This window comes from Aeromonas sp. 97A (assembly GCF_051919185.1).
Classification (GTDB): domain Bacteria; phylum Pseudomonadota; class Gammaproteobacteria; order Enterobacterales; family Aeromonadaceae; genus Aeromonas; species Aeromonas veronii.
The window spans coordinates 461374-519044 of record NZ_JBQBFF010000001.1 but is presented as its reverse complement, the minus strand read 5'-3'; the positions used below and the strand labels follow the sequence as shown (position 1 = coordinate 519044).

The window sequence follows — 57671 nt, the reverse complement described above, 5'->3', positions numbered from 1 at the left end:
CAGGGGCAGAACAGCAAACGACTCAGCAGAAAAACAAGGCATCCATGCCCGGTTGATTAACCACGCCAGAACGGCTTGGTGGTCTCTTGATAACGGTCAGCTTCGTTCAGGCCGATGTCTTTGAGCAGGTACTCGGGCAGCTCGGAGAGCTGGCGACGGCTGCGGCTGCGCTCCAGCCAGGTCAGAACGGTCATTTTAACGCGAGCAACCAGATTCAATTGGCTGGAATGCTGGTAACCGGTTTCGGTATAAGTCATGTTGGCCATGATGTGGCTCCTCTGAATATTTGTTTACGCACTGGGCTTTATTTGATGCGCAAAGCTTAGTCAGGGAGCAGGGCCGACTCAATTGACGAATTTTGATACGTTACATTAGGAAAACTAATAGTAAAAAGCTGACTGATATAATTTTAATTGTTTGATTTATAAAGAATAATTAAATCACAATTCGACCATCAACGGCCCGCAGCATATTGTGCTGCATGGCACCACCTTACATATGCAATTTACCGCATTGCCTATGCACTCACCAATGGACGTGCCATGGGTGGCAACCCCGTCATTACATTCGATTGTTAATTCCGTGATCTCTTGGTGATCTTAAATTAACACAATGAAACATATAACAAACTTACTTTTCCTCCCGCGCAGCTCCCTCGATGAAGACCCGAAAACGCCCCTCTTGGCGCGCAACCGGCATACTGGTATGGTTATTTATACAGTAGTTTATTCCCCTGCCCTGACGCCATCGTTTATGCCGTCAGAGGCGGATGAAACCACAGGATCATCGATGGATACCTTTACCCCGACCGCCGCCCTGCGTCAACAGATGGCCGCCATTGAAGCCGCTCTCAACCAGCTGGCCGATCTGCTTGGCCAGCTCGAGCTACAGGAGGCCCATGTCTATCCCCTCCCTCCGGTTGCGCAGGGGGAAGAGCACGACCCGATCGAGCAAATTGAGGTGGGCTATCTCAACGGTGAAGCCGCGCTGGCGGCCACCCTCGCAGCCTATCGGGATCACAGCGCCCGCCCCGGCTGCTCCACCAAGGCGACTCATCGGCTGCCCGGCTGGTTGCGCTTTCCTGCCGCCGCAGCCCCCTTGCTGCAACCGCTGATCGACCAAATAAACCAGCACAAGCTCGATTTCAAGGCGCTGGTGCAGCAGGCGGGGGGACGGGACGAAAAGTTCGAGCTGGTACATACCGCTCTACCCGGGGTGATCACCTTGCAGGTCTACCGCAAACTGACCCTGCTGGCGGGAGAGCTGCAATCCCTCGGCTTTACCTGGGCTGACAAGCAGACCATCAATCGCCTAAGTCGCGAGCAGGTGCTTGAGATGCTGGAGCGCAGCCGCCGCTACATACCGGCCCTCTCCAACAACGAGGAGTGGAGCAAGATGGTGGATCAGGAGGTGTATGACATTCGCCGTCTGCCCGCCGATGCCGAGCTGCGGATCCGCCGCCCGGTCAAGACTCACCCGATGATCAACCTGCTCTGGCTGGAGCGCACCCCGCGCAAGCAGCAGATCAAGGCGAGCCTGCCTCTGCTGCTCTGCTCGGATACCCCGCCCGCGGTCACCCATCTGGGCAACTATCCCCCCAAGAGCCGACAGGCTCGGCGAGATCGCAAGATTGGCGGCGAGCCCATCATAGAGCGGCTGCACCTCTATCTCTATCAGGGGTGACTGGATCAGGGATAGCTGGGCCGCCTTGCCGCGATAAACGAAGTATCCCGCATCAGCACCCCAAATAAGAAAGGGGAGAACATCCTGGATGTTCTCCCCTTGTCTGTATCGATAGGTACTGTGGAAGGCGGCGTCGCCAATCAGCCCATCAGCAGGGCCCGCAGGCTCTCCACATCCAGCCCGCGCACCTCGGACTGGCCGCTCAGCAACCCATCGGCCAGCGCCCGCTTCTCGTCGTGCAGAGCGACGATCTTCTCCTCCACCGTCTGCTCGCACACCAGCCGGTACACGGTCACCGGCTGGGTCTGGCCCATCCGGTGCGCCCGATCGCTCGCCTGATCTTCCACCGCCGGGTTCCACCAGGGATCGAGGTGCAGCACGGTATCGGCCTGGGTGAGGTTGAGGCCGGTTCCCCCCGCCTTGAGGCTGATGAGGAACAGCGGCACCTCCTCATGACGAAAACGCAGGATGGAGTCCTGACGGGACTTGGCGGAGCAGCCGCCATCCAGATAGCAGTAATCCCAGGACTTCTGCTCGATGCGGGCCCGCAACAGACTCAGCAGATCGACGAACTGGCTGAACACCAGCACCCGATGACCGCCGTCGATCGCCTCTTCCAGCAGGGCCATCGCCTCGTCCAGCTTGCTGCTGGTTTGCGACCACTCGGGCATCACCAGCTCCGGTGAGCAGCAGAGACGGCGCAGCCGGGTCAGGCCGCTCAGCACATGCATCAGGGCGCGGCCATCGGCGCTCTGCACCTGCTGCACCACTTCCCGCCGGGTCGCCTCGTAGAGCTGACGCTCCTCGGGGGAGAGGCTGATGTGGTGGATGATCTCGGTCTTGTCCGGCAGCTCGGTCAGCACCTGCTGCTTGAGACGACGCAGGATAAAGGGGCTGATCACCGCCCGCAGCAGCGCCATGTGCTGGGGATCCTTGACCGCCTTGCCAAAGCGACGCTTGAACTCGCCAAGGCTGCCGAGCAGCCCCGGGTTGATAAAGGTGAAGAGGCTCCACAGCTCCCCCAGATGGTTCTCGATGGGGGTGCCGGAGAGGGCGAGGCGAAAATCCCCTTCCAGCTGGAACAACAGCTTGGCGCGCTGGGTACCGGCGTTTTTGATCTGCTGCGCCTCATCGAGCACCATGGAAGACCATCGGCGGGACTTGAGCGCCTCCGCCAGGCTGCCGAGCATGCCGTAGTTGATGAGGATCACCTGACCAGCCTTGGCCTCGCGAATCATCCCCTCCCGCTCGGCCGGGTTCTCGAACACCACCACATCCAGCTCGGGGGCGAAACGGGCAACCTCCTCCTGCCAGTTGGTGACCACTGACTTGGGCACCACCACCAGCGCAGGGCCAAGGTGCTGGCGCATCCGCAACACAATCAGCGCCTGCAGCGTCTTGCCCAGACCCATGTCATCGGCCAGACAGGCACCAAAACCGTGATGGGCCAGGGTCGCCATCCAGCGCACCCCCTCTTTCTGATAGTCCCGCAGGGAGGTGAGCAGCTCGTCCGGGCACTCGACCTCCTGCTGCCACTCCTGCTGCAAGGATTGCCACGCCGCATCCCCTTCGGTGGTAATGACCGAGAGCAGGCGAGTGAGCGGATAGGCCAGCTTGTTGTTGATGCGCTGCTCTTCATCGAGCATGGCCCCCAGCATGGTGAGCCGCTCCACCAGCTTGTCGCTCAGCATCAGGCTGGTCTTCTCGTCGAGCTGAACGGTGCGCTGCCCCGGGGTCATCTGACGCAGAATAAGGCGCAGGTCGAGGATCTGGTGCTCATCGAGCGCCAGTGCCCCTTCGACCTGGAACCAGTCCTGCCGCCGCTCGATACGCAGGCTCAGAGCCGCTTCATCGAGGCTCTTGAGGCGAGCGCTGTCCTGATGCCAGTGAATGACCACGCCGGCATCCACCAGCTCGGGCAGGGCATTGACCAGCGCCAGCGCCTGTTCCCCCTGCAGCAGCCACTCGCTGCCGGGCAGGCCGATGGGCAATTGATTGCGCAGCAGCTGGGCCTGCAGCTTCTCGGCCGCGAGGTCGCGCTGCCAGTAGTGGTACGCCTTGATCCCCTGCCGCACGATCGCCTCCCCCTTGCCAAGGGGCTGGGGCGGTAGATCCTCAAAGCGGGTCACCAGCTTGACCGACAGCTGACCATCCTGCCAATCCAGTTGCACCGAAGGAATGCCCGGCCAGGGAGCCAGTTCGGCGTTGCCGCTAAGCCCCGCAACCTGACTGTGCCAGGGCAGCTCGGGAATAGCGTCCAGGGTGCGTTGCAGCTCGGCCAGCCCCTCGGCGGGCAGCAGCGGGATGGATTCGAGCGCTGGCAATCGGTCGAGCAGCGGCTGCGGGGTGAGGATCAGCTGCCACAGATCCTGCGCCAGCGGCATGATATGGGCCCCGCGGGCGGCCGCATCGGGGCAGAGCTGCGCGCTCATCCCCTGCTCGGTGGCCACCACCTGCAGCAGGGGGGCGCTGATGGCCAGTTGCAGCTTCTGCCCCTTGGCGTTGAACAAGCGGGGGTGATCGGCCAGCGGCGCCCAGACATCCCGCGGCAGCCGTCCCATCACCCGTGGCAGGGTGCGAACCAGTGCCCAGTCATGCTCATCGAGCATGGCGGCATACTGGGTAGAGAGCAGGGCCGGATCGACCCGGCGACCGGCGGTCCACTCCCCCTTGGTACTCAGCTTCTGGATCTTGCACTCCAGCTCGGGGCCGTCGGCATGGAGCAGCCACACCAACCGCTCTTGCGGCTTGCGTACGCCACTGGAGCGTCCCAGCCCCTGCAACCAGTTGAGCCAGCTGGCAGAGGCCGCGGTTTTGTCCTCGTCCCCGTCATCATCCTGCTCGTCACTGCCCTCTTGCGCGCACTCCTCACTGCCGCGCAGTTGGCACAGGGGCGCCCCTTTGGCCGCCTCGCCCAACAAGATGCGCAGCAGATCCTGACAAAAGGCCATCAGGCGATGATGGGGTTCGGCATCGAGCAGATGGGAGAGATCCCACTTGTGCAACATGGCCACCTGCGGGCTCTGGGCTCCGTGACGGGCCAGCGCACAGAGATCGAGCCAGAGATAGCCCCAGTGGAGCTCCTCCACCGGCAGTTGCAGGGTATCGAACAGGCCGACCGCCTGACCGTGGCGATCGCCCGCCCACTGGCTGAGCAAGTCGGCAAGCAGGGGGAACTGGCCAGTCAGGCTGCGCTGCCACTTCTTGCGCTGTTCGCTGGCGATGACGGGATCGGCCTGCTGCAACCAGCCAAGCCAGAGCAGGGCGCTGAATGAACGGGGCCACTGGCACGCTTCACCCTCATCGGTTGCCTGCCACTGGCCCAGTGCGGTGAGCAGTCGCTCGCCAAGCGGGCCGCTCTGGCTCTGTTGGGCCAGCGCCTGCAGGGCTGGCCAGCCGGGGGCGGCATCCTTGTCCTCGCCGGTTGGCGAGGTGCTCTCGCCATCCCCGCAGAGCCAACGCCACTCCGCCTCGAACGCTTTGGCCCGAGCCTGCACCTCGGGGGCACAGCGCACCAGCGCATTGGCCAGCGGCCAGCGCTCTTCATAGGGGGCATCGAGCAAGAGTTGCAGCGAGAAGTGCTCCAGCAGCAGTTGCTGCCAGGCGGGGCTGGAGCCCGCCAGCAACTGGTGAGCGTCCGGGGTATCTAGCAGGGTCAGCAGATCGCTGGCCGAGAAATAGGTGGGGATCTCCCCCGCCTTGCCGCGGCAGAGCTCGCGCACCACTGCATGGGTGAGATCCTGCCCGGTCAATGAGGGCACCCGGCTCCAGTCCGGCGCCGGGCAGAGACCGGCACGCACCCCCAGGATCAACGCCAGCGTTCCCTCGGCGGTCAGGCTCCACTGCTGCTCCCCGCGCAATCTGACCAGCCCCGCATCCTGCAATCGGGTCAGTTTATCGATCAGGGCATGGCCTATCGCCAGTTGTTCTTGCAGCAAACGGGTACTGGCAACGCGCTGCAATTGCAGGGTGGCGAGCAGGGCATAACTATCCGAAGAGAGGGTGGACGCAGACATCAAGACTCACGGGCAAGTGCAAAAGCGGAATTTTAACGGTAAAGCGCCAGCGGCTCGACCCTTTACCGTGAAATAACTCAAAAAAAAACGGCCATCCATGATGACCGTCGAAAGTAACGAAGGAAATAGCCGGATCATCCGGTTACCTCCCACAGCGGGAAAATCGGGAGCGCTAGCCCCTAATTCGTGGAGCCAATGCTAGAGGTTGGCGCCCGAAAAAGCTTTGAAGCGGATCACAGTTGAAAAGGATTTCTGAAAACGGTTTCAATTTTTAGCGGCAAAAAACCACGATTTCGCGCCAAATGAGCCATGTCCCCACTCCTCCTGCTCACCCGGTACAAGCGGTAGAAAACCCTATAACGGTCGCTTGTCGAACGCCCCTGTGCGGGCAGCTGTCAGCTGTATAGCTTCATCAGAACCTGCCGCCCGCAGGCTAGATTTCAGGGCCACCGGACATGGCCGAGATGGGCCAGGAGAGCACGAATCGGCTCCCTCCCTGCCCGGTAGCTTGGCAAACCGCGCTGCCGCCGTGCGCCTCGGCAATCGCCTTGACCACGGCGAGTCCGAGTCCGCTGCCGCCGCTCTTGCGCGAGCGTGATGGATCTCCCCGACGAAACGCATCGAAGATACAGACGGCCACCTCCTCGCTGATGCCTGGCCCCTCATCTTCCACACTCAGGACGCACACACTCTCCGAGCGATACAGCCGCACGGTCAGCAGGCCCGGCAGCGCGTGCTTCTGGGCATTTTCCAACAGCGCCATCAGAGCCTGACGGATACGAAACAGATCGCAGCAGACATGAAGTTCGCTATCGAGCTCCCGCTGCAGCACAAATCCGCTCGCCGCCAGAGGGCTGGCAAATGCCTCAAGCACCACGGCAAGCTCGTCGGCCAGCCTGACCTCGGTCCGCTGCAACTCCAGATGGCCGCTGTCGTTGAGGCTCAATACCCGCAAATCCTCGATCAGGTGAGTCAATCCCTCCACCTGACGCAACAACCCCTCGAAAAGCTCACGCTCTGGCGGAAATACCCCTTCGGCCAGCCCCTGCAAGCGGCCACGCAAAATGGTGACGGGAGTGCGCAACTCGTGGGCGATGGCGGCATTCCAGAACTCCCGCTCGCGGGTCATGCTCTGCAGCCGCTCGGCCATGGCGTTGAAGTCGCGCACCAGTTGCGCCGTCTCCCCGATCGCCTGCTCATCCTCCGGCACGCGGGCATCGAGTTTACCCTCGGCCACCTCGCGCAGGCTGGTTGCCACCGAGTTGAGGGGAGTCAGGATGCGGCGAGAGAGGCGCACCGCCACGTACAGCGCCATCCCCAATGCAATGAGAATGGTGGAGCCAATCCATAACATCTCGACTCTGGAGGGCACCCAGGTCTCGGAGATGCTGCCCGGCACAAACGCCACGGCGATGCCATAAAACACATAGGTGCCGATCACCGCGAGGGAGATGATACCAAGCGCCATCAGCCCCAGGGAGCGGATGATTTGCCTGCGAAGGCCGGGCGCCGATCTCATGCATCGCCCCCGAAGCGATAGCCAACGCCCCAGACACTGGCGGGGACTCCCTGAATGCCGTGTGTCTCCAGTTTTTTGCGCAACTTGCTGATGTGGCTATCCACCGTACGCTCCTGGGTATCCCCTTCGGGTAGGCAGTGAGTCAGCAGTTCGGCGCGACTGAACACCCGTTTCGGCGCCCGCATCAAAGAGGCGAGCAACTTGAACTCGGTCAGGGTCAGCTCCAGCACCTGCTGCTGGTCATCGCGGAAAATGCTGGCCTCGTGGCTCTCCAGATCGATCTGAAACTGGCCGACCCGCAGCACGTTCGCCGTGGCTGGCTTTACGGCCCGAGTGCGCCTGAGCACGGCCTGCACTCGCGCCACCACTTCGGCCGGATTGAAGGGTTTGACCACATAGTCATCCGCCCCCATGCGCAGCCCCATCAGCTTGTCGAGATCCTGATCGAGGGCGGTCAACATGATCACCGGCGTATCGCCGCGCGCCCGGATCTCGCTGAGCACCTGCCAGCCATCCAGTTGCGGCATCTGCACATCCAGCAGCAGGAGATCGGGTTTGAATGCCTGATGCATGGCCAGCGCTTCACGGCCATCGGCGGCGTGCAGGGAGCGCAAGCCATGACGTTGCAGGTAAGCGGCGAGGATGTCGGCGATCTCGGCTTCATCCTCTGCAATCAGTACCAGTGACTGGCCCGCCGGGCTGGCGGAAGCATTGAGATGGGACATAGTCGGACTCGAAAAAAGGTGGCGTTGAACTTTATCATCGCCTCCATGGATTCTCCACAAAGCCTCGAATCATTCGCAATAGCCCCTCGCCATAATGACCGCTCGATGCACTCTCCGGTCACATCACACCGGAGAGACGGTTCAACGAGGTGAGTGGATGATGTTTGTAAAACAGCGGTATGCGGGCGCCCTGCTCGCCGTCATTGCCGCATTCGGGTTGGCGGGTTGCGATGTCGCGCCGCAAGAGCAGGAGGCACCCGCCCTTCCTCAGGTATCGGTGCTGACTCTGACTGGTCGGGAGCTGGTCATCAGCGAGGATCTGCCCGCCCGGGTGGCGGCACTGCGCAGCGCCGACATTCGCGCCCAGATAAGCGGCATCGTGCAGCGCCGCCTGTTCGAGCAGGGCGCCGAGATCAGCGCAGGCACCGTACTGTTCCAGATAAACCCGGCCCCCTTCAAGGCCGATGTCGACAGCGCCGCCGCATTGCAACGGGCCGAGGCCGTGCTGGCCCGCGCCCGCATCCAGATTGACCGCCTGCGGCCGCTGCTGCGCACCGACGCCATCAGCCGCCAGACCTATGACGATGCGGTCTCCCAGCGGGATCAGGCGGCCGCCGATGTAGCTCAGGCCAGGGCAACTCTGGCCCGGCACCAACTGAACCTGCAATTTGCCAGCGTGGAGGCCCCCATCGCTGGACGTATCGATCAGGCGCTGGTGAGTGAAGGGGCACTGGTGTCCCCCACCGATACCACTCCCATGGCCCGGATCCAGCAGATTGATCAGGTCTACGTCGATGTGCGCCAACCTGCCTCGGTGCTGGAATCCCTGCGCCAGCAGGCTGGCTCAACGGCACCGGAACTGGCGGTGGAGATCCTCGGTAGCAATGGCACACCGCTGGGGATGCAGGGGCGCATCCTCTTCTCCGGCATCGAGGTCGATGCCGGAACCGGCGACGTGCTGCTGCGGGTGCTGGTGGATAACCCTGAGCGGCGCCTGTTGCCCGGCCTCTATGTGCAGGCGCGCATCCCCCGTGCCCGCTATGCCAACGCCCTGACCGTGCCCCAGCAGGCGGTAGTTCGCACATCGGGTCAGACCAGCGTGTGGGTGGTGGATGGCCAGGGGCAGGCACAGCTGGTTCCGGTCAACACCGCTGAACTGGTGAATAGCCAGTACCGCATCGCGTCCGGGCTCAGTGCCGGGCAACAGGTGGTGATCGAAGGGATCGACCGTCTGACCCCGGGGGTTCAGGTCATTGCCTACCCCTGGCAACCACCCGCCGTCAGCCAACCGGCTGACGGTGGCATTCGCTGAATCGGAGAGTTATCCATGCCGCAGTTTTTTATCCATCGCCCGGTGTTTGCCTGGGTGATCGCCCTGTTCATCGTGCTGGCAGGGGTCATCGCCATCCCCAAGCTCCCCATCTCACGCTATCCCTCGGTGGCGCCGGTATCGGTGACCCTCTATGCCACCTATCCGGGCGCCACTCCACAGACCCTGAACGATGCGGTGGTGAGCCTTATCGAGCGCGAGCTGTCGGGAGTGAAGAACCTGCTCTACTTCGAGTCCTCTGTGGACGCCTCGGGCAGCGCGCAGATCACTGCCACCTTCAAGCCGGGCTCCGATCCGGAGCTGGCCCAGATGGACGTGCAAAACCGCATAAAGGCGGTCGAGCCTCGCTTGCCACAAGCGGTGCGGCAAACCGGCCTGCAGGTGGAGTCCGCCTCATCCGGCTTTCTGATGATGGTCGGCATGACCTCACCGGATGGCCGCTTCGATGAGGTTGCCCTCAACGACTATATGGCACGCAATATTGTGCAGGAGCTGCGCCGCATCGACGGGGTGGGACGAGTGCAGTTGTTCGGCGCCGAGCAGGCCATGCGCATCTGGGTAGATCCGGCCAAACTCGCCGCCTACGGGCTGACCATCGGCGAGCTGGCGCAGGCCATCGAGCAGCAGAACATCCAGATTGCACCGGGACGCCTCGGTGATGAACCCGCCCTGCCGGGGCAGCGCCTGACGGTTCCCCTCACGGTTCAAGGGCAGCTGACAACCCCCGAGGCGTTCGCCGCCATCGTTCTGCGAGCCGGTGGTGATGGCGCCAAGCTGGTGATGGGTGATATCGCCCGGGTCGAGCTGGGGGCGCAATCCTACGCCTTTTCCAACCGGGAGAACGGCGTGGCCGCCACCAGCGCCGCCATCCAGCTCTCCCCCGGCGCCAACGCCGTGCGTACCGCCGATGCGGTACGCACTCGTCTCGCCCAGCTCGCCCCCACCCTGCCGGCGGGCATGGCCTATTCGATCCCCTTTGACTCGGCCCCCTTCGTCAAGGTCTCCATCGAAAAGGTGATCCACACCCTGCTGGAAGCCATGGTGCTGGTGTTTCTGGTGATGTTTCTCTTCCTGCAAAACCTGCGCTACACCCTGATCCCGGCCATCGTCGCCCCCATCGCCCTGCTTGGCACCTTCGCGGTGATGCTGCTGGCCGGTTTTTCGATCAACTCTCTCACCATGTTCGGCATGGTGCTGGCCATCGGCATCATAGTCGACGACGCCATCGTGGTGGTGGAGAACGTCGAGCGCCTGATGGCCACCTGGGGGCTGTCGCCCCGGGAGGCGACCTCGCAAGCTATGAAGGAGATCACCGGGGCGGTGATCGGCATCACCCTGGTGCTCACGGCGGTGTTCCTTCCCATGGCGTTTGGCAGCGGCTCGGTAGGGGTCATCTACCAGCAGTTCACCCTGTCGATGGCGGTGTCGATCCTCATTTCAGCCTTCCTCGCCCTGACCCTGACGCCTGCGCTCTGCGCCACCTTGCTGCGTCCGGTCAGTCCGGCTCATCATGAGAAGCGCGGCTTCTTCGGTGCCTTCAACCGGGGTTTCGAGCGGTTCACGGCAGGCTACGGTGCGCGGGTAACCCGGCTGGTCGGGCGCAGCGGACGGATGATGGCAACCTTTGCCGCCCTCTGCGCCGTGCTGGCCATCACCGCCGCCCAGCTGCCCTCCTCTTTCCTGCCGGACGAGGATCAGGGCTACTTCATGACCTCCATCCAGCTGCCAACCGGCGCCACCAGCGAGCGCACCCTTGAGGTGGTCAAGGCCTTCGAGGCTCACGTCGCCTCTCGCGAGGCGCTGGACACCAACCTGGTGGTGCAGGGCTTCAGCTTCTCCGGCGCAGGCCCCAATGCCGCCATGGCCTTCACCATGCTCAAAGATTGGGATCAGCGTCATGGCGCCACGGCAGCCGAAGAGGCAGATCTGGCACAAGCGGCTATGGCAAATATTCCTGAAGGCACGGTAATGAGCCTGCTGCCGCCCGCCATCGACGAACTGGGCACCGCCTCCGGCTTCACCCTGTTCCTGCAAGACAGAGCCAACCGGGGAGATGCCGCGCTGCTGGCCGCTCAGGCGCAACTGCTTGAACTGGCCGCCAAAAGCCAGGTAGTCAGTGATGTGTATCCCGACAATCTGCCTCCCGGCGAGAGCATTCACCTCGAGATCAACCGACAGAAGGCCGAAGCCATGGGACTCTCGTTCGCCAGCGTGAGCAGTACCCTGTCGGCCGCGATGGGGTCGCTCTACGTCAACGACTTCCCCAACGGCGGGCACATGCAGCAGGTCATTCTGCAGGCCGACGCGTCGGCGCGCATGCAGCTCGATGACGTGCTCGGCCTGCGGGTGCGCAATGCCAGCGGCGGCATGGTCCCCTTGCGGGAGGTGGTGACACCGGAATGGCGCGAGTCGCCGCAACAGATGATGCGCTTCGATGGCTTCCCTGCCGTGCGTATTGCCGGGGGGGCAGCGCCCGGCATCTCCAGCGGAGCGGCGATGGCTGAGATGGAGCGCCTGGTGGCGCAATTGCCGCCAGGCTTCGCATTGGCCTGGACGGGACAGTCGTTGCAAGAGCGCCAGTCGGCCGAGCAGGCCCCCCTGCTGATGCTATTGTCGGCGCTGGTGGTCTTCCTGGTTCTGGCAGCACTCTATGAAAGCTGGTCGATCCCACTCTCGGTGATGCTGGTGGTGCCGCTGGGCCTGCTCGGTGCTGTCGCGGCCGTGATGCTGCGCGGCATGCCCAACGACGTCTTCTTTAAAGTAGGCATGATCACCATCATCGGTCTGTCGGCCAAGAATGCCATCCTCATCGTGGAGTTTGCGCGCCAGTTGCACAGCGAAGGGCGCTCACTGCTTGATGCGGCTGTCACTGCTGCCCGCCTGCGCCTGCGCCCCATTCTGATGACCTCGCTGGCCTTCACCCTCGGGGTGGTGCCCTTGATGCTCGCCAGTGGCGCCAGCGCGGAGACCCAGCACGCCATCGGCACCGGCGTGTTTGGCGGCATGATCAGCGGCACCCTGCTGGCCATCTTCTTCGTACCGGTCTTTTTTGTCTTCATCATCGGGACGCAGCAGCGCCTGCACTCTTGGCAGGCACGGCGAGCATCCAACAGCATTAACCCGGCTCGATGACCACAGATACACCGGCGGCCGGATAGTCCCTCTGCACATCACCAAAAGAAAAAGCCCAACCTGCTAAACAGGTTGGGCTTGGTATGTGGCGGAGAGACAGGGATTCGAACCCTGGGTGGCATTGCTGCCACAATTGATTTCGAGTCAATCCCGTTCGGCCACTCCGGCATCTCTCCGTGGGGAGAGATTTTTACCCAAGCTGGGCCGATGATGCAATAAAAATTTCTTAGATATCAAATGGCTGAATCAGATATCTGGGAGCAGGCTCACAATGCGGCGCGTGCTGTTCGCGTTGCTAGGCCACCCTGCATCCACCCGACATTAACCCTCTCGCACACCCGGCCATTATCCATATCGTGATATTGCCCCATTGCCATCAGGCATCTCTTTTTCCTGCTTGGCGCTCAAATTTATGGGTGATACCGATTTTGGCCGGTTTCCTATGTATCCCCACATCATTGCTTGTGCGCGGCAAGCTGGTAATCATGGGCTGATTGAGGAACAATCGCGCCATCCTGGCGGCTGTGTTGATGATGTTCCGCCCCGATTGAACTGATGGATCTCCTTATGCGATTGCCGAAACTCAAGCCCCTACCCTTAACGCCCGCCCTTTCCATGCTGCTGGCAGCGATCCTGCTCTGCGCGGCGCCGGCAGAGGCCAAACGCTACCTGCTGCCAGCTGCCGGGAGTCGCCTTATCGGTGAGCTGGAGGATTACATCATCCAGCAGAATGAACATCTGGAACTGGTTGGCAAAAATACGCAAATTGGATTTTTGGCGCTGCTTGAGGCAAATCCGGGTGTAGATCCCTATTTACCCAAGCCGGGTACCCGCTTGACGCTGCCCACCCAGATGCTGCTGCCCGATGTGCCGCGCGAGGGGATCGTCATCAATCTGCCGGAGCTGCGTCTCTACTACTTCCCCAAAGGGAAGAGCGAGGTCATCGTGCTGCCTATCGGGATTGGTGATATCGGCCGCGAAACACCCGAGATGACCACCACCGTCATCGAGAAGAATCCCAACCCGACCTGGGTACCCGGCCCCATGGTGCGCAAATCCTGGCTGGAGCAAAAAGGGATCACCCTGCCCGCCGTAGTGCCCCCCGGCCCGGAGAATCCCCTCGGCAAGTTCGCCATGCGCCTTGGCTATGGCAAGCGCGACTACCTGATCCACGGCACCAACAAGGATTTTGGCGTTGGCCTGCGGGTAAGCGCTGGCTGCATCCGGCTGCGACCTGACGATATCGAGGCCCTGTTCAAGATTGTGCCGATTGGCACGCCGGTGCGGGTCATCAACCAACCGGTCAAGGTGGCCATCGAACCGGATGGTCGGCGCTGGCTGGAGGTACACTCCCCGCTCTCCCGCACCGAAGAGGAGCTTGAAAATGGCGCCCCGCTGGTGCTATCTCCGGCCATAGAGAGCTTTATCAGTGCACCTGACGTGATGCAGGATGAGGTGACGGCGGCGCTGGAGAGCAAAAACGGCCTGCCCCGCCCCATCAGCAGCCAACTTGTCAGTGGCTAAATCACCAGCGCCCGAGTCGCACCGGAGTCACCTTACCTCATGAAATTCCTGCCCCTCCTACTCCTGTTGGCCTGTCACTCCTTGTGGGCCAAGGACATTCTCTGGATGAACAATGGCGATCGTCTGACCGGTACCATCGAAGAGATTGACGATGAGTCGGTACGCATCTCTTTGCCCTATACCGGTGCCGTTACCGTCAAGCGGGATGCCATCAAGCGCTGGCGGCTGGAGCACCAGGATAAACCCAAGGCGACCGCCAAAGGTGGATTCACCCTGTTCAAGGATGAGCAGGATGAACGCAATGCCTGGCTCTGGACCGGTAGTGGCGATCTCAACATCAAGCTCAAACACAAGGACAAGCACACCAACAACGTCAACTTCAAGGGCAAGACCGAGTTGGCCAATCTGGACTGGCGCTACAGCCTCTCCGGAGAGTACGCCTACGAAACGTCTGACAGCGTCACCGATAACCACGACTACAAGCTGAACCCGACCATTGACTACTTTTTCGATCAACAGTGGTTTGTACGCAGCTCGCTCAATGCCGAATATGACATGCTGGAGAGCAACTACCTCAGCCTCGACTATGGTACCGGGCCGGGTTACCGCTTCTGGAACGAAAAGCGCCGTCGGCTGGAGTTCGTGGCGCAGGGGGGTCTGCGTAAGACCTACTTCAGGGAAGAGAGCGGGATTGGGTTGCTCTTCAAAGGCAATCGGATCATCGACTATCCCTTTGCCAGCATGAACTGGGATTATCGCCAACCAATCCCGATATGGCGGGAAAAACTGGAGCTGTTCAGTCAGGGGCGCTATCTGCTCTATCTGGATCAACCCTCCCCCTATATCACTCTGAATCGAGATGTGACCGGCAGCGTGGGCTTGCGCTACTACTTCAACGACCACCTGCGCCTCTCCTGGTCGAGCGAGATGGAGTGGGAAGATGGCGAAGTGCATTTCGTCGGTCTCGAGCAAAAGTACAAAGAGACCGAATTCAGGCACCTGCTCAATCTGGGCGCCAGTTTTTGAGTCAACTGCAAACAGAAAGAGGAGCCAAGTTGGCTCCTCTTTCTGTTTTGGTCATCACCTGCCATGGCCCTTCTCCGATGATAGAGCAGGCAACAGAATTGAGAAACCGGCCGTAGGCTCAGATCAGTCCCCAAGCGGCAATCTGGTAGATCCATACCATCGCCAGCAGTGTGCCGACCAATCCCATGATGACGCCGATGCGCACCATCTGGTGACTCTCCACCAGACCGGTGGCGTGGGCCAGCGCATTGGGCGGGGTACTGATGGGCAGCGACATCCCGAGCGAAACCGAAATGGTGACCGCCAGGATCAAGGTGTGGCTGCCGCCCCACTCTGCCAGCTCCGGCATGCTGACTGCCAGTGCCGCTACCAGTGGCAGCAACAGATTGGCGGTTGCGGTGTTGGACATAAAGTTGGCCATCACCACCGCCAGCAGACAGGCGCCGACCAGTACCGCCAGCGTGGAGTATTCGTGGAACGGAATATGGGTGATGAGCCGCTCGGCCAACCCGGAGTCCTCCAGCGCCAGCCCCAGTGCGATACCGCCCGAGACCAGCCAGAGCACATCGAGGGAGATCTTGTGCAGATCGTCCTTGGTGATGATGCCGGTGGTCAGGAACACAGCTACTGGGATCATGGCGACCACGTAGGAGCTCATGCCATGCAGATCCCCCAGTAGCCAGAGCACTATGGTGGTGATAAAAGTGAGGTAGACCACCCAGGCGCGAGGGGTCTGCATAAAGCGCCCCTCAATCTTGAGATCCATCCGCTTGAGGGTGCTCGGGAAGAAGCGCCCCAGCAGAAACCAACCGAGCAGCAACAGCAATACCACAAAGGGCACCGCAAATCCCATCCACTGCCCGAACGAGATGGCATGCTCGCCGGTCAGGTATTTGAGGGCCACCGCGTTGGGCGGAGTGCCGATGGGAGTGCCGATCCCCCCGAGGTTGGCCGCCAGCGGAATGGCCAGCACAAAGCCGATTTTGGCCGGGTCCTTGTCGGGGAACGCCGCCAGCACCGGGGTAAGGATGGCCAGCATCATGGCGGTGGTGGCGGTATTGCTCATAAACATGGAAAAGGTGGCGGTGATCAACATCAGCCCCAGCATGACGATCCGGGGGTCCTGACCGAACGGGCGCAGCAGCACCCGCGCCAGATTGACGTCCAGATGGTACTTGGTCGCCGCAATGGCGAGGAAAAAACCGCCGAGAAACAGCATGATAACCGGCGAGGCAAAGGTCGCCATCACCTCGGTGGACTTGAGCAGCTCACCAAAGCACGGCTCTGCCTTGTCGGCAGTCATGAACCAGAGCCCCTTGTCGGAGAGCAGCAGCAACTCCAGCACTATGATCAGCACCGAGGTAGCAAAGATAGGGATGGGCTCCAGGATCCAGCAGAGGGCGGCCAGCACGAAAATGGCCACGACCCGCTGCTCGATGACTGTGATCCCCTCCAGCGGGATCCAGTGGGTCGGGATCAGCAGGATGGTGAGGCTCAGCAGCAGTGGCAGAATAATCTTGTTATTGATGGGCACTATTGTCTCCAGGATCGGGAGTAAGAAGCCAATAGTGGCATAAAATGCTATCGCCTCACGCGGCCAACTCGCCAAAATGAGAGCTGGCTAACTGCACGGCGCACCGTTTTGTGAGTCATATCAAGCTGGGGTCGGCGCGCTATGGCTGACGCCTCAACCCTTGCAACAAACAGGCAAAAAAACGGGCCCGCTGTTCGTTGCACACGACAGCGGGCCCGTTTCACCATTCATACCGATGAGGGGGCTCAGAAGTAGATGCGGGTCACCGACTCGATGACGCAACCCGGGCGGCGGATCCCTTCGATCTCAACCTTGATCTCTTTGAGCAACTCCAATCCGCCCTTGATGGGGGTGACCCGGGCCAGCTTGGTGCGGGCGCGGATGTTGCTGTCCACCTTGATGGGGTACGGGAAACGTACCTGATCCAGCCCGAAGTTCACCACCATGCGGGCGGTCGGGAACTCGGGGGTGGCCTCATCGACCGAGCCGGTCAACTGCGGCAGCAGCGCCAGGGTCAGGAATCCGTGGGCGATGGTGGTCTTGAAAGGCGACTCGGCGGCCGCACGCTCCGGATCGGTGTGGATCCACTGGTGATCCCCGGTCACTGCAGCAAACTGATCGATCATCTGCTGGCTGACGTGCAGCCACTCGCCGACATGGGTCTCTTCACCAATGCGGGCCTGCAGGGCGGCATAGAGCTCGGCCGCCTCGGCCGCCAGCTCAACAGCGGGTTCCTGAGCCACGGCAGGCTGACCGTTGGCTACTTGTGCCACGGTTGCTGCATCCTGTTGCTGCTCGCTCTGGGACTCGGCTTGCAAGTCCAGCACACGCCCCAGCAAAGGATGAAGATGTGCCTTTTGCTGAAACTCACGCCAGTAGTCGCGGATCGCCGGAGAGAGCCAATCCTTGAGCTCAAAGGGGTGCTGCGCCAGAATTTCGCGCTTGCGCTTCAGAAAATCGACAACTTTCATCTACCGATCCCTATTTGATTCAATGCCTGTAAAGAGGTCTAACCAGTCCTATTTTATTAAAGTTTCAGCTGTAAGTGCAAAAAATCTCGGCGTACACCTGTACCAAGGCGGAAGTAACTACTTACACAATGTAAACCAGCACGATCTGCCAATGAGGAAATCGATTGCCAAAGATGCCGCCAGCAGGGGAAGTTCGCGGTGCTTATCATGAAAAAAGGCCCTCATCGGGCCTTGTGGTGGGGGATCAGCGCGCGCTCGACCAGCCGCGACGCAATCCCTCCTCATCCAGGAAGGACCAGGCGAGGATCCGGCTCACCTTGTTGCCCTGTGCCATGTCGATCACCCGTACCTGACGGGCTCCCACACGGCTCAACGCCTTTTTCGCCCCCGGCAGATTCTCTTTTTTCGACACCAGCGAGCTGAACCAGAGACACTGAGTGGCAAACTCCTTGCTCTGGGCAATCATGTTGGCCAGAAACGCCGCCTCGCCCCCTTCGCACCAGAGCTCGGCCTTCTGGCCGCCGAAGTTGAGCACAGGAGCGCCTGTCACCTCCTTGCCCAGATTGCGCAGCTTGCGCTCCGTCCCCTTGCTCGCCTCTTCCAGCGATGCATGGAACGGCGGATTGCACAGCGTCAGAGCGAAGCGCTCCTTCGGCCCTATGATGCCGCGAAACACATGGTTGGGGTTACCCTGCAGGCGGCACTCAATCTGGTTGCCGAGTCCGTTGCTCTTGGCCAGCAGGGTGGCCGCCTTGACCGAGACCGGATCGATATCCGATCCCACAAAACGCCAGCCATATTCGCGGCAGCCGAGCAGCGGATAGATGCAGTTTGCCCCCACCCCGATATCCAGCACCCTCACCCCCTTGCCGGTAGGGAGCTGGCCTGCGCTCTCGGTCAGCAGGTCGGCCGCCCAGTGCAGGTAGTCCACCCGTCCCGGGATAGGCGGGCAGAGGTAACCGGCAGGCAAGTCCCAGTGGGCAATCCCGTAGTGATGGGCCAGCAGGGCGCGATTGAGGGTCTTCACTGCATCGGGATTGGCAAAATCGATGGTGCGGGTGCCGTAGTCGTTGATAAAGACATGAGCGGCCAACTCGGGAGTTCGCAGGCAAAGCGCCTCAAAGTCGTAACCCGCCTGATGGCGATTACGGGAGTGAAGTCCGGATTTGCGGTCGCCCGACTTGGGGCCACCGGCTGATGGGATGCGGGGTTTCATGCTGAGCCTGCCGAAGAAAACGGGCCCATACTATAGTGATTTGACTCGGGAAAGTCTAAACGAGGGCAATAAAAAACCGGGCTATCGAGCCCGGTTCAAGTGAGGTTGGAAAAACAGTCCGTACTGCGAGCCGTTTGTCCAGCCTGACTCAGATATCGATCCGGCGAGCTTGCCAGAACTTGTTGCGCCAATATTGGCTATCCAGCTTGGAGCGCGTCACACCAGCTCGAGTCGAGGCGTGGATGAATTCACCATTGCCGACATAGATACCAACGTGGTTGAGACGACGATTGATTTTGAAGAAGACCAGATCACCTTCGACCAGATCCTGCTTGGAAACGCGCGTCCCTTCGTGGACTTGAGAGCGGGTATCGCGGGGTAATTCGATACCGACGGCATTGCGGAACACTTCACGGGCAAAGGCGGAACAGTCGATACCGCGCTGGCTGCTGCCACCCATCCGGTAAGGAACACCACGCCACTCTTTATATACAGTCAGGATTTCATTCACATCGGGTGTCTGGGAAGCTTCCGGTTCGATGACAGGTTCAACCATGGAAACTTCGATCTTGCTCGCGACCTCGGGTTGGGGTGCCGAGGCACAACCCACCATTCCGAGCGCGACCAGCAGTAGCATCAGGTGGCGCAATCCTTTATCCCCGCTAAATAGTAAATCTTGTTAAAATACGGCCCCAAAGGGCAATTTATAAGGCAACAGCACCCGACTATATCCAAGAATTCTATCGAGGCAAGTGAAAATCCCTATCAAGCTCACATTTTTGCAAGGAAATGCACGATTTTTCATAATTAATGTGATCATGCCCAAACAATATACAATCGCAAAAAGAGCCTTGGGCCTCATAGATAACTGGCTTTTATCCCTGCTTCAGCACCTTTTTAAAGTGAAAAATCATGATCGAAACCGATCTTTTTTTGTTAAAACCGGCCAGGGTATGCCAGGAACTGCTTGCTCAATTGCCTGAATGGCTGTCAACCGATGAGCTGCATATCTGGCAAGCCATGACCCATTCTGAACGGCGTCAGGAATATCTGGTGAGCCGCGCCCTGCTGCGCCAGCTATTGGCCGAGCGGCTGCAACAACCTGCAGCCACTCTGCAATTTTGCAACGGCCCCCAGGGCAAGCCCCGACTGCATGATGATGCTTGGCAGTTCAATCTGAGCCACAGTGGCAGCTGGCTGGTGTTGGCGCTTTGCCCGCAGGGGCCGCTTGGGGTGGATATCGAACTGGGCAAACGGCGGCATCATCCCCTCCCCCTGGCCCGCCGGTTTTATGCACAGAGTGAATATGAGTGGCTCTGCGCACAGCCTGCTCAAGAGCAGGAGAGCGCCTTCTACCGGCTCTGGTCACGCAAGGAGGCGGTACTGAAAGCCCACGGTGGTGGCATAGCCGCAGGGCTCGAGAAGGTGCGCTTTGTCCCGGAGCAAGGATGGCGACTCGACAACCTGCTCGATGACACCCCTTATCAGGTACAGGATTGGCCCTTTGCCAGCGGCTGGCTCAGCCTCGCAGCGGCGGCAGCCCCTGTGACCTTTTACCGGCTGGATGAGCGCTTGAATTGCCACTCGCTTAACCCCATGTTACTCAACACCCTTTCTGAAGAGTCCAACTCATGATCGTCGACATTACTCCCCAGAATTTTCACGCTGAACTTATCGATGCGTCCATGAAGAAGCCGGTCGTCATCTATTTCCATGCTCCGCAGATGCCGGAGTGCCAGGGGATGACACCGCTGATCGAATCACTGGTTGGGCCCGCCAATGAGCAGGTCACCCTGGCCAAGGTGGATATGAACGATCCCCAACTGCAACCGCTGGCCAGCCAGCTCGGCCTGCGCGCCCTGCCCGCATTGGTGCTGTTCCATCAGGGTCGCCCTGACGAACAGGGGATCATCGAAGGACCGCAGGATGAAGCCACCCTGCGCCAGTATTTCTCCGCCTTCGCCCCCAAAGAAGAGGAAGAGTTGCTGGCCAAGGGACAACAGGCGCTGGCTGACGAGCAGCCCAGCATCGCCTATGCCCATCTGACCAAGGCACACCAGCTGGCTCCTGAACGTCACGACATCAGCCTGTGGCTCATTCAAGCTGCCCTCGACCTCAACCTGCTGGATGAAGCGCAGGATCGCCTCGGCACCATCCCGATGGCGGCGCAGGATGGTCACTTCCATACCCTGAGCTCACGACTGGCGCTCGCCCTGCAAGCGGCAGACAGCCCGGAGCTGCGCGCACTGGAAGCCCGCCATGCAGAACAGCCTGATGATTTTGCTCTGACTCAGGAGCTGGCGGTGCAATACAACCAGGCAGGCCGTCAGGAAGAGGCGTTGGGACTGCTGCTGGAGATCCTCAAGCGGGATTTGGCATTCGGCGATGCCAGAAAGACCTATCTCGATATTCTGGCAACCATGGGCAGCACACCGGCGGCACAGAGCTACCGTCGCAAACTCTATAGTTTGCTCTACTGAGCGGAATCGAACTGGCTGGTAATGATGGGGGAGTGCCGGGAGACCGGCATGACCTCATGGGTCAAGTACGAAGAAGGTGCTGTGGGAATAAGGTGCAGTGGGAATAGTGGAGATACGGTGAATTTCAGGCAAAAAAAAATGGCGCAAAACTGCGCCATTTTTTTCGCATGGATTACTTCTTGTAGGAAGTAGCCATGTTGTCGATGCGCTGGTTAGCACGCATAGCTTCTTGCTTGGCTTCGGCAACATCAGCAGCGATTTTGGACTGATCAGCACGAACTGCGCTAACATCTTGAGCCAGTTGGTCAACTTTGTTAGACAGATTCTGAACGGAAGTTTCCAGTTCGCTGGTGTTTGCACAACCGCCCAGCAGAGCGGACAGACCAACAACACCTACCAACAACAATTTTTTCATTTTTAAAGCTCCCTTGAACTCGCCAGACGTTTAGCAAGCGGCGTGATTATGGCACAAAAAAATCCTACTTTGCATAGTCCCCACCACAGATAAATGCATTAAAACCCTCATTTTTTTTTGAATGAACAGTTTTTGTCCAGATTCGTCTAAAAAATGAGTGCCGTGTGGTGGGGGCACGGACAAAGGTTAACCAAATTTTTGCCTTATTACAATTTCGTATGAGGCTCAGGCTGTACGTTCTGACAACAATTGACGATATTGCACCAGATCCTCGATGGTCAGCACCGGCATCTGGTGCTTGCGACCGAACGCAACCAGATCTGGCAGACGCGCCATCGAGCCATCTTCTTTGGTCAATTCACACAACACACCAAACGGTTTGAGACCAGCCAGCTGCATCAGATCGACCGTCGCTTCGGTATGACCACGGCGGGTAAGCACCCCACCGGTTCGCGCACGCAAAGGGAAAACATGACCCGGGCGGTGCAGATCGCCCGGTTTGGCGCCGTCAGCGATGGCTGCACGAATAGTGGTGATGCGATCAGCCGCCGAGACACCGGTCGTGACCCCCTGCGCCGCTTCGATGGTCACGGTAAAGGCGGTCTGGTAGTGGCTGGAGTTGGCCTCCACCATCATCGGCAGTTCGAGCTGGCGAACCCGCTCGTCGGGCAGGCAGAGGCAGACGATGCCGGAGCACTCGCGGATCATCAGCGCCATCTGTTCATTGGTCATGGATTCGGCGGCGAAAATGAGGTCGCCCTCGTTCTCCCGATCTTCATCGTCGGCCACCAGCACGCCGCCTCCGGCACGCAAGGCAGACAGGGCCGCTTCGACACGGGCAACGGGATCACCGAATTCACTGAGTAGAGACTGATTCATGGTAAAACTCCTAAACAAGACAAGGACCAGAATCAGGGCATAGAAAGGCAGACAGAGACGGGCATGCAGCGGCCAGCCCACAAGGGCCAACACGGCAAGGTCTGTCTTATCCTCTTTCATCCGGACTATGACCGTCGGCTCCGGCATCTCACCGGATCTGCTGACCCCGACCCGGCAATCAGCCAAGTCGGGCGCTCGCGGGCTCCCCGAGTCAATCGGGATACCGCCGGTGGGGAATTGCACCCCGCCCTGAGAATAAGCGCAGACAGCCTAAAGAAAAACGGTTGCAGATACCAGCCAAAATCCCCCGTAGGCTGAAAAGCGTTTCAACATTGCGCCCGGGATCCCGCTCTGCGGCCCGCTCACCAGCACGAAAGACAGTGACTGGCGAATTTCTTTATGGCGCGGATCGGTTTATGGCATAGTTCCCGAAACCAAAAAACAGGGCCCGAAAAGAGAGCCTGAACAACGCTGCCGGCGCAGACAGCAGCGCCAACACCACAAACGGAAAATGACAGAGATGGAAAAGAAAATACTGCTCACGGATTGCCCGGATGCCAAAGGGCTCATCGCCAAGATCACCAACATCTGCTACAAGCACCAGCTCAACATCATCAAGAACGATGAGTTTGTGGATCACGAGAATGGCCGCTTCTTTATGCGTACCGAGCTGGAGGGGCGCTTCAACGACGAGACCCTGCTGGCCGACCTCGATGATGCCCTGCCCATCGGCGCCCAGCGCCGTCTGGTCAAGGCAGGCAAGAAGCGCATCGTCATCCTGGTGACCAAAGAGACCCACTGCCTCGGCGATATTCTGATGAAGAACTACGCGGGTGCGCTGGATATGGATATCGTCGCGGTGATCGGCAACTACGACACCCTGGCCGAGCTCACCGGCAAGTTCGATATCCCGTTCCACACCGTCAGTCACGAGGGTCTGAGCCGGACCGAACATGAGGAGCAGGTTCGCACCATCATCGACAGCTATGAGCCTGACTATGTGATCCTGGCCAAGTATATGCGGGTGCTGACCCCGAGCTTCGTCGAGGCCTATCCGCGCAAGATCCTCAACATCCACCACTCCTTCCTGCCCGCCTTCATCGGTGCCCGCCCCTACCGGCAGGCGTTTGATCGCGGCGTCAAGCTGATCGGTGCCACCGCCCACTTCGTGACCGACGATCTGGATGAAGGCCCCATCGTCGAACAGGACGTGATCCACGTCGGTCACGCCTTCAGTGCGGACGACATGGCCAAGGCGGGTCGGGATGTGGAGAAATCGGTGCTGAGCCGCGCGCTGGAGCTGGTACTGAACGAGCGGGTGTTCGTCTACGGCAACAAGACGGTGGTCTTCAAGTAATCCACCCACATAGCTCGTATGCAAACGCCAGAAACAACAACGGCTCCCGCGGGAGCCGTTGTTGTTTCTGCGCCGAGTGTCAGAGCGGCAGATCGTTTACCGTCACCGCGCCCTTCTCCAGCTTCAGCTCGGAGGTCAGCGCTTGCTTGTCGGCCTTCAGATAACCCATCAGGGTCAGCTGATCGAGCATGGGGGCCAGTTGCGGCACCGCCTTGCCCAGCTTGTCGCTGAGGCTGGCATGCAGCATGCCGGAGAGGGCCTGCATGCCCGCGTCGCTGTTGAACAGCTGCTCCAGCGAGGTGGAGGCCAGCTTCACGTCCCCCTTCATGGTCACCGCCTCACCGTTGAGCTTGGCGCTGAGATCGGCCAGTTCAAGGGTCGCGCCACGTTTGAGCATCTTGTCCAGCGCCTGCTGGATGGCGGCATCTTCAACCCCCTTGCCACCGGCGGCCTGCAGCCCCTGATACCCTTCCAGATCCAGACCGTTGAGGTTAAGCGCCAACTTGCTGTCGGTCACCGCCAGGGTGTCGGTCTCGTTCTCCAGATCCAGCTTGGCAATCTTCATCTGATAGCTGCTGGAGAGGGTCTGGGCATCATCACCCGTCAGCTGAGTCTCGGTGGTCATCCCCTGCAGGGCGACCTTGACGCTGTCAGGCAGTTGTACCGTGAGGGCCGAGAGGGTCATCTCGCTCTGGGGCGAGAGGAGCACACCGCTGATCTCGGCAATGTCGGCACTCCCTTTCAGATCGGCCAGCACCAAGTCCATCTTGCTCTGCTCTTCGTGAACTGTCATCCCCTGCCAGGTCATGGTGAGGTGACCATTCCCCTCCAGATTGCCGTGGAACTCGCCGCTCAGGGGCAGGAAGCTGAACTCGTCCAGCCCCTGTTTGATCTTGAATTCATTGGCCCAGAAACGGCTGCTGTTACCCTGGGTCCAGAGACTGGTGACCGACTCCAGACCGAGTTCCCACTGCTCCATACCCAGTGCGGTAAAGACCGGTGCCAGAGTGCCATTATGGGTATCGAGCAGGAAGTGGCTCTTGATGTAGAGCGGCAGGATCTGGCTCTTGACCACCAGTTGCAACTCGATAGGCTGACTGCCCTCCAGCTCGCTGTCGATGGCAGCCAGCTCCTCCGGCGTCACCACGACCTTCAGGACCCCGTCACGGGTGAAGAGGTTGCTGCTACCCGGCTGCCACTGCATGTCGATGCCAGTCTCTTGCTCTACCTTGGCGATCTGCTCCGCCATGATGTTGTCGAAGCTGTTGCCCGTGTACCAGCACGCAGCCAGACCACCACCTACCAGTGCCGCACCCACGGCGAGGGCCACTATCTTTTTCATATATCCATGTGTCTCCAGGGAGTTGTCACTGCACTCTACGGGGCGGACTCGGGGCTAGGCAAGTCCAATCAGATGGCGAGTCCACTTTCTTGCGGCTCGCCACAACATCACAGCAAGGGGCTGAAGAGATAGAAGATGTTCTCCATCGCCTTCTTGTACCAGGGGCGGGCCTGCCATTGGGCCAGGGTCATCGGGGTGGCTTCCGCCATATAGCCCTGTACCAGCCGGGTCATCTGGGCCACGAACGAGGGGTTATCCACCAGCAGGGTCAGCTCGAAGTTGAGCCAGAGGCTGCGCCGATCCAGATTGACCGTCCCCGCCAGAGCGAAGTCATCATCCACCAGCACGCTCTTGGTATGGAGCAGACCGGCATCGTAGCGGTAAATCTCCACCCCTGCTGCCAGCAGCTCCTCCATAAAAGCGTTGCAGGCGTAATTGGCCATGATGGAGTCGTTGCGTGCCGGCAACACCAGCTGCACCTGCACCCCGCGCGCCGCCGCCGAACTGAGTGCGGCCGCCAGCGGATCGTCGGGCACAAAGTAAGGGGTCGTCAGCACCAGATGGCTGCGCGCCTGATAGATGGCCAGCAGCAGGCTCTGCTGGATGCAGTCGCCGCCGACGAAGGGGCCGGACGGGATCAGCTGGGCGCGGTAGTTGGTCTGGGGCCAGGCTTCCGGCTCATGCTGCAGACTGTCGAGCAGCCGCTCGCCGGTCTCCATCTCCCAGTCCCAGACGAAGATCGACCACATCAGCGGCACCATGGGCCCCTGCACCCGGATCATGATGTCGACCCACTGGCCGACTCCAGCATCCTGCTTGAAGAAACGGGGATCCACCATGTTCATGGAGCCGGTGTAACCCACCCTGTCATCGATCACCACCAGCTTGCGGTGCATCCGCAGATCCTGACGCTGGAACAGAATGCGCCAGGCGCCGACCGGCAGCACCTCCACCAGCTTGACCCCCGCCTTGCGCAGCTTTTTGGGCCAGTGGGAGCGGAAGAACTGTTTACTGCCCACCGAATCGAGCAGCAAGCGACAATCCACGCCGCGTTGCGCCACTTCAATCAGCGCCTCGCACACCTCGTCGGCATCGCCGCCCGGATGCCAGATGTAGAACTCCAGATAGCAGGAGAGCGTCGAGCGACGGATATCCTGGGCAATCTCGCGCAAGATCCAGTCCGGCTTGTTGAGCAAGGTCATGCGGTTGCCGGAGAGCATCGGCATGGCGAGCCGTCCCTGGATGAGATCGTGCAGCGGCTGTGCCTTGGCACCCACTTCGCAGCAGTGCTGCGGGAACAGACGGGCCAGTTGGCGGATCCAGATCGCATAAGGGCGATACATGGCCTGGGCGCGCTCGGCACGACGGCGCCCCAGCTTTATTTCACCAAACAGCACATAGAAGCCCACCCCGGCAAACGGAATGGCATAGATCAGCGCCAGCCAGGCCAGCGACACCCCGATGGGACGGCGTTTCATCACCACCCGAAACGACACACCGGTGACAATCACGGTATGAAAAAGCAGTAGCAGCCAACCCAGAAAACGGGAAAACAGCAGTTGAAGATCGTGTTCCAGACCGTTAAACAACGGGGACTCCTTCTAATCGACAAACAGCGCGGTGGGCAGACCCCAACCGGCCGGGATGGTATGCTGTAAGGCAAATCCATTCTATCAGGTCGCACGCATGATCCTGCAATCTATGCTGCTCAGCCTGGCCATGCTAGGCCAAGGCTCATATGACATCAATGAGCAACAGATAAACCAGTACCTGCAATCTCAGGTGCAAGTCGACAAACAGCTGGAGCTGCCGGGCATCATCAAGGCCCATGTGACGCTTGAGCAGAGCGACGTCCAAATCGGTCGCCAACGCCCCGATACCGCCCGGGTCTATGGCAAGGGCAAGCTCAAAATCGCCCTGCCAGACAATACCGAATATGACGCCCGCCTGCAGATGACCTATGAGGCGAGACCCCGCTATGACAAGAGCCAGAGCGCGCTGTTTCTCGATAACATGAAGCTGGTGGAGTACAAGCTGGAGCCGGAGGCGGCCGAGAAGAAGTTCGGGCTGATGCTCAACATGCTGCTGCAGAGCATGGAGAAGCGGCTCGAGACCAAACCAGTCTACAAACTCAATGACAAGGATCCGGATCAGGCCTGGCTGAAGGAGAATCTGCTGGGGCTGGAGCTGTCACCGGGCAAGATCCACCTACTGACCAAACCCCGCTAAACCGCTCAATTCAGGAGGGGCTGGGTGGTATCCCGTACCAGCAGCTCCACCTGATAACCCTGCTGCTGCTGCCGCTCGTAGAGGGAGAAGAGCGACCCGCTCAATTGATTGAGGGGCATATCGGCAAACCCGGCTTTGAGATAGAAAGGCTTCTCGAAGGGCAGCGCCTGACAGACCACAGGTTTGTCCAACAGACCGTGACAGGCGTGCTGCAGCAGCCGTGACCCCAATCCCAGCGACTGGTAGTGGGGCAACAGGCGAAAGCCGCACAGATGGTAAAACTCCTCCTCGTCCCGCAACCGAACCGCCCCTACCAGCCAGTGAGCATCACGCACGACAAAGATCCGCTCGGCCAGATCCGGCACATAGTGGGAAAACGTCGTCTCGTAATAGTCCCTGATAAGGGAGAGGTCGGCGTCGCAGTACTCTTCGAAAGTGAGTTCCATCGCCAGCTTGCTTGTCACAGACAAATCCTTTGATAATCAGTTATTAGTGCCAGATACGGTGCGCTAATCCGACCACATGACGCCAGCACGATAGCATGCCTTTCGTCAACAAAAAAGCGGACGTCATGGGCAGCTTGCTTACCCGGTGGAAGAGGCCATGACCCACCGCCTGACGGCCAAAACCGTGCTTTATGATGACAATCCTTTATTGCGGCGGATACTTTGATCCCGGTCACCGAATCGGATCATTTGCCCCCTGTTGGCCGCTTGTTCTGCCCTCGTCATGATGCTTTACTCAACATGGTCATCACAAGAAGGAGTATTAGGGTTGAAAGCATGGATGCTGGCAGGCCATATGTTGTTGATCCCCCTGAGCGGATGGAGCCAGACTCCCCCTCCCGCGGAGGTGATCTTCCTGACCGCCGCTCCCTCCCCCTTGCGTCCGAGCAAAGATGCCACTCCCGCCTCACAACCCGACACCGCTCAAACGACGGCAGTCGCCACCAACGGCAAGAAGCAGATCCAGGTCTATAAATCGGTGCAACAAAACGGGGTGGTTCGCTACTCCGACATGGCGCCCGAACAGGGCCATTACGAGCTGCTGCTGTTCAACGACTGCTTCGCCTGCGACCCCAAATCCAGCGTCAACTGGCAAACTACAGGGCTGTTTCTCTATGACTATGCCAGCACCATCAAGGCAGCAGCAAAGACCTATCAGGTTGAGCCTGCGCTGATCCGGGCGCTGATCCATGCGGAATCCGCTTTCAATCCGCTTGCGGTCTCCCGCAAGGGGGCGATGGGGCTGACCCAGCTGATGCCAGCCACGGCGCGGGAGTTGGGGGTCGGCAATGCCTTGCTGGCGGAGCAGAATATCTTCGGCGGGGTGAAATACTTGGCGGGACTGCTCAAGCAGTATGATGGCAACGTGGCGCTGGCGACCGCGGCCTACAATGCCGGCGCGGGCGCCGTACAAAAACATGGCGGTATCCCGCCCTATGCGGAAACCCGTGCCTATGTGGAGCGTGTCCAGCTCCTCCACCTGCGCTACAAAGAGATGCTGCAGGCCAAAGGGCTCTGAGGTTAGCCTCGGTTAATGCTCTTTTCTCTCCCCTCCAGAAACAAAAAACACGCCCGCAGGCGTGTCGATACCACACTTTGTTTCGCAAATGATTACTTCTGCTCAGTCGCCACCAGGCGATAAGCCAGCGCACCCAGAATGGCACCGACAATCGGGGCAACCCAGAACAGCCACAGCTGGCTGATAGCCCAGTCACCGACAAACAGCGCAACACCGGTACTGCGAGCCGGGTTGACCGAGGTATTGGTCACCGGAATGCTGACGAGGTGGATCAGGGTCAGACACAGGCCGATGGCGATCGGCGCGAAACCGGCAGGCGCACGGCTATCAGTGGCCCCCATGATGACGAACAGGAAGAAACCGGTCATCACCACTTCACACACAAGTGCGGCAGTCAGGCTATAACCACCTGGAGAGTGCTCGCCGTAGCCGTTGGAAGCAAAACCGGCAGAGAGATCAAACCCGGCCTGACCGCTGGCAATCACGTAAAGCACGGCAGCGGCGGCAATTCCACCCAACACCTGCGCCACGATATAAGGCAGTACACCGGATGCCGGAAAACGACCGCCCGCCCACAGACCGACGGTCACGGCCGGATTGAGGTGGCAACCGGAGATATGACCGATGGCAAACGCCATGGTCAGCACGGTCAGACCGAAAGCCAGCGAGACCCCCAGCAGACCAATCCCGACGTGAGGGAAGGCTGCAGCCAGCACGGCACTGCCGCACCCGCCCAATACCAGCCAGAAAGTGCCCATAAACTCAGCAGCAACAGGTTTCACATTATTTCTCCCATTTGAGATAACACCGAACAAGACCCGAGAAGGGCCCATGCTTGAACAAGCGCAGCATTATGGGAGTGTGAGTCGAGATTGCGAACCCTGCAGGCAGAGCTCACTTAATGTGATGTTCGTCACAATTAGTTGATTAGATAAGGGATTTATCATTAAGACGGCTGGCTGCACATCTCATACCCAAGGGCGTCATGCGACAACTTATGACACCGTTTAGCTCGAGTGCTCATCCCTTGAACGATAAAAACGGAGGCGTGGTCAGTCTCCTGCAGGGGCAAAACGGCTGACAACCTGCCCCTGATGCTCAATCCATTCCATAAACATGGCGACGGGTCGGGCATAAACCTGACCATCCTGTTCGGATTGATAAATTACCAGCTGCTCCTGGGTTTCGGTATGCAAAGCCAAGGCAAGCACTTGATAGTAACCCCCCTTGAAGTGGCGATAGCGGCCTGGAACGGGTGCTTGCATGGGAAAACCTCGCAGAAGTGAACACCGATGAGCGAACCACATAAAGATGACACCATGGGTGCCATTCAACTCATCGAAAAGGGGGACGAAGACGATTTTTTACACAAGCCAATCGTGCCACAGGATCCGGATATTGCAACACAGTCAGGCAGCATTGTTAATTCGTTCCCCATGTTTCACTAGTTAACCTTGGTTAGCACCAAAGATCGTGCTGAATTTAACGTTCTGGCAACCCTGTTTTAGGGCTAAAAATCAGGGAATTCTTCTAAAAAGAGGATTGTTCTAGCATTCAATTCTGTGAAGAATAGGGGAAAAGAAATTTGATACTAAAAATCGCCTTTTTCGCCAACGCGTCCCTGTGGGGAAGGAATCACAGTCACCATGTTCACTATCGACAAGTCGCACAAGCTCGACGATGTCTGCTATGACATCCGCGGCCCGGTGCATAAAGAGGCTCGCCGTCTCGAAGACGAAGGCCACCGCATTCTCAAGCTCAACATCGGCAACCCGGCCCCGTTCGGCTTTGATGCGCCGGAAGAGATCATCAAGGATGTGATCCTCAACATGCCCCAGAGCCAGGGCTACTGCGACTCCAAGGGGCTCTTCTCCGCCCGCAAGGCGGTGATGCAGTACTACCAGCAAAAAGGGATGCGCAAGGTCGACATCGAAGACATCTACATCGGCAATGGCGCCAGCGAGCTGATCGTGATGGCGATGCAGGCGTTGCTCAACAACGGCGACGAGATGCTGGTGCCCTCCCCCGACTACCCGCTCTGGACCGCCGCCGTCACCCTCTCCGGTGGCCATGCGGTGCACTATCGCTGCGACGAAGGGGCCGACTGGTATCCGGATCTCGATGACATCCGCGCCCGCATCACCCCGCGCACCCGCGGCCTGGTGCTGATCAACCCCAACAACCCGACCGGTGCCGTCTACGGCAGCGAGTTCCTGCTGGAGGTGATCGAGATCGCCCGCCAGCACAACCTCATCATCTTCGCCGACGAGATCTACGACAAGATCCTCTACGACGATATCTCCCACACCAGCGTCTGCACCCTGTGTGACGATGTGATGGTGGTGACCTTCAACGGCCTCTCCAAGGCTTACCGTGCCTGCGGCTTCCGTCAGGGCTGGATGGTCATCACCGGTCCCAAAGGCCGAGCCCGCGGTTACATTGAAGGGCTGGAGATGCTGGCCTCTATGCGGCTGTGTGCCAACGTGCCGATGCAGCACGCCATTCAGACTGCGCTTGGCGGCTACCAGAGCATCAACGAGCTGATCCTGCCGGGCGGCCGCCTGCGCAAGCAGCGGGACAAGGCGTGGGAGCTCTTGAACGAGATCCCCGGGGTCTCCTGCGTCAAACCCAAGGGAGCGCTCTACATGTTCCCGCGCCTCGACCCCAAGGTGTATGACATCCGCGACGATCAGAAGATGGTGTTCGACCTGCTGCAGCAAGAGAAGCTGCTGCTGGTACAGGGCACCGGCTTCAACTGGCCGGCGCCGGATCACTTCCGGCTGGTGTTCCTGCCCCGCGAAGAGGAGCTGGAGGATGCCATCGGCCGCCTCGCCCGCTTCCTCAAGGGCTACAAGCAGTAAGCAAAGCTCATGAAAAAGGCTCCCGCGGGAGCCTTTTTGTTATCTGTGGTTTTATCCGTGCCATCAGCCGTGCAGCAGGGCACCGGCCACCAGCACCGCCATGGTGATGAGAGCCACCCCGATGATGAAGGGCAGCACCCAGCGCACGAAGCGATCGTAGGGGATCTTGGCCAGCGCCAGACCGGCCACCAGATGGGCGGCGGTGGGGGCAAACAGGTTGATCCAGCCGGAGGCGGACTGATAGGCGGTGATCACCAGATCCCGCGAGATGCCGGAGAAGTCAGCCAGCGGCCCCATCAGCGGCATGGAGACGGTCGCCAGTCCCGAGGTGGAGGGGATGAAGAAGCTCAGGATGATGTGCACCAGATAGGCCATCAGGATGAAGACCGATGAGGAGAGTCCGGTCACCAGCCCTTCAGCCCAATGCAGAATGGTGTCGATGATGACGCCCTGCTCCATCACCACATAGATGCCGCGCGCCACCGCCACCACCAGTGCCACCCCGATAAGATCCCGAGCGCCGCTCAGGAAGGTCGCCACATAGTTGGACTCCGGCATCCGGTTGATCAGCGCAATCAGGATGGAGGCACTGAAGAAGAGGGTAGAGAGCTCGTCAAACCACCAGCCAAAGGTGGGCAGCACGTCGATCCCCAAATCCGACCATGGCACCACCGCATAGATCATCAGCAGGAAGGTGCCGAAGAAGACCAGCATGGTGAGTTTCTGCTTGCCGGTGAAGGCGAGGTTGCCGCTCTTCATCTGGGAAAACTCGTCGTCATAGGTGATGTCGGCCAGCACGGAGCGGGATTTGTCCTGTTGCACCTGCTTGGCGTAGCGCATCACGAACCAGGAGGTGAAGATCACCAGCAGCAGCCACTGGATAACCCTAAGGCCAATCCCCTCACCGATGGGAATGCCGGCAAAACCGGAGGCGATACCGGTGGCAAACGGGTTGACGGTGGAGGCGAGCACCCCGACCCCGGAGCCGAGCAGGATAATGCCCGCAGCCACCATGCGATCGAAGCCAGCCGCCATCATGACCGGCACGATCAGCGCCCAGAAGGCTACCGTCTCCTCCGCCATGCCGAAGGTGGAGCCGCCGAGGGCAAACAGGGCGATCAACACAGGAATTAGCAGCCGCTCACGCCCGGCAAAGCCACGCACAATGGCCCCCACCCCAGCATCAAGCGCACCGCTTTGCATGGTCACAGCGAGAAAACCACCGATGATGAGCACGAACAGCGCCACATCGGCCGCCTTGTGAAAACCCTGGATGGGCGCCTTGAGCACCTCGAATACCCCTTGCGGGTGGGCGGGTAACTCGGTGTAGCTGCCGGGCACCGGCAACAGCCGCTCGTCGCCGCTGTAATCGGCCACGGCCGCTGCCGCCACCGGCTGCTGGGTCTTGGCGGTGACATAGTCATATTTGCCCGCTGGCAGCACCCAGGTCAGGGCGGCCATCAGGGCGATGATGATGAAAAGCAGGGTATAAACAGTGGGGAGTTGGCGCTTCTTGGGCGCCTCGTTTGGAGTGGTCATAGCTTCCGTACCTCGGCAATGCCGTCTGTGATCCGATCAGCGCAAGACTAGCGGGTTTGATATGGGAAAAAGGTGATCGCTGATAATAAAATTCCGCAAATTAGCGGAATGTTTGCCAAAAAAACAGGGCCCCGCGGGGCCCTGTTTTCACTTGAGTCAGACTCAGAGCTCGACCACGTCGAATTTCACATCCGGATTTACATCCGCATCGTAATCGACCTCATCCAGACCGAAACCGAACAGGCGCAGGAACTCCTGCTTGTAGCCGGTGTAGTCAGTCAGCTCGGAGAGGTTTTCGCTGGTGATAGATGGCCACAGGTCGCGGCAGGTCTGCTGCACATCTTCACGCAGTTCCCAGTCATCCATGCGGATGCGAGCCTGCTCGTCCAGCGCCATGTCGGACGCGTAGAGACGGGTGCGCATCATGCGATCCACCTGCTCCATGCAACCCTCGTGAATGCCCTTCTCCTTCATGATCTTGAAAGCCATGGAGATATAGAGCGGCATCACCGGAATGGCGGAAGAAGCCTGGGTCACCACGGATTTGAGCACGGCCACGTGAGCGGTGCCGCCCTTGGCTGCCAGATCGCCACGGATGGCGGCGGCGGCGCGATCCAGATCTTCCTTGGCGCGGCCCAGAGTGCCATGCCAGTAGATTGGCCAGGTCAGATCGGTACCGATGTAGGAGTAAGCCACGGACTTGGCGCCGTCAGCCAGCACGCCAGCATCACGCAGGGCGGCCATCCACAGCTCCCAATCCTGACCACCCATCACGGTGATGGTGTTCTGGATCTCTTCCTCGTTCGCCGGCTCGACGGTGGCGGTGATGATCTGGTCCTTGTTGGTATCGATGGCGGTGGTGGTGTAGACCTCACCGATCGGTTTGAGGGCAGAGCGCACCACTTCGCCGGTTTCCGGCATCTTGCGCACCGGAGAGGCCAGGGAGTAAACAACCAGATCGATTTGACCCAGATCCTGCTTGATGAGCTCGATCACCTTGGCGCGGCACTCGTTGGAGAAGGCATCGCCGTTGACGCTCTTGGCGTAGAGACCCGCCTCTTTGGCTGCCTTGTCGAAGGCGGCAGAGTTGTACCAGCCAGCGGTACCGGTCTTGGACTCGGTGCCCGCTTTTTCAAAGAAGACGCCGAGGGTGGCAGCGCCGCTACCGAAGGCAGCCGCAATCCGGGAGGCCAGGCCATAACCGGTGGAAGCGCCGATCACCAGCACCTTCTTGGGACCATTCTCGATGGTGCCCTTGGCCTTGGTATAAGCGATCTGGCGACGAACATTGGCTTCACAACCGACCGGATGAGTGGTGGTGCAGATAAAGCCGCGAACCTTGGGTTTGATGATCATATGGGGTCTCGGATCCGTTTAATGGATGAAATCGGGGCATAAGATACCTCATCTTGCCGCGATAAGGTGCTCTGATGTGTTGAACTGCGGCAAAAATGGCCATTCAGGGTGACGGCTGCCGTCAAAAATGCACATTTTTTGGAAAGCGTCACTTCATCAGTCCGGTAATTAATCTCCCCATATCTATGGAAGTCGATAACATGTTTCAACGCAGGTGCAGTACGACCAACATGATACAAAAAGGCCCCGAACTCTCGGGGCCTGGGGGTAATGTCATCGAACTATATCAAGCGGCATGTGAGCGCCATTTAAAATGATTAATCTGTGTTCTCATTGACTTGGCCATCTCATCAAGACGCTGACACTTGGCCGATACATGGGCTGCCGAATCCGAGGTATGTACTGCGATATCGGCAATATTGACCATGCTGCGCGTCATCTCTTCGGTGACTTTGCTTTGCTCTTCGGCTGCAGCGGCGACCTGCACATTGAGATTATTCAGATCATCCACCGCACTCACAATTTCTTCCAAAGAGACGCCGCAGGTCAGCATCAGGGTATTCGTCTTCTCCACTTCAGATAATCCGATATTCATACTATCAACAGCCATAGTTGCATTCTGTTGCAGGCGATTGACGGTGTTCTGGATTTCTCCGGTAGAGTTTTGGGTGCGCTGAGCAAGTACCCGGACTTCATCAGCCACCACCGCGAAACCGCGCCCCTGCTCACCCGCTCTGGCGGCTTCAATTGCCGCATTCAGTGCCAGTAAATTGGTTTGTTCGGCAATCGAGCGAATAACCCCCATCACCTGGGTAATGTTATTGCTTTCGATAGCCAGGTTTTGCAGCACAGTGGATGTATTTTGCAATTGACCAGAGAGCAGAGCCATATTCCCAATGGTCTCCTTGACAACCGCTTGCCCCTCTTCGGCCTTGTTTTCAGCCTGACGGGCGGCAATTGCAGCACTATTTGTATTCTGGGCGATTTCGTTAACCGTTGCGCTCATCTCATTCATTGCCGCAGCGCTCTGATCTGTCTCCAGACGCTGCTGGGCCATTTGCTCTGCACTGGTTAGCCCCAGCTCGTTCAGTGCATCGGCGCCTGTCGATAACTGTTCGGCCACGTCATCCATTTCGCCAATCAATCTGCGGAAATGGCTAACCATATCATTCAGCGCCCGTGCGACTTGCCCCAATTCATCTTCCCGAATGACGGGGACGGTGACGGTCAAATCCTGCTCATGCTGCAACTTGTAAAGCGCTCTACGCAAAGCGGTGAGCGGTTGACTGATCCCGCGAAAAATCCAGATCCCCAGCACGGATAAAGCGAACAGGGCAATCCCGGTAATGGAGAGGAAGGCAAATGAAAAATCAACGGCCAGACTTTCCAGGGTACCAACATGCTCATCTGCAAATCTCAGCTGGAGTTCAACCAGCTTGCCCAGCTCCTCATTAAAAGGATCAACCGTGCTGTATAACTGATGAATTGCCTTATCAAGAGGAGCTTGTAATGAAAGATCACTCTTAATACCATCCAGTGTAATGTCGGCTTTGTTCATCAATACCTGGGCAGACTCCGCAATCGCCCGCTCTTCCGCAGACATCTTCTGGGCCATGTAACGCTTCCATTCCGTTGCTGCTTTTAACTGCGCTTCAGTAACGGAACGTTTTGCTTCTTCACGGGTGATTAATCCAACATGCGCTTTATTGATCGCATCAACGACACTGACCGCATACAAGTCTGAAATCAGCTTCAGTTCGGATAACTGCTGCACCTCCTCTTCATTCACCTGATGGGCAGCCTGATTCATCAGGCGCATCCCCCAAAGGGAGAGAGTGCACAGCAAAATCATACAAAACAGCGGTACCACAACCAGCATCAATAATTTGCTACGAACCGAGATCCCTTTCATGGTGTCGTCCTCATACTCAGGCCACTGGTCGTTTAATATGCAATTGATACACCAAGCATCACGCGACCACTCATTTCAATACAATCACCCGCTTACCTCATTAAAAAGCGCGGTCTGTGCACCATAGTGCAATGCAAGTTGCAACCTGTTCGCAAAACCAGACCTTAAACACATCACCGCAGGAGAAGGGCTAATGCCCTTATTGATAATGCGCTTTTTGAGTCTATTCATCATTTCGTTGATGTCTAATCTTCGCAAAGCAAAATCCGTAGCGTGTTGCAGCCTGCATCGTCCATGCACTGATGGCGGCAACGTCCACGAAACTAGCAGGCAATGCGGGTGATGTGGCCATCCTGCAGCTTATAGAAGGCATCTTGCGGCAATTCCTGTGACCAGGTCGCCTCATAGTCGAGATCGGCATAGACGCCGCGCAGCATGGCACCGAGCAGACCGTGGGAGATAACAATGGCCCGCTCGGCGATGGCGGGATCCTGCAACCACAGGTGTGCCCGGCGCTGAATGCTCTCGAAGCTCTCGGCCCCCGGTGCCTGCAGATACCAGTCCCCTTTGCCGGTATCGAGCTCGGGGTGGGCAAGACGCAGCGCCGGGATCTGGCAACTCTCCCACTCCCCCATCCCCAGCTCCATCAAGCGATCGTCCCAGACGATGCGATCTGCCGTCAGTCCCAACTGCTCGCACACCAGCAGCGCAGTCTGACGGGCACGCCCGAGCGGGCTGGCATAGACGGTCCAGTCGTCGGGATCCGCCAGTTCTGCGGCAAGGCGCCGCCCCATGGCGATGGCTTGCGCCTCGCCCTTGTCGGTCAGATCGGAGTTACAACGCCCCTGCAGACGCTGCTCGGCATTGAAGCGGGTCTGGCCGTGGCGCAGCAGATAGATGAGTCGAGACATGATTTCTCCAGCACGTTCAGAGAGATAGAAAAATAAAGGGGGGAAGATGATAGCAGATGAGCCCGAAGGATGGCCCAAATAGAGAGGCTAAAACGGGCGTAAAAAACGGGTCAAGGCTGACCCGTTTGCTGCCAATTTGGCCAGATTAAACCGGCTCAGCCCTTCTTGATCTCCCGCAGATAGCGGTAGATGGAGTGGACCGAGATCCCGAGCTGGCGCGCCGCAATCTGGGCACTGTCTTTTAACTCGAAGATCCCCATGTCGTGCAGCTGGTTGACGATGACCCGGGTCTTCTGGGACGGAGGCACCGCCTCGTTGCCACGCACCTCGGCACTGACGGTGTCGATAGTGCTGTTGAGCGCTTCGTCGATGTTGCGGGCGAACACCTCCGGGGTGGCATGGCTCTCGTGGGGATGCATGCACTCCGGCATCATGGTCCGTAGCACGGATTGCAGCGGGGCATCCATGTCGCTGTTGATGCAGAGCAAACCGATGGCCCTGTGCTCCCCGTTGCGGATCACGGTCGTGATGGAGCGCAGGGTCTTGCCGGTGGCACACTTGGTCATGTAGGGGCTGGAGATATCCTGCCCGCTCTTGAGCTTCATCATCGCCAGGTTGGTGATGGGAGCGCCGACACTGCGGCCGGTGATATGGCCGTTGGCAATCTTGACGATCGAGGGATTGCGCGCATCCAGACTGTGGAGCAGCACTTCGGTGTGCTGACCATACATGGCGGCGATGCCGTCCACAATGTTCTCCATCGACTTGAGGATCTCAAAATCGCTCGGACTCAACTCTTGCAGCTTCACAATGGGACCTTCTTGCAAGGGTTGCTGCCGGACAATGGACGCCGGGCAGCAACCGACAGGGACATCAGGCGGACATGATATCAATAATGGTGCTGTCTGTGGCAGACATGCCCTCCTTCACCATCTGGCCGACGTTGCGGATGGTCTGATCCACGTCACCTGCGACGATCCCCTGCTCCGACACCGAGTGGCTGTTGAGGGCCATCAGGAAGCCGCGCACCGCCGCACCGGAGGAGGTACTCACCTTCATGGCGCAGGAGGCTTTCGCCCCGTCACATACCATACCGGCACTGTCGCTCAGTACGTTCTGGATGGCGAAGCAGGATTGCTCGAAGCTGCCGCCGGCCAGATAGACCATGGCCATGGAGGCGGCCGCGCTGGTCACGGTATTGCCACAGAAGGCCGACAGCGGCGGATAGTGGGACTTGATATAGATGGCGCCCAGATGGCTCATGATGAGGGCGCGAGCCAGCTGCTCTTCGCTGGCCGCAAAGCGCTCGGCAATTACCATCACCGGAATGGTGGCGGCAATGCCCTGGTTGCCGCTGCCGAAGTTGCTCATGGCTGGCAGGGTCGCGCCCCCCATGCGGGCATCGGAGGCAGCCGCCGTCATCATCACGATGCGGTTCATCACATCCTCGCCGATAAGACCAGCATTGATGTTCTGCTGCATGGTGCGGCCAATCTCCAGGCCATAGGGGTTATTCATCCCCTCGGCAGAGAGCTTGCCGTTAAGCTCGGAGGCTTTGAGGATGAATCTGATCTGCTCGAACTCCACCTGAGTGGCGAACTCGTAGATGGCGGCGATGCTGATATCGACGCCATCGCAGATGGAACCGGTGGCGCCGCCCTGGCTCTGATCGGCGGTGAAGGTCACCTCGCCATCGCGGCGCTGCTCGACGATGCGGGTATGACCGCCGCACAGGGTCACTTCGGCACTGTGCTCTTCACCCTTTTCATCAGTGCCATAAACGGTCACGCGGCAGAAGATAAACTCGGGGGCGGCGGTGCGGCTCACCTGCACCTTGCCAGCATCGATCAGCTGCTGGGCACGATCCACCTGTTCTGGCTGGATCGCGGCCAGCACCTCCAGCCCGGCATCGGCGTTGCCACCGATGGCTCCGGCCGCAGCCGCAATAGCCAGACCGATCTTGCCGGTGCCCGGCACATAGACACCCATCGAGTTTTTATAGAGATTGTCCGACACTGCAACCTCGAGGCGACCGGGCTCACAGCCCAGTTGCCGGGTGGCGACCGCTGCGGCATAGGCGGCGGCGATTGGCTCGGTACAACCCAGCGCTGGTTTGACAACCTGTTGAATAATCTGCAGATACTGCTGCCACGCTTGTTTCATCACTTGAACCTTTTTATCAGCATTAACGAGCGATATGGGCGATCGCTTCCACTTCAACCTTGACGCCCATCGGCAGATCCTTCACTGCGAAGCAGCTGCGTGCCGGACAATCTTTCTGGAAATAGGCTTTATAGACCTCGTTGAACGCGGCAAAATCGCTGATCTCGGCGAGGTAGCAGGTGGTTTTGAGCACGGTATCCAGCGAGCCGCCAGCAGCTTCCAGCACGGATTTCAGGTTTTCCAGTGACTGGCGGGTCTGGGCGGCAATTCCCCCTTCCACCACACCACCCTGTTGCTTGCAAACCGGCAACTGACCGGAAGTAAAGATGAGGTCGCCATAGGCAGTGCCGTGGCTGTAGGGACCGATAGCGTCAGGTGCCGCTGCTGCTGTGATGATGCGTTTCATATAGCCACTCCTGTTTGTGCAATTTTTTTTGCAATCATGAATCTCATTTCGTTCAACATTATTTGCTTTTTATTTTATCCATTCAACAAAAAGATACAAAAATGGCGTTTAAAGGCACCTTTCGGCCTCAATATAAACCGTGATCACCATCCTGATTTGAACAAAAGTACTCTTATGGGCATTGTTTACGACAGTTTCATTCAACTATATTTGCGCCGCTTTCCCACATCCCTACAAAAAAGAAGGTTTTAATGGACGCGCATAGCACTACACTCGCCAGCCCCGTGATGGGCACGCTGGAATGGAAAGAAGCGGTTCGCTTCGACAGCACCGACTGGGGCTGGATCATCATGAGCATCGGCATGGCCATCGGCGCAGGGATCGTCTTCCTGCCGGTACAGGTGGGTCTGATGGGCTTGTGGGTCTTTCTGCTCTCGGCGGTGATCGGCTACCCCGCCATGTACATGTTCCAGCGCCTCTTTATCAACACCCTGGCCACCTCGCCGGAGTGCAAGGATTACCCCAGCGTCATCACCGGCTACCTTGGCAAGAACTGGGGTGTGCTGCTCGGCGCGCTCTACTTCGTGATGCTGGTGATCTGGGTCTTCGTCTACTCCACCGCCATCACCAATGACAGCGCCTCCTTCTTGCAGAGCTTCGGCGTCACCGACGGCCTGCTTTCCGAAAACCCGCTCTACGGTCTGGTGCTGATATGCGGTCTGGTGGCTCTGGCCTCGCGCGGCGAAAACCTGCTGTTCAAGATCTCCACCTTTATGGTGCTGACCAAGATCAGCGTGGTCGCAGTGCTCGGCCTGATGATGGTGGACAAGTGGGATGCGGCCAACATCACCGCCATGCCCGCTGCCGGTGACTGGATGAAGGATGCCATCATCATGCTCCCCTTCACCCTCACCTCCATCCTCTTTATCCAGAGCCTGAGCCCCATGGTGATCTCCTACCGCTCGCGGGAAAAGTCGCTGGAAGTGGCCCGCTTCAAGGCGATGCGCGCCATGAATATCGCCTTCGGCATCCTGTTCGTGGTGGTGTTCTTCTACGCCGTCTCCTTCACTCTTGCCATGGGTCACGATCAGGCGGTTAAAGCCTCCGAGGAGAACATCTCCGCGCTGGCCATGGTAGCCCAGGGGATGCCCGGCCAGACCCTCAAGCTCCTGAGCCTCACCCTCAACATCTTCGCGGTGATGACCGCCTACTTCGGCGTTTACCTCGGTTTCCGTGAAGCCTGTCAGGGGCTGGCAATGAACCTGCTGCGCCGCGTCATGCCGGAAAACCGCATCAACAAAGGATTGGTGGGCAAAGGGATCATGGTGTTCACCGTCATGCTCTCCTGGGGTGCCATCGTGCTCAACGCACCGGTACTGAGCTTCACCTCCATCTGCAGCCCCATCTTCGGCATGGTGGGTTGCCTCATCCCGGCTTATCTGGTCTATCAGGTACCGGCGCTGCACAAGTACAAGGGCACCTCCCTCTACATCATCATCGTCACCGGCCTACTGCTCTGTGTCTCGCCCTTCCTGGCGTTCAACTGATCGGTTTCCCCTTATCGACCACGGGTCACCTTCGGGTGGCCCGTTTTCTATTGGTGCGGCTGACGGCGCCCCCGCCCGGACGTAAAAAGCCAAGGGGATCACAACTTGCAACCGGCCATCACCCAAGGGAGGCCGCTCGGAGTACTATTCAGGCAACACGACTCACGCCCGCACTCAGGTATCGAGGCTTAACATGAAATGGATTTTCAACCCCGCCATCCGGCTGGGCAATCAGCTCTCCTTCAAATACAAATTCCTGCTCTGGTCCTGCCTGATGCTGCTGCCACTGGCCTACAGCATGACCAATCTGCTGGGGCGGCTGCAGGATGACAACGTCCAGGCCAACCGCGAGCTGGCAGGGGTGGTCAATCTCATCCCCGTGCCTGCTATCGAGCAAGCCCTGCTCACCCATCGCAATCTGGTGACCCGTCACGCCCATGAGGTGGATCCGGTCGGTGATGATCAGGTCAAGGCTGCCGCACAAGCTGTTGATCAGAACCTGCAAGCCTTTGCCGACACCCGCCAGAACAATCCCTCCTTTAAGGTGATCCAGCAGGGCTGGGCCGCCCTGCAGAGTGAAGTGGGCAAGCTGGAAGTGGAGCAGAGCAACCTGCGCCACGACAAGCTGCTGACCGAGGTGCGCCACCTCTACAAGCACATTACCGCCAGTAGCAGCCTGATCCAGGATCCGGCGCTCGGTACCTACTACATGGTGATCCTCGCCAGCGAGCGGTTGCCGCAGCTGCGCGACCTGCTGGCTCAGGTGCGGGATCGCGCCGCCACCATCGCCGATTTCGGCCTGTTTCAGGCGGAAGGGTACAGCGGCCTGCGTTTTCGTCTCGACCTTATCAGCGCCACTCTGCAAGAGCTGGAGGCCGATCTGACCCTGCTCTACCAGATCGAACCCGCCTACCGCGCCGAGCTGGGTCAGCAGACCGATGCTCTGATACAGCTGGTGCGTCAGGGGGTCGAGACCATGGAAAACAAGATGATGAAGGATCAGCTGGTGCAGCTCTCCACCAAGGAGGTGCAGGCACTGGGGGATAAGATGGACGAGGCCATCACCGCACTGGCAGGCCAGGTACGCCAGCGGCTGGAGGCCGACTTACATCAGCGGCTGACCGCCAACCAACGCCACTTCTGGTGGATCACCGCGCCGCTGACCGCCAGCTTGCTGCTCTACCTCTACCTGATGATCGGCGCCTATCTCTCCCTGCGCGACACCGTGGGGCGGGTGCGTGATATCGCCGCCCGGGTCAACGCCCAGGATCTCAGCCAGCATATCGAGATCGTTGGTCAGGACGAACTGGCCGCCATCAGCCGGGATTACAACGTGACCCTGGAGACCCTGCGCACCCTGATGCGGCGAGTGCGGGAAAATGGCGTCACAGTAGTGGAGAGCGCTACCGAGATCGAAGCGCGCACCTGCCGCTCGCAGGAGGTCATTGCCGATCAGCAAGGGGAGACCCATCAGGTCGCCACCGCCATCAAGGAGCTGGCCGCCACCTCACAAGACATGGCGGGCAACGCCCTGCAAGCCGCCCGCATGACCCAGGAGGCGCAGAACGTGGTCGGTCAGGGCGAGGATGTGGTGGAACGAACCATCAAGGCCATCGACCATATCAACCGCGAGGTGCTGCGTACCGCCGACACCATAGGCCAGCTGGAACAGCAGTGCAGCCAGATTGGCGGCGTCATCAGCGTGATCCGCGGCATCGCCGAACAGACCAACCTGCTGGCCCTCAACGCTGCCATCGAAGCGGCCCGGGCGGGTGAGCAGGGTCGCGGCTTTGCGGTGGTGGCCGACGAGGTGCGATCTCTTGCCAACCGCACCCAGGGGGCTACCGTCGAGATCCAGCAGATGATTGAACAGCTGCAATCCGGTGCCCGCGCCTCGGTCACCGCCATGTCGGCGGCCAGCCATGAGGCGCAGGAGGGGGTCGGGCTGGCGCAGGAGGCAAAGCAGGCTTTTGGCGCCATCACCGAGAAGGTGGATCGAATGGTCGATACCAACGCCATCATCGCCAGCGCCATCGAGCAGCAGGGCGCCGTGGTCAACGAGATCGAACGCAACGTGGTGCGCATCTCGGATGGCAGCGACGAGGCGCTGCAAGTAGCCAACGCCGCCCGCGATGCCGCCCGCCAGATCCACCAGCTCACCGAACAGCTGCGCGCCATGGTACAGAGCTTCGTGCTGTAACAGAGCGCTGACAATCCGGGCTCAACGTGAGCCCGGCATTATCCCGGTCTCGCCCCTGCCCACAACATCTCGGTTGCTCGGATCATCCAGAAAATCTCTGCGACCCACTTGCCGGGCAAACGCCAACAAAGTAGTCTCGAACGAAAACAAAACGCGACATTCCCGACACGCACGGTCTGCGATGTCGAGGGAAACCAAGCCGCCTGCGAGCCACAGATTAAAACCAGCGTCACGTCATCTATCACCCGCTTCAAGCGAGGATTTACCCATGGCCAGATACCAGTTTTTTACCATTCCGGCGTCCAATCGGCAGCAATACACCTTTATCGACATGGCATCTCCGACTTTTCTGAGTGAAAAGGCGGCACTGCTGACCCAAGGATTCGAGGTGGAGGAGGACTTTATTGACGCGACCACTCCACGGGAGGCCGTCGAGAAGTACCAATCCAATTTTCTCTATATAGCGGATGAGATAGGCAAGTCCGATAGCAGCTACGCCGCGGCCGTCGCCATGCTGGAGATTGGCAAGGGGTTATTGGGCAATAAAAACCGCTGAGATAAGGTACAGCGGTGAAGAGTGGTGGCCATCGTGGCAACGCGCCCGATGGCCATATGGCAAGACATCAATTCGGTGATTTAGAAGCGTCCCAGCTGCTGGAGCATCTCGATCAGCTCCTCTTCGCTGCTCGGCTCATAGGCCAGCTGAAGGCTCGGCGCAGCGCCCCCCATCAGCATGTAGACGTTGGTGCTGCAGTGGTCGTAGTGATACCACTTACCGTCGATACAGACGTCGGTATAGCATCTCGGGTCCCTTTTCAGTTCCATATGCACATCCTTTTGTTACATCCCATCAACATCACTCCTGACCGTAAAATAACCACCGAGGTTCACGCTTGATGCAGATCAAGGGAAGCGACTGAAAGGGACAGATATCAGCCAGATCTGTGGCCTGCGGATGCCCCGAGCCACCATAGTTATCCGAATGAAGATGGGCCGAGTGCCCCGCCATATCGCCGGATGGCCCCTGGTAACAAAAACGGCGCCCGCAGGCGCCGTTTTTTCATCTCCCCGCCAAAGCGAGGGGCAAACAGAAGGCTTATTCGTCTTCCAGATAGGCGTAGCCTTGCAGGCCCAGCTCCAGCTCGTCTAGCAGGGCTTTGCGAGTGGCATCGTCCAGAGCCGGGTGGGCAGCGATCCGCTGGTAGTTCTCGCGGATCACGGACGGGTCGATGTTGACGTAACGCAGCAGCTGGTCGACGGTGTCGCCACGCACCACGTTGCGAATGTCCATCTTGCCCTCTTCGTCCAGCCACACTTCCGCGCAGTGGGTGTCACCGAACAGGTTGTGCAGGTCGCCCAGGATCTCCTGATAGGCACCGACCAGGAAGAAGCCGACGTGGCACTCTTCGTTCTCGCCGTAGACCGGCATCGGCAGGGTGCTCTCGACCCCCAGACCGTCGACATAGTGCTCGACCTGACCGTCGGAGTCACAGGTGATATCCATCAGGATACCGCGACGGCTAAGCGGACGATCGAGACCAGCCAGCGGCATCACCGGGAATACCTGACCGATACCCCAGGCATCCGGCAGGGACTGGAACAGAGAGAAGTTGGCAAAGCACTTGTCCGCCAGCTTTTCACTCAGCTCGTCAGCCAGCGCACGGTGGTTGCGGTTGACCGGGTTGAGCATCTCTTTGAGTGCCAGACAGGTGTTCTGGTGCAGCATCTCGGCCCAGGCACGCTGTTCAAGGTTCAAGAGGCCCATGGTGTACTGGGTATTCACGTCACCCAAATCTGCCACCGAGTCATGGAAGATCTCCAGTAGGGAGGGATCTTCGCTGCGCAGGTCCAGCCAGCCTTTCCACATGTTCTGCAGAATGGTCGGCGCATCTTCGTCCGGCGCGCTGATGTCGTTCATCTCCACCCCTTCGGCACCAATGATATTGGTGACCAGCACGGCGTGGTGGGCGGTCAGGGCACGGCCGGACTCGCTGATGATGGTCGGGTGCGGCAGATCGAACTCGCGGCAGACATCGCCGATGCCCCATACCACGTTGTTGGCGTACTCGGAGAGGCTGTAGTTGGCGGAGCAGTGGCTCTGGGAACGGGTTCCCTCGTAGTCCACGCCCAGGCCGCCGCCGACGTCCACGACTTCGATGTTGGCACCGAGGCGACGCAGTTCAGCGTAGAAACGGCCGCACTCGCGGATGCCGCCCTGAATGTCGCGGATATTGGCGATCTGGGAACCCAGATGGAAGTGCAGCAGTTGCAGGCAATCCAGCTTGCCCAGCCCGCGCAGACGCTCGATCAGCGCCAGGATCTGGGAGGCGGAGAGACCAAATTTGGACATGGAGCCGCCGCTCGATTCCCACATGCCGGAGCCGGTGGAAGCGAGCTTGGCACGCACCCCGATGTTGGGCTTGATGTTGAGACGAGCTGACTCGTCCAGCACCATTTCCAGCTCGGAGGGCTTCTCCACCACGATGTAGACCTTGTGGCCCATCAGGTTGCCCAAGAGGGCGTGGCGGATATATTCGCGGTCTTTGTAACCGTTGCAGACGATCACCGAGCCTTGCTCATGGTGATGGGACAGCACGGCCAGCAGTTCCGGTTTGGAACCAGCTTCCAGGCCAAGCCGGGGCTTGTCGCTGTAGGACTGGCTGATGGTCTCGATGACACGACGCTGCTGGTTTACCTTGATCGGGTAAACGCAGAGGTAGTCCCCTTCATAGCCAGACTTTTCGATGGCCTGACCAAAGGCGTTGAACAGCGCATCGACCCGACTCTTGAGGATGTCAGGGAAGCGCAGCAACACGGGGGTGGTCAGCCCGGACTGACGCAACTGTTCGATGGCTTCAGAGAGCACGATATGCGCGTCAGGGCGTGATTTGTCGGGGGCGACGGTCACATGACCGGCGTCATTGATATTGAAAAAACCCGCACCCCAGTAGGGAACGTTGTAGACCTTCAAGGAGTCCTTGCTGGACCAGTTAGTCATGGGCTATGCCTCGCAAATGAGCGACCCAAAGTCGCCTTCGTTACCCTCAATCACATCCAGACCATCTAGTGCAGAGTACGGCGAGCGCTGCCATCACGAGACGCAGCCACCCAAACCAACTTTTGCACATCGCGGCAAGCCAGAGGCTGCCTGGTGGATCTTGGGGAAGTAACGAGTCTTGATGTGGGGCTGGTGGCTTTACATCAAGCTCAACGGTATGCGGTGCCACTATGCCGTAGCGCCGCGGTACTTTGATGACAGACGACATCAGCCACGCCGTCAGTTCATCATTCGGCAGCGATCCCGACAGAAGGAGAGGGTTCCAAGGAAGAGAAGCGAAGGCGCCAGCACGCATGCGTGTTGATAGACGACAACAACCACAGCCCACCTCACCGTCAGTGACCGCCCATGACAAGGGAAGATGATGAGCCGCTGGCCCACTCGGTCAAATGAAGGATGAGAGTCTGTTGTTCTCCCTGATACCGGAGCCTAACCGGTATTAAAGAAACCATTCCCCAGCAGTGTCTGTCGTTTCTGCGTGCCTCGCCCTATAGGCGTATGATCGGTCGGGTTTCTGGCGGCTCTGCCTGCTTCAGGGTTGCCCTTGGATCGGCGCGGAGTGTACACACTTACCGCGGGCAGTGACAATAAAAAATAGTGTTCAAAATCCCCTTTTAATAAGTCGATCAAATCTTGCTGGCGGGCAGGCAGGCTCTGGGATGGCGCAGGTTATGCGACAGCCCGGTTTCCCCTTGAAAAGTGTGCGAAAACGCCATGGTTGGGCTGACGCCTTGCTGTGCGGTGGCTGAGGGGAATTTGGCCGCCACCGCCAGCGCCTAAATATCGCAATAAATGCCACATTTATGCGATCTCCCTCCCGGACGTTGCCCCGCGCGCCGCACATTCGCCGCTCTTCCCTTGCGTCAAAAAATGGGAAAAACCTGCGCTGACGCAATGAGTGCCCCGCACGGATTGGCCACAATGACCGCTCACAATCGGTTAGAGGCTGACTAATGGATACCCTGCTTGAGCGTTTTCTGCGTTACGTAACTTTTCATACCCGCTCCGATGAGACCAATCCAGCCTGCCCGAGCAGCGAGGGACAACTGATCTTTGCCCGCGCCCTGCAAGAAGAGATGAAGGCGCTGGGGCTGACCCAGGTCACCCTGGATGAACACGGCTACCTCACTGGCTGCCTGCCGGGCAACCAGCCGGACGCCCCCGCTATCGGCCTGATTGCCCACATGGACACCGCCGACTACGAGGCGGAGCACGTAGTACCGCAAATCATCGAAAACTATCAGGGCGGCGACATCTGCCTTGGCAAGGGTGACGAGGTGCTCGCCATCCGTGACTACCGCTTCCTGAAAAACTATCTGGGTCAGGACCTCATCACCACCGACGGCACCACCTTGCTTGGCGCCGACGACAAGGCGGGTATCGCCGAGATCCTCACTGCCATCGACCACCTGCAGGCCCACCCCGAGATCCCGCGCGGCGATATCTGGGTCGGCTTTACCCCGGATGAAGAGATTGGCCGTGGCGCCAACCTGTTCCCGCTGGAGAGATTCCCGGCCAAGTGGGCCTATACCGTGGATGGCGGCGAACTGGGCGAGCTGGAGTATGAAAATTTCAACGCCGCCAGCGCCACGGTTCATTTTATCGGCAATAACGTCCACCCCGGCACCGCCAAGGGGAGCATGATCAACAGCCAGACCCTGGCCGCCCGCTTCCACGCAGCCATGCCGGCCGACGAGACCCCTGAGTGCACCGACGGGTATGAGGGCTTCTTCCATTTGGCCCAGATGAGCGGCACCGTGGAGGAGAGCACCCTCCACTACATCATCCGTGACTTCGACGACGAGCACTTCGCCGCACGCAAAGCCGAGATGCAGAACCGGGTGGCCGCCCTGCAAGCCGAGTATCCGAAGGCCCGCATCGAGCTGACCCTGACCGACAGCTATCGCAACATGCGCAGCCAGATCGAGCCGCACATGCATATCGTCGAGCTGGCTCGTGCCGCCATGGAGGCCGCCGACGTGGTGCCCAAGATCAAACCCATTCGCGGTGGTACCGATGGCGCCCGCCTCTCCTTTATGGGTCTGCCCTGCCCCAACCTCTTCACCGGTGGCCACAACTTCCACGGCAAGCACGAGTTCATCCCGCTGCAATCCATGGAGAAATCGGTCGCCACCCTGGTGGAGCTGGTGCGCCTCACCGCAGCTTGGCGCGGTTAATCGATTACCATGACAACCAAGGGGGGAGCCGGTTAACCGGCTCCCCCCTTGCTATCTGGCCATCCCCCATCAGGAAAGGGAAACCGGGGAGGGTCGCTCAGGAGCAACTGGCTGCCGCTGCCATCAAACTGTCATCCCGCTGACATGTCGCGGGAACAGTGCCAGATCATGCTGGGAGCAACGGATCGCCGGAGCCCTCCAGATGTTCACTATCGATACCCTGCTGACCCAGCACTTCCCCCGCCTGCTTTGCTACCCCCTGCTTACCCCGTTGTTCAAGCGGCTGCTGGGCTGGCTGCTCAACGAACGTGCCTTTGCCGACTTTGCCGCCCGCTACCCGCACCTGCGCGGCCTCGACTTTGTCGAGCAGGCGCTGACCCAGCTCGATTTCGACTATCGGGTCAGCGAGGCGCAACTGGAGCATATTCCCGCCAGCGGCCGGGTCATTCTTGTTGCCAACCACCCCATCGGCTCGCTGGATGGACTGGCGCTGCTGCAACTGCTCGGTCGCATCCGCCCCGATGTGAAGATCGTCGCCAACCAGCTGCTGGCCCAGCTCGCGCCGCTGCGCCCTTTGCTATTGCCGGTGGACAATATGGAGGGCAAGACCGATCGACAGGCCATCCTCGCCATGAACGAACACCTCGCCCGTGAAGGGGCGCTGGTGATCTTCCCCGCAGGCGAAGTATCCCGGCTTGGCCTCAAGGGGGTGAAAGATGGCCCCTGGCAGGCAGGCTTTATCAAGCTGGCCCAGCGCACCCGCACCCCGCTGGTGCCCATCCATCTGGGAGGGCGCAACAGCCTCTGGTTCTATCTCGCCTCCTGGCTCAACAAGCCCGCCTCCGCCCTGTTGCTGGTGCGCCAGCTGTTTCGCCAGCAGGGGCAGACCCTGCCGGTGACCATAGGAGCACGCATTCCGCTCGGCAGTTTTCAGGAGCTGCCCGCCAAGACGGCGGCGCGGCTGGTGCGCAACCACCTCTACCGGATTGGCCGTGGCAAAGCGGGACGGCTGCAGACCGAGGCCCCCATCGCCCTGCCGGAGGATCGCCGCCAACTCAAACAGGCCATCGAAAGCTGCGAGCAGCTCGGCACCACCCCGGATGGTCAGGGGATCTACCTCTACCGCCGCCATGAACTGAGTCACTCGGTGATCCTGCGCGAGCTGGGGCGACTGCGGGAGATCGCCTTTCGCGCTGTGGGGGAAGGATCCGGCAAGCGGCGGGATCTCGATGGCTTTGACAACGACTATCACCACCTGATCCTCTGGGATCCGGCCCGACTCGATATTATCGGTGCCTACCGGTTCGCCCCGGTGGCCGAGCTGCTGGCCAGCAAGGGGAAGGATGGCCTCTACAGCCACACCCTGTTCGGCTTTGAGGATAAGCTGCTGCCCCGGCTGGAGCAGGCCATCGAGCTTGGCCGCAGCTTTATCCAGCCCGCCTACTGGGGCAAGCGGGGGCTCGATTATCTCTGGTTCGGCATCGGTGCCTATCTGGCCCGCTATCCCCGCTACCGCTACCTGTTTGGCCCGGTGTCGCTCTCCGGCAGCCTGCCGCCGGCGGCCAAGGATCTGCTGGTGAGCTTCTACCGCCAGCACTTTGCCCCCGAGCTGGCGCTGACCCCCTCCCGCCGTCCCTACCCCGAGACGCAACCTCTGTTCGAAGGGGTGGATTACGGCGCCGATCTCAAAGCTCTCAAGGCCCGCCTCAACAATTTGGGCTGCGCCATCCCTACCCTCTACAAGCAGTATTCCGAGCTGTGCGAGCAGGGCGGCGTCCAGTTTATGGATTTTGGCATCGACTCCGACTTCAACCACTGCATCGACGGGCTGGTGTGGGTCGATGTGAGCCGCATCAAGTCCCACAAGCGTGCCCGCTATATCGGCAGTCATCTGGCCGAGCCGCGCTCATAGCCCTGCAGGCGCCAGGCAAACAGCCAAAGGCAAAAAAGGAGAGAGAGGCCATCGCCTCCCTCTCCTTTCGCTCTCATGCTCAGCACCTTTTCGAGGCGCTCGGCCCATCTGGCGTTACTCGGCCGCCTTGCGATCCGAGTGGCCGAGATCCCGCTCAGGGGCGATAACATCGCGCACCCGCTGCTTGATCTCCTTGGCCTCGGGGAAGCCGTCATCGACCACCCGATCCCACACCTGCACCCCGCTCACCAGAATGCGGAACTCCCCCTTGCTGGCCGGCACCAGCGCCACCTCCCCCAGATCGCTGTCGAAGGTGGATAGCAGCTCCTGCGCCAGCCAGGCGGCGCGCAGCATCCAGCGACAGAGGGTGCAGTAGCGGATTTCGATGCGGGGTTTGCTGATCAGGGTTTCAGACTCGGTCATGAGTGACTCCATAAAAAAGCGACAATGGCGGGAAGTGGCGTACTGCCGCCCAATGGCCGCTCCCGGTTTGGTCAAATCAGTGCTGATCAACCCCATGAAAATCGGCCAGCCAATGGCGGGCAATGGTACGCATCGCCGATTCTGGCAGCTCGAACAGGCCGGGTGCAAGAGGGCCTGCCGCCAGCATCCGGATCCCTTCCATGATCTCCGCCAGCACCAGATAGACATATTCGCCAATCACTGCGCCATGGACGAAGTTGACCGCCTCGCCCCGATTGAGCAGGTAGATCTGGGTACCATCCGGCCGGTTGAGGGCCAGCACATGGGGGCACACCTCTTCGCTCGGCCACGGCAACTGGGCCAGCGAGAAGGCAAACTCGTCGTCAGCCGAGGTGACCGAGGCGACCATGGTGCCGGGGCGCAGCGCCTGTAGATCCGCCAAGTCCAGCGAGCCGTTGCCGGTAGAGCAGATCACCAGCTCGGCACGGCTCAACGCCTCGGCCTTGGTGATCAGACGAAAACCGTGAGAGAGCGCTTCGACCTGTCGCAGCACATCGGTCTCCACCAGCCCGAGATGGAGGTTGCGACAGCGCAGGTCGCGGGCGATGCTGCGCCCCACCTTGCCATAGCCAAACAGCACGGCTTCGCAGACGTTGAAAGTACGGTTGAGGTTACGGGCCAGCGACTCCGCGGAGTAGACCACGCTCAAACCAATCTGGATATCCTCGGCCTGCTTGAGGGGGCTGCGCGCCACCGACACCACAGGGGTCGCCAGCACCTCCTGCTCATAGCGTTGATGGCCGTTCTCGGTCATCTCCACCACCCCGAGGAAACGGGGGCCGAAGTATTCACTCAAGATCACCTGGGTTTTGGCAAAGTAACCGCCAATATCGAGGATCAGCAACCGCTCGTGGGGGGCCACCAGCGGCGCAATCTGCTGGATAATGCTGTCGGGTTCATTAGTCCAGCGTCGGTTGAGGGGCAGCACCGGATAATGTTGTGATACCCACTCCAGGGTCGGACCGTGTACCGATTTCGGTTTGGGCAAAATGGCGCCAATCCGTCCAATCTGACCGAGAGCGTCGATAAAATGGGGGCGATCGGGAAGCAGGTGAGTGACCAGCAGAATGCAGAGACCATCGATACGTCCCTGTCCGGTGAAATGGCGAAAAAACAGATGCTCAGATCCTTGACTGCGCAACTGTGGCCTCCTTATGTGCCGCAAAGCAGGCAAACAGAACCCGGCTCGGCCGGGTTCTGTGTGTGTCCAAATAAAATGAAAATCCTTTTTATCTGAAACACATATGGGGCTCAATCATTATCTGCCAAGAGTATGAGCGAGTATGCAAAAATGACTGTAATTGCCTGTTTTTCATGCAAAAATCAGTACAAAGAAGCAGCAGGCCACACCCACCACAGGCTGAGCCCGGTTCCCGCGGCAGCGAGCAGGATCAGCCCCCCCCAACGCACTGGCCAGGGTTTGTCACGTAACGCCCACTCCAGCAGCGGCAGCAACCAGACCGGCAGCAACACCACCAGCGGCACCTCCACATATTGCCAGGCGAGCATCTGGACGAAGGCGAGGGCCAGCGCCAGACCGGCGGGTGCTACCTTGATGCCAACAAAGGTGGCAAGCAGGGCGCGAAAACCGGCGAAAGCGGCCAGCGCACCGGCCAGCTGGGCAATCAGCAGGCTGCCATCTATGCCGATCACCAGCGCCAGCCAGATAAAGCCGAGGGCAAACCCGAGCCCCTCGCGGCTATCACAGCGCAAGGTGCTCCAGCCAAACCAGAAGATGGCGGGCAGCAGCGCCAGCCAGATCCCGGGTTCGCTCACCAGTACCGAGGCCAATCCCTGCCACCACACCAGCGCACTGAACACGGCAAAGAGCAGCAGCGAGCCGCGCTGATCGTTCACCTGAGCCGCGATGGCGGGGACCAGCAGGGTTAGCGGCAGCCACTGCCACGCCTTTTCCGGAATACCATAGAGGCCGCCGAGCCAGGCTCCCACCAGCCAGAGCGCCAGCGCGCCCCATAGATACCCCATTCGCGGCCAGCGCCACGATAGCAAAGCGGCTCCCAGAGGAGCCGCCAGGGTTTGCAGCAGAAGTTCCGCGCCCATTACTTGCGCACGCCTTCGACAAACAGGTTGATGTTCATCTCGTCCGGGATGCCGGGCAGCATGTAGCTCACGCCAAAGTCACTGCGCTTGATGGTGGTGGAGGCGTTGAAGCCACTGCGGTAACCGCCCCAGGGATCCTTGCCTTCGCCAATTTTGACCAGCTCGAAGGCCACTTCCTTGGAGACGCCGTGCAGAGTCAGGGTCCCTTTCAGCACGCCTTTATCCTTGGTGCCCTCGTAAGCGGAGCTGACGAAGGTCATCTTGGGATACTGCTTCACGTCGAGGAAGTCCGGGCTGCGCAGGTGCTTGTCGCGGGCCTCGTGATTGGAGTCGACGCTGGCGGCATCCACTTCAAAGCTCGCCTTGGCGGCCGCCGGGTTGGCGTCATCCATGCTGAAGGTGCCGCTGAAGGTGTTGAAGCGACCCACCAGCTCGGAGAAGCCCAGGTGACCCACCTTGAACTGCACCGTGGTGTGCGCCGCATCCACATCGTAATCCGCCGCCATCAGAGGGGTAGCCATAAACAGGCAGGAGGCCAGCAGAGCCTTGGTCATTTTCATCCGTTCGTTCCTTCATCTTGGGGTTCACATCAGTGGTTAAAATGCTAACCTCGTTCTGAAGATGAATAATCAGTGATTTATTAAATTCATTATTTACTGAGGATGGAAAATGGATCAGATCGCCGCCATGCGCACCTTTATCAAGGTGGTGGAGTGCCAGAGCTTTACCAAGGCCGCCAACCAGCTCGGCATCTCGGTCGCCATGGCCTCCAAACTGATGCAGCAGCTGGAGGAGTCCCTCGCCACCCGGCTGCTGTCGCGCACCACCCGTCAGGTCAATCCCACCGAAGCGGGCCAGTTCTACTACCAGCGCTCCCTCGCCCTGCTGGCGGAGCTGGAAGAGACCCACAGCCAGCTGACCCACCACAACCAGCAGCCGAACGGCACCCTCAAGCTCTCGGTGCCGATGGATTTTGGCTATCTGCACCTCTCCCCCGCCCTGCCGCTGTTTCGCCAGCGCTTTCCCGATCTCAAGCTCGATATCGAGTACAGTGACCGACGGGTAGCGCTGGTGGAAGAGGGATTCGATCTGGCGCTGCGGATCGGCCACCTCAGCGACTCCTCGCTGGTGGCGCGCCAACTGGCCACCATTCGGGTCGAGCTTTGCGCCAGCCCCGCCTATCTGGCACGCAAGGGCAGACCGGAAAAACCCGAGGATCTCAAGCAGCACGACTGTCTGATCTACACCCTGACCCAGCCGGAGTGGCACTTCAAACGGGGAAGCGAGCAGCAGAGCATCCGGCCACAGGGGCCTCTGCGGGCCAACAACGGGGTGGCGCTGACCCGCGCCGCTTGTGATGATCAGGGCATCATATTGCAGCCCACCTTTATCGTGGGGGAAGCCCTGCGGTCAGGACAGCTGGTCAGCCTGCTGCCGGAGTGGGACAAGGGAGAGGTGGGACTTTATGCGGTCTATCCGCACCGCCGCTTCGTCTCGGCCAAGGTGCGCTGCTTTATCGAATTCGTGCAGGAGCGCTATCTCGCCCCGCAGCAGTGGGATAAGCCGGCATGATTGCCAGAGCAGAGGATACGGCCTGACTGTCCGGCCTGCTGGTCTGGCTTGAAACCTAACGCTGGCCGGATGCGGTGGTGGATGCGGCAACAGGGGTGAGCTTGGCTAGCAGACGCTCCTGCTCGGGGTGCAACTGCCAGCGTGGCAGGCGGGTGCGGACAACTGACAACTGCTGCTCACCCAGGGCATAGGGGAGCGCCACTTCAATCTCGGGGCAGTCAAACATGGCGGCCAGCTGCAGGATCAAAATGAGGTTTGCCTCGTCGGTCTTGTTCTTGTTGACCCGTTTGCGGATCTCGTGGCGCAGCTGGGTTTCGGGGTCCTGGGTCATCGCCTGCCAGCCGAAACCGAACAACGGCACCAGCGCGCTGACAATCCCCAGCGCCGTCATCGGCTGCTTGGGGGGATGATAGAGTGCGTTGAGATCCAGCCGAACAGGATTCTGACGAACCTCACCCTCACCAAATAAAATCGTTTTCGTCATTGGATTACCCGTTATATTCCACTAGACTGCGCCGCATATTTTACCCCGATATGCCAACGAGGTGCTGATGCTAAGCGATATCGAGATCTCCCGCCAGTCCCCCCGTCTCTCAATCCACGCGCTGGCCGAACGCCTCGCCATCCCCCAGCACCAGCTCAGCCCTCATGGCCACTACAAAGGTAAACTCAGCCTCGACCTGCTCACGTCTCAACCCAAGCAGAGCGGCAAGCTGGTACTGGTGAGCGCCATCACCCCGACCCCACTCGGTGAAGGGAAGACGGTGACCACCCTTGGCCTCTCCATGGGGCTCAACCATATCGGCCAGCCCAGCATCGCCACTATCCGCCAGCCGAGCCTCGGGCCGGTATTCGGGGTCAAGGGGGGCGCAGCCGGTGGCGGCCACGCCCAGGTGGTGCCGATGGAGGAGATGAACCTCCACCTTACCGGCGATTTTCACGCTCTGACGGCGGCTCACAATCTGGCGGCTGCAGCCCTCGATGCCCGCCTGTTCCATGAGCGCAAACTCGGCGACCAGTTCAGCGCCAAAACCGGCCTGCCGCGGCTCGATATCGATGCTGACAACATTCTCTGGCCGCGCACCCTCGACATGAATGACCGCGCACTGCGCCACCTCACGATTGGACAGGGGGGCGCTGCCGATGGTGTGGAGCGCAGCGATCGCTTCGTCATCACCGCCGCCTCCGAGCTGATGGCCATTCTGGCGCTGGCGAGCGATCTGAAAGACCTGCGCCAGCGCATCGGCCGCATCCAGCTGGCCCGCGATATTCACGGCAAGCCCATTACCGCCGAACAGCTGGAAGTAGCGGGCGCCATGACGGTGCTGCTGAAAGATGCGCTGCAACCGACCCTGATGCAGACCACCGAGCAAACACCAGTGCTGGTACACGCCGGCCCCTTTGCCAACATCGCCCACGGCAACTCCTCGGTGATCGCCGACCGCATCGCCCTTGGCCTCACCGATTACGTGGTGACCGAAGCGGGTTTCGGCTCCGACATGGGGCTGGAGAAGTTCTTCAATATAAAGAGCCGCCAATCCGGCATTCCCCCCGCCTGCGTAGTGCTGGTGGCCACGGTGCGCGGCCTCAAGGCCAACAGCGGCCTGCTCGATATCCGCCCGGGCCAGCCGCTGCCAGCCAGCCTGCAAGGGGAAGATCTGCCGACCCTCAAGCAGGGCTGCGCCAACCTCGCCTGGCATATCAGGAACGCCCGCCGCTACGGGGTGCCGGTGGTGGTCGCCATCAACCGCTTCCCCACCGACAGCGAGGCCGAACTGGCGCTACTGGCCCATGAAGCGCAGCAAGCCGGTGCCTGTGGTGCGGCCATCTCCAACGCCTTCACCCAGGGTGGTGCCGGTGCCAGCGAGCTGGCCCGCGCCGTGGTCACCGCCTGTGAGCAACCAGGTAAGGTGAAACTGCTCTACCCCGACGAGGCGAGCCTCGATGCCAAACTGGCGACCCTGGTGGAGTGCGGCTACGGCGGCCGCGGAGTGCAGCTCTCCGACAAAGCGCGCCAGCAGCTGGCACAACTCTCCGCCGAAGGGTGGGATCACTTGCCCATCTGCGTGGCCAAGACGCCGCTCTCCATCAGCCATGACCCCGCCCTCAAGGGAGTGCCGACCGATTTCGAGGTGCCCATCGACGAGGTGAAGCTCTGCGCCGGTGCCGGGTTCGTCTATGCGCTGGCGGGCCCCATCATGACCATGCCGGGGCTGGGCAGTCTGCCTGCCTATCGCCATATCGATATCGATGAGAACGGCGAGATAGTCGGCCTGAGCTGAGCCCTTCCACAACGCCAGAAACAACAAGGCCCCGCCAATTGGCGGGGCCTTCTGTTATCCATGCATCAACCCTTAGAGGGTGAAGCGCTGGGTCATATGGTGCAGGGTGTTGGCCAGCTTGCTCAGCTCGACGCAAGCCTGGGCGATCTGATGAGCGCCCTGGGCATTCTCGTCAGCGGCATTGTGAATGTTGACGATGCTGCGGTTGAGCTCTTCGGTCACCGCGTTCTGCTCTTCGGTAGCGGTGGCGATCAGGGTATTCATGTCGGTGATGCGCACCACGGCACCGTTGATGGTCTCGATACTGGTACCGGCATCCCGCGCCAGAC

48 protein-coding genes, 1 tRNA gene and 1 riboswitch (1 of these 50 running past the window's edge) are annotated in these 57671 nt (G+C 59.7%); of the genes, 18 read left to right on the top strand and 31 right to left on the bottom strand.

Annotation, left to right across the window (positions count from 1 at the left end):
- Window positions 1-56: 56 nt before the first annotated feature.
- Window positions 57-266, bottom strand: a complete 210-nt coding sequence (locus ACTG27_RS02425) for a DUF1127 domain-containing protein (protein WP_005337823.1) — start codon at window positions 264-266, stop codon at window positions 57-59.
- Between the two features lie 523 nt (window positions 267-789).
- Here ACTG27_RS02425 and ACTG27_RS02420 point away from each other — a divergent pair.
- Window positions 790-1683, top strand: a complete 894-nt coding sequence (locus ACTG27_RS02420) for a DNA replication terminus site-binding protein (protein WP_231719629.1) — start codon at window positions 790-792, stop codon at window positions 1681-1683.
- A 140-nt stretch (window positions 1684-1823) separates the two neighbouring features.
- On the opposite strand, the gene ACTG27_RS02415 is transcribed toward ACTG27_RS02420, so the two are convergent.
- The 3 genes from ACTG27_RS02415 to ACTG27_RS02405 form a co-directional block, all read right to left on the bottom strand.
- Window positions 1824-5699, bottom strand: coding sequence for an SNF2-related protein (locus ACTG27_RS02415; protein ID WP_439979020.1), 3876 nt, complete (start codon window positions 5697-5699; stop codon window positions 1824-1826).
- Between the two features lie 433 nt (window positions 5700-6132).
- Window positions 6133-7218, bottom strand: a complete 1086-nt coding sequence (locus ACTG27_RS02410) for an ATP-binding protein (protein ID WP_439979019.1) — start codon at window positions 7216-7218, stop codon at window positions 6133-6135.
- Entirely contained in the window at window positions 7215-7943 is a 729-nt protein-coding gene (locus ACTG27_RS02405; RefSeq protein ID WP_040065122.1) for a response regulator, read from the bottom strand. The genes ACTG27_RS02410 and ACTG27_RS02405 overlap by 4 nt, the downstream gene beginning before the upstream one ends.
- A gap of 157 nt (window positions 7944-8100) precedes the next feature.
- On the opposite strand from ACTG27_RS02405, the gene ACTG27_RS02400 reads away from it, so the two are divergent.
- Together ACTG27_RS02400 and ACTG27_RS02395 are read left to right on the top strand one after the other, a co-directional pair.
- A complete protein-coding gene (locus tag ACTG27_RS02400) occupies window positions 8101-9255 on the top strand; it encodes an efflux RND transporter periplasmic adaptor subunit (protein ID WP_439979018.1) in 1155 nt (384 codons plus the stop codon).
- Window positions 9256-9270: 15 nt separating this feature from the next.
- A complete protein-coding gene (locus tag ACTG27_RS02395; RefSeq protein WP_439979017.1) occupies window positions 9271-12405 on the top strand; it encodes a multidrug efflux RND transporter permease subunit in 3135 nt (1044 codons plus the stop codon).
- 86 nt (window positions 12406-12491) lie between these two features.
- On the opposite strand, the gene ACTG27_RS02390 is transcribed toward ACTG27_RS02395, so the two are convergent.
- Window positions 12492-12581: transfer RNA gene (locus ACTG27_RS02390), tRNA-Ser, on the bottom strand.
- A gap of 439 nt (window positions 12582-13020) precedes the next feature.
- On the opposite strand from ACTG27_RS02390, the gene ACTG27_RS02385 reads away from it, so the two are divergent.
- Window positions 13021-13929, top strand: coding sequence for a L,D-transpeptidase family protein (locus tag ACTG27_RS02385; RefSeq protein ID WP_429189232.1), 909 nt, complete (start codon window positions 13021-13023; stop codon window positions 13927-13929).
- Window positions 13930-13968: 39 nt separating this feature from the next.
- The gene (locus ACTG27_RS02380) at window positions 13969-14955 is read left to right on the top strand and encodes a DUF481 domain-containing protein (protein WP_439979016.1); all 987 of its coding nucleotides are present in this window, start codon (window positions 13969-13971) and stop codon (window positions 14953-14955) included.
- Window positions 14956-15073: 118 nt separating this feature from the next.
- On the opposite strand, the gene ACTG27_RS02375 is transcribed toward ACTG27_RS02380, so the two are convergent.
- The 4 genes from ACTG27_RS02375 to ACTG27_RS02360 all read right to left on the bottom strand — a co-directional run bounded on the left by ACTG27_RS02375 (window position 15074) and on the right by ACTG27_RS02360 (window position 19313).
- Window positions 15074-16489: an SLC13 family permease gene (locus ACTG27_RS02375; RefSeq protein ID WP_439979015.1), complete on the bottom strand. Its 1416-nt coding sequence runs from the start codon at window positions 16487-16489 to the stop codon at window positions 15074-15076.
- A gap of 245 nt (window positions 16490-16734) precedes the next feature.
- Complete coding sequence (locus ACTG27_RS02370) at window positions 16735-17460, bottom strand: MaoC family dehydratase (protein ID WP_076495094.1); 726 nt, start codon at window positions 17458-17460, stop codon at window positions 16735-16737.
- 244 nt (window positions 17461-17704) lie between these two features.
- Window positions 17705-18676 carry a 23S rRNA (adenine(1618)-N(6))-methyltransferase RlmF gene (rlmF, locus tag ACTG27_RS02365; RefSeq protein ID WP_439979014.1) on the bottom strand — a complete coding sequence of 324 codons (972 nt, stop codon included), beginning with the start codon at window positions 18674-18676 and terminating at the stop codon, window positions 17705-17707.
- A gap of 148 nt (window positions 18677-18824) precedes the next feature.
- Complete coding sequence (locus ACTG27_RS02360; RefSeq protein ID WP_005334331.1) at window positions 18825-19313, bottom strand: C40 family peptidase; 489 nt, start codon at window positions 19311-19313, stop codon at window positions 18825-18827.
- 275 nt (window positions 19314-19588) lie between these two features.
- On the opposite strand from ACTG27_RS02360, the gene ACTG27_RS02355 reads away from it, so the two are divergent.
- On the top strand, window positions 19589-20311 hold the full coding sequence (locus tag ACTG27_RS02355; RefSeq protein ID WP_439979012.1) for a 4'-phosphopantetheinyl transferase family protein: 723 nt from the start codon (window positions 19589-19591) through the stop codon (window positions 20309-20311).
- Window positions 20308-21156 carry a tetratricopeptide repeat protein gene (locus ACTG27_RS02350; protein WP_439979011.1) on the top strand — a complete coding sequence of 283 codons (849 nt, stop codon included), beginning with the start codon at window positions 20308-20310 and terminating at the stop codon, window positions 21154-21156. The genes ACTG27_RS02355 and ACTG27_RS02350 overlap by 4 nt, the downstream gene beginning before the upstream one ends.
- A gap of 172 nt (window positions 21157-21328) precedes the next feature.
- Here ACTG27_RS02350 and ACTG27_RS02345 read toward each other — a convergent pair whose 3' ends face one another.
- Together ACTG27_RS02345 and ribB are read right to left on the bottom strand one after the other, a co-directional pair.
- On the bottom strand, window positions 21329-21571 hold the full coding sequence (locus ACTG27_RS02345; RefSeq protein WP_005334342.1) for an Lpp/OprI family alanine-zipper lipoprotein: 243 nt from the start codon (window positions 21569-21571) through the stop codon (window positions 21329-21331).
- A gap of 225 nt (window positions 21572-21796) precedes the next feature.
- Window positions 21797-22450 carry a 3,4-dihydroxy-2-butanone-4-phosphate synthase gene (gene ribB, locus ACTG27_RS02340; protein ID WP_005334344.1) on the bottom strand — a complete coding sequence of 218 codons (654 nt, stop codon included), beginning with the start codon at window positions 22448-22450 and terminating at the stop codon, window positions 21797-21799.
- A gap of 104 nt (window positions 22451-22554) precedes the next feature.
- Window positions 22555-22711: riboswitch (FMN riboswitch) on the bottom strand.
- 259 nt (window positions 22712-22970) lie between these two features.
- Here ribB and purU point away from each other — a divergent pair.
- Window positions 22971-23807 carry a formyltetrahydrofolate deformylase gene (gene purU / locus ACTG27_RS02335; RefSeq protein WP_043821198.1) on the top strand — a complete coding sequence of 279 codons (837 nt, stop codon included), beginning with the start codon at window positions 22971-22973 and terminating at the stop codon, window positions 23805-23807.
- Between the two features lie 79 nt (window positions 23808-23886).
- On the opposite strand, the gene ACTG27_RS02330 is transcribed toward purU, so the two are convergent.
- Both ACTG27_RS02330 and cls read right to left on the bottom strand, forming a co-directional pair.
- A complete protein-coding gene (locus ACTG27_RS02330) occupies window positions 23887-25149 on the bottom strand; it encodes a YdgA family protein (protein WP_257123338.1) in 1263 nt (420 codons plus the stop codon).
- Window positions 25150-25256: 107 nt separating this feature from the next.
- Window positions 25257-26738: a cardiolipin synthase gene (gene cls, locus ACTG27_RS02325; RefSeq protein ID WP_439979010.1), complete on the bottom strand. Its 1482-nt coding sequence runs from the start codon at window positions 26736-26738 to the stop codon at window positions 25257-25259.
- Window positions 26739-26835: 97 nt separating this feature from the next.
- Here cls and ACTG27_RS02320 point away from each other — a divergent pair, with 97 nt between their 5' ends.
- The gene (locus tag ACTG27_RS02320; RefSeq protein WP_005353308.1) at window positions 26836-27378 is read left to right on the top strand and encodes a DUF1439 domain-containing protein; all 543 of its coding nucleotides are present in this window, start codon (window positions 26836-26838) and stop codon (window positions 27376-27378) included.
- 5 nt (window positions 27379-27383) lie between these two features.
- Here the strand turns inward: ACTG27_RS02320 and ACTG27_RS02315 are convergent, their stop codons facing one another.
- Window positions 27384-27824 carry a GNAT family N-acetyltransferase gene (locus ACTG27_RS02315; protein ID WP_041980377.1) on the bottom strand — a complete coding sequence of 147 codons (441 nt, stop codon included), beginning with the start codon at window positions 27822-27824 and terminating at the stop codon, window positions 27384-27386.
- Between the two features lie 328 nt (window positions 27825-28152).
- Here ACTG27_RS02315 and ACTG27_RS02310 point away from each other — a divergent pair, with 328 nt between their 5' ends.
- Window positions 28153-28902 carry a lytic transglycosylase domain-containing protein gene (locus tag ACTG27_RS02310; protein WP_021229320.1) on the top strand — a complete coding sequence of 250 codons (750 nt, stop codon included), beginning with the start codon at window positions 28153-28155 and terminating at the stop codon, window positions 28900-28902.
- A gap of 92 nt (window positions 28903-28994) precedes the next feature.
- Here ACTG27_RS02310 and aqpZ read toward each other — a convergent pair whose 3' ends face one another.
- Together aqpZ and ACTG27_RS02300 are read right to left on the bottom strand one after the other, a co-directional pair.
- Window positions 28995-29684 carry an aquaporin Z gene (gene aqpZ, locus ACTG27_RS02305; protein ID WP_005361747.1) on the bottom strand — a complete coding sequence of 230 codons (690 nt, stop codon included), beginning with the start codon at window positions 29682-29684 and terminating at the stop codon, window positions 28995-28997.
- Between the two features lie 270 nt (window positions 29685-29954).
- The gene (locus ACTG27_RS02300) at window positions 29955-30167 is read right to left on the bottom strand and encodes a DUF1653 domain-containing protein (protein ID WP_005334366.1); all 213 of its coding nucleotides are present in this window, start codon (window positions 30165-30167) and stop codon (window positions 29955-29957) included.
- A 381-nt stretch (window positions 30168-30548) separates the two neighbouring features.
- Here ACTG27_RS02300 and ACTG27_RS02295 point away from each other — a divergent pair, with 381 nt between their 5' ends.
- Entirely contained in the window at window positions 30549-31763 is a 1215-nt protein-coding gene (locus tag ACTG27_RS02295) for a pyridoxal phosphate-dependent aminotransferase (RefSeq protein ID WP_429221131.1), read from the top strand.
- A 63-nt stretch (window positions 31764-31826) separates the two neighbouring features.
- Here the strand turns inward: ACTG27_RS02295 and ACTG27_RS02290 are convergent, their stop codons facing one another.
- From ACTG27_RS02290 to ACTG27_RS02260, 7 genes are all read right to left on the bottom strand, one after another.
- On the bottom strand, window positions 31827-33302 hold the full coding sequence (locus tag ACTG27_RS02290; RefSeq protein ID WP_151287281.1) for a YfcC family protein: 1476 nt from the start codon (window positions 33300-33302) through the stop codon (window positions 31827-31829).
- A gap of 162 nt (window positions 33303-33464) precedes the next feature.
- A complete protein-coding gene (gene fabV, locus ACTG27_RS02285; RefSeq protein WP_005353312.1) occupies window positions 33465-34658 on the bottom strand; it encodes an enoyl-ACP reductase FabV in 1194 nt (397 codons plus the stop codon).
- A 286-nt stretch (window positions 34659-34944) separates the two neighbouring features.
- Complete coding sequence (locus ACTG27_RS02280; protein ID WP_421284938.1) at window positions 34945-36570, bottom strand: methyl-accepting chemotaxis protein; 1626 nt, start codon at window positions 36568-36570, stop codon at window positions 34945-34947.
- Between the two features lie 323 nt (window positions 36571-36893).
- Entirely contained in the window at window positions 36894-37481 is a 588-nt protein-coding gene (locus tag ACTG27_RS02275) for a histidine phosphatase family protein (RefSeq protein ID WP_439979008.1), read from the bottom strand.
- Between the two features lie 155 nt (window positions 37482-37636).
- The gene (locus ACTG27_RS02270) at window positions 37637-38290 is read right to left on the bottom strand and encodes a helix-turn-helix transcriptional regulator (protein WP_005334376.1); all 654 of its coding nucleotides are present in this window, start codon (window positions 38288-38290) and stop codon (window positions 37637-37639) included.
- A gap of 64 nt (window positions 38291-38354) precedes the next feature.
- Entirely contained in the window at window positions 38355-39644 is a 1290-nt protein-coding gene (locus tag ACTG27_RS02265; protein WP_005353411.1) for an L-cysteine desulfidase family protein, read from the bottom strand.
- 22 nt (window positions 39645-39666) lie between these two features.
- Window positions 39667-40050, bottom strand: a complete 384-nt coding sequence (locus tag ACTG27_RS02260; protein ID WP_005344164.1) for a Rid family detoxifying hydrolase — start codon at window positions 40048-40050, stop codon at window positions 39667-39669.
- Between the two features lie 251 nt (window positions 40051-40301).
- On the opposite strand from ACTG27_RS02260, the gene ACTG27_RS02255 reads away from it, so the two are divergent.
- The 3 genes from ACTG27_RS02255 (at window position 40302) to ACTG27_RS02245 (ending at window position 44353) form a co-directional block, all read left to right on the top strand.
- The gene (locus tag ACTG27_RS02255; RefSeq protein WP_005334398.1) at window positions 40302-41597 is read left to right on the top strand and encodes an amino acid permease; all 1296 of its coding nucleotides are present in this window, start codon (window positions 40302-40304) and stop codon (window positions 41595-41597) included.
- 193 nt (window positions 41598-41790) lie between these two features.
- Window positions 41791-43797, top strand: a complete 2007-nt coding sequence (locus tag ACTG27_RS02250; RefSeq protein ID WP_151287286.1) for a methyl-accepting chemotaxis protein — start codon at window positions 41791-41793, stop codon at window positions 43795-43797.
- A 268-nt stretch (window positions 43798-44065) separates the two neighbouring features.
- Window positions 44066-44353, top strand: a complete 288-nt coding sequence (locus ACTG27_RS02245; RefSeq protein ID WP_118853588.1) for a hypothetical protein — start codon at window positions 44066-44068, stop codon at window positions 44351-44353.
- An 80-nt stretch (window positions 44354-44433) separates the two neighbouring features.
- Here the strand turns inward: ACTG27_RS02245 and ACTG27_RS02240 are convergent, their stop codons facing one another.
- Together ACTG27_RS02240 and speA are read right to left on the bottom strand one after the other, a co-directional pair.
- Complete coding sequence (locus tag ACTG27_RS02240) at window positions 44434-44622, bottom strand: hypothetical protein (RefSeq protein ID WP_005334402.1); 189 nt, start codon at window positions 44620-44622, stop codon at window positions 44434-44436.
- 271 nt (window positions 44623-44893) lie between these two features.
- Window positions 44894-46795: a biosynthetic arginine decarboxylase gene (speA, locus tag ACTG27_RS02235; protein WP_113739147.1), complete on the bottom strand. Its 1902-nt coding sequence runs from the start codon at window positions 46793-46795 to the stop codon at window positions 44894-44896.
- A 1013-nt stretch (window positions 46796-47808) separates the two neighbouring features.
- On the opposite strand from speA, the gene pepT reads away from it, so the two are divergent.
- A complete protein-coding gene (gene pepT, locus ACTG27_RS02230; protein ID WP_439979007.1) occupies window positions 47809-49032 on the top strand; it encodes a peptidase T in 1224 nt (407 codons plus the stop codon).
- A 202-nt stretch (window positions 49033-49234) separates the two neighbouring features.
- Window positions 49235-50944 carry a lysophospholipid acyltransferase family protein gene (locus ACTG27_RS02225; protein WP_439979006.1) on the top strand — a complete coding sequence of 570 codons (1710 nt, stop codon included), beginning with the start codon at window positions 49235-49237 and terminating at the stop codon, window positions 50942-50944.
- Window positions 50945-51058: 114 nt separating this feature from the next.
- Here the strand turns inward: ACTG27_RS02225 and ACTG27_RS02220 are convergent, their stop codons facing one another.
- The 4 genes from ACTG27_RS02220 to ACTG27_RS02205 form a co-directional block, all read right to left on the bottom strand.
- Entirely contained in the window at window positions 51059-51367 is a 309-nt protein-coding gene (locus ACTG27_RS02220) for a SelT/SelW/SelH family protein (RefSeq protein WP_043821170.1), read from the bottom strand.
- 76 nt (window positions 51368-51443) lie between these two features.
- The gene (locus ACTG27_RS02215) at window positions 51444-52568 is read right to left on the bottom strand and encodes an adenosylhomocysteinase (protein ID WP_439979005.1); all 1125 of its coding nucleotides are present in this window, start codon (window positions 52566-52568) and stop codon (window positions 51444-51446) included.
- Between the two features lie 182 nt (window positions 52569-52750).
- Window positions 52751-53488 carry a hypothetical protein gene (locus tag ACTG27_RS02210; protein WP_139407114.1) on the bottom strand — a complete coding sequence of 246 codons (738 nt, stop codon included), beginning with the start codon at window positions 53486-53488 and terminating at the stop codon, window positions 52751-52753.
- On the bottom strand, window positions 53488-54048 hold the full coding sequence (locus tag ACTG27_RS02205) for a YceI family protein (RefSeq protein WP_021229336.1): 561 nt from the start codon (window positions 54046-54048) through the stop codon (window positions 53488-53490). Before ACTG27_RS02205 ends, ACTG27_RS02210 begins: the two co-directional genes overlap by 1 nt.
- Window positions 54049-54157: 109 nt before the next feature.
- On the opposite strand from ACTG27_RS02205, the gene ACTG27_RS02200 reads away from it, so the two are divergent.
- The gene (locus ACTG27_RS02200; RefSeq protein ID WP_064339757.1) at window positions 54158-55060 is read left to right on the top strand and encodes a LysR family transcriptional regulator; all 903 of its coding nucleotides are present in this window, start codon (window positions 54158-54160) and stop codon (window positions 55058-55060) included.
- 55 nt (window positions 55061-55115) lie between these two features.
- Here ACTG27_RS02200 and ACTG27_RS02195 read toward each other — a convergent pair whose 3' ends face one another.
- A complete protein-coding gene (locus ACTG27_RS02195) occupies window positions 55116-55544 on the bottom strand; it encodes a hypothetical protein (RefSeq protein WP_439979004.1) in 429 nt (142 codons plus the stop codon).
- Between the two features lie 67 nt (window positions 55545-55611).
- Between ACTG27_RS02195 and ACTG27_RS02190 the strand changes: the two genes are divergently transcribed.
- Window positions 55612-57342 carry a formate--tetrahydrofolate ligase gene (locus tag ACTG27_RS02190; RefSeq protein ID WP_069526758.1) on the top strand — a complete coding sequence of 577 codons (1731 nt, stop codon included), beginning with the start codon at window positions 55612-55614 and terminating at the stop codon, window positions 57340-57342.
- 72 nt (window positions 57343-57414) lie between these two features.
- On the opposite strand, the gene ACTG27_RS02185 is transcribed toward ACTG27_RS02190, so the two are convergent.
- On the bottom strand, window positions 57415-57671 hold the 3' end of the coding sequence (locus tag ACTG27_RS02185) for a methyl-accepting chemotaxis protein (RefSeq protein WP_111901674.1). Its footprint extends 1399 nt past the window's final position; 257 of the gene's 1656 nt are visible here — the last part of the coding sequence; its start codon lies off the right edge, out of view; its stop codon occupies window positions 57415-57417.

Coding starts and splice junctions, on each gene's coding strand:
- ACTG27_RS02425 (WP_005337823.1), bottom strand. CDS start 266: ATGGCCAACATGACTTATACCGAAACCGGTTACCAGCATTCCAGCCAA.
- ACTG27_RS02420 (WP_231719629.1), top strand. CDS start 790: ATGGATACCTTTACCCCGACCGCCGCCCTGCGTCAACAGATGGCCGCC.
- ACTG27_RS02415 (WP_439979020.1), bottom strand. CDS start 5,699: ATGTCTGCGTCCACCCTCTCTTCGGATAGTTATGCCCTGCTCGCCACC.
- ACTG27_RS02410 (WP_439979019.1), bottom strand. CDS start 7,218: ATGAGATCGGCGCCCGGCCTTCGCAGGCAAATCATCCGCTCCCTGGGG.
- ACTG27_RS02405 (WP_040065122.1), bottom strand. CDS start 7,943: ATGTCCCATCTCAATGCTTCCGCCAGCCCGGCGGGCCAGTCACTGGTA.
- ACTG27_RS02400 (WP_439979018.1), top strand. CDS start 8,101: ATGATGTTTGTAAAACAGCGGTATGCGGGCGCCCTGCTCGCCGTCATT.
- ACTG27_RS02395 (WP_439979017.1), top strand. CDS start 9,271: ATGCCGCAGTTTTTTATCCATCGCCCGGTGTTTGCCTGGGTGATCGCC.
- ACTG27_RS02385 (WP_429189232.1), top strand. CDS start 13,021: ATGCTGCTGGCAGCGATCCTGCTCTGCGCGGCGCCGGCAGAGGCCAAA.
- ACTG27_RS02380 (WP_439979016.1), top strand. CDS start 13,969: ATGAAATTCCTGCCCCTCCTACTCCTGTTGGCCTGTCACTCCTTGTGG.
- ACTG27_RS02370 (WP_076495094.1), bottom strand. CDS start 17,460: ATGAAAGTTGTCGATTTTCTGAAGCGCAAGCGCGAAATTCTGGCGCAG.
- rlmF (WP_439979014.1), bottom strand. CDS start 18,676: ATGAAACCCCGCATCCCATCAGCCGGTGGCCCCAAGTCGGGCGACCGC.
- ACTG27_RS02360 (WP_005334331.1), bottom strand. CDS start 19,313: ATGCTACTGCTGGTCGCGCTCGGAATGGTGGGTTGTGCCTCGGCACCC.
- ACTG27_RS02355 (WP_439979012.1), top strand. CDS start 19,589: ATGATCGAAACCGATCTTTTTTTGTTAAAACCGGCCAGGGTATGCCAG.
- ACTG27_RS02350 (WP_439979011.1), top strand. CDS start 20,308: ATGATCGTCGACATTACTCCCCAGAATTTTCACGCTGAACTTATCGAT.
- ACTG27_RS02345 (WP_005334342.1), bottom strand. CDS start 21,571: ATGAAAAAATTGTTGTTGGTAGGTGTTGTTGGTCTGTCCGCTCTGCTG.
- ribB (WP_005334344.1), bottom strand. CDS start 22,450: ATGAATCAGTCTCTACTCAGTGAATTCGGTGATCCCGTTGCCCGTGTC.
- purU (WP_043821198.1), top strand. CDS start 22,971: ATGGAAAAGAAAATACTGCTCACGGATTGCCCGGATGCCAAAGGGCTC.
- ACTG27_RS02330 (WP_257123338.1), bottom strand. CDS start 25,149: ATGAAAAAGATAGTGGCCCTCGCCGTGGGTGCGGCACTGGTAGGTGGT.
- ACTG27_RS02320 (WP_005353308.1), top strand. CDS start 26,836: ATGATCCTGCAATCTATGCTGCTCAGCCTGGCCATGCTAGGCCAAGGC.
- ACTG27_RS02315 (WP_041980377.1), bottom strand. CDS start 27,824: ATGGAACTCACTTTCGAAGAGTACTGCGACGCCGACCTCTCCCTTATC.
- ACTG27_RS02300 (WP_005334366.1), bottom strand. CDS start 30,167: ATGCAAGCACCCGTTCCAGGCCGCTATCGCCACTTCAAGGGGGGTTAC.
- ACTG27_RS02295 (WP_429221131.1), top strand. CDS start 30,549: ATGTTCACTATCGACAAGTCGCACAAGCTCGACGATGTCTGCTATGAC.
- ACTG27_RS02290 (WP_151287281.1), bottom strand. CDS start 33,302: ATGACCACTCCAAACGAGGCGCCCAAGAAGCGCCAACTCCCCACTGTT.
- fabV (WP_005353312.1), bottom strand. CDS start 34,658: ATGATCATCAAACCCAAGGTTCGCGGCTTTATCTGCACCACCACTCAT.
- ACTG27_RS02280 (WP_421284938.1), bottom strand. CDS start 36,570: ATGAAAGGGATCTCGGTTCGTAGCAAATTATTGATGCTGGTTGTGGTA.
- ACTG27_RS02275 (WP_439979008.1), bottom strand. CDS start 37,481: ATGTCTCGACTCATCTATCTGCTGCGCCACGGCCAGACCCGCTTCAAT.
- ACTG27_RS02265 (WP_005353411.1), bottom strand. CDS start 39,644: ATGAAACAAGCGTGGCAGCAGTATCTGCAGATTATTCAACAGGTTGTC.
- ACTG27_RS02260 (WP_005344164.1), bottom strand. CDS start 40,050: ATGAAACGCATCATCACAGCAGCAGCGGCACCTGACGCTATCGGTCCC.
- ACTG27_RS02255 (WP_005334398.1), top strand. CDS start 40,302: ATGGACGCGCATAGCACTACACTCGCCAGCCCCGTGATGGGCACGCTG.
- ACTG27_RS02250 (WP_151287286.1), top strand. CDS start 41,791: ATGAAATGGATTTTCAACCCCGCCATCCGGCTGGGCAATCAGCTCTCC.
- ACTG27_RS02245 (WP_118853588.1), top strand. CDS start 44,066: ATGGCCAGATACCAGTTTTTTACCATTCCGGCGTCCAATCGGCAGCAA.
- ACTG27_RS02240 (WP_005334402.1), bottom strand. CDS start 44,622: ATGGAACTGAAAAGGGACCCGAGATGCTATACCGACGTCTGTATCGAC.
- speA (WP_113739147.1), bottom strand. CDS start 46,795: ATGACTAACTGGTCCAGCAAGGACTCCTTGAAGGTCTACAACGTTCCC.
- pepT (WP_439979007.1), top strand. CDS start 47,809: ATGGATACCCTGCTTGAGCGTTTTCTGCGTTACGTAACTTTTCATACC.
- ACTG27_RS02225 (WP_439979006.1), top strand. CDS start 49,235: ATGTTCACTATCGATACCCTGCTGACCCAGCACTTCCCCCGCCTGCTT.
- ACTG27_RS02220 (WP_043821170.1), bottom strand. CDS start 51,367: ATGACCGAGTCTGAAACCCTGATCAGCAAACCCCGCATCGAAATCCGC.
- ACTG27_RS02210 (WP_139407114.1), bottom strand. CDS start 53,488: ATGGGCGCGGAACTTCTGCTGCAAACCCTGGCGGCTCCTCTGGGAGCC.
- ACTG27_RS02205 (WP_021229336.1), bottom strand. CDS start 54,048: ATGAAAATGACCAAGGCTCTGCTGGCCTCCTGCCTGTTTATGGCTACC.
- ACTG27_RS02200 (WP_064339757.1), top strand. CDS start 54,158: ATGGATCAGATCGCCGCCATGCGCACCTTTATCAAGGTGGTGGAGTGC.
- ACTG27_RS02195 (WP_439979004.1), bottom strand. CDS start 55,544: ATGACGAAAACGATTTTATTTGGTGAGGGTGAGGTTCGTCAGAATCCT.
- ACTG27_RS02190 (WP_069526758.1), top strand. CDS start 55,612: ATGCTAAGCGATATCGAGATCTCCCGCCAGTCCCCCCGTCTCTCAATC.